The sequence below is a fragment of the Curtobacterium flaccumfaciens genome, assembly GCF_004361695.1.
GTDB lineage: Bacteria > Actinomycetota > Actinomycetes > Actinomycetales > Microbacteriaceae > Curtobacterium > Curtobacterium flaccumfaciens_B.
In genome coordinates this window covers 110866-167809 of the sequence record NZ_SNVW01000006.1, presented here as the reverse complement: position 1 = coordinate 167809, position 56944 = coordinate 110866, and the positions used below count along the sequence as shown (strand labels likewise).

The 56944-nt window shown below is 71.1% G+C and carries 52 protein-coding genes and 1 tRNA gene (1 of these 53 cut by a window edge); 23 read left to right on the top strand and 30 right to left on the bottom strand.

Annotation, left to right across the window (positions count from 1 at the left end):
- From EDF64_RS10730 to EDF64_RS10705, 6 genes are all read right to left on the bottom strand, one after another.
- Positions 1–991 carry the 5' portion of a Gfo/Idh/MocA family protein gene (locus tag EDF64_RS10730; RefSeq protein ID WP_133519973.1) on the bottom strand. 53 nt of this gene lie to the left of the window's left edge, so the window shows 991 of its 1044 coding nt (coding positions 1–991); the start codon lies at positions 989–991; its stop codon lies beyond the left edge, outside the window.
- A 117-nt stretch (positions 992–1108) separates the two neighbouring features.
- Positions 1109–2449, bottom strand: coding sequence for a prenyltransferase (locus tag EDF64_RS10725; RefSeq protein ID WP_243736340.1), 1341 nt, complete (start codon positions 2447–2449; stop codon positions 1109–1111).
- Entirely contained in the window at positions 2446–2787 is a 342-nt protein-coding gene (locus tag EDF64_RS10720) for a lycopene cyclase domain-containing protein (protein ID WP_133519972.1), read from the bottom strand. Before EDF64_RS10720 ends, EDF64_RS10725 begins: the two co-directional genes overlap by 4 nt.
- Entirely contained in the window at positions 2787–4466 is a 1680-nt protein-coding gene (gene crtI / locus EDF64_RS10715; RefSeq protein ID WP_243736339.1) for a phytoene desaturase family protein, read from the bottom strand. Before crtI ends, EDF64_RS10720 begins: the two co-directional genes overlap by 1 nt.
- Positions 4463–5395 (bottom strand): phytoene/squalene synthase family protein, encoded by a 933-nt coding sequence (locus EDF64_RS10710; RefSeq protein ID WP_133519971.1) that lies wholly within the window; start codon positions 5393–5395, stop codon positions 4463–4465. Before EDF64_RS10710 ends, crtI begins: the two co-directional genes overlap by 4 nt.
- The gene (locus EDF64_RS10705) at positions 5392–6450 is read right to left on the bottom strand and encodes a polyprenyl synthetase family protein (protein ID WP_133519970.1); all 1059 of its coding nucleotides are present in this window, start codon (positions 6448–6450) and stop codon (positions 5392–5394) included. The genes EDF64_RS10710 and EDF64_RS10705 overlap by 4 nt, the downstream gene beginning before the upstream one ends.
- 21 nt (positions 6451–6471) lie before the next feature.
- Here EDF64_RS10705 and idi point away from each other — a divergent pair, with 21 nt between their 5' ends.
- The 3 genes from idi (at position 6472) to EDF64_RS10690 (ending at position 8999) form a co-directional block, all read left to right on the top strand.
- Complete coding sequence (gene idi / locus EDF64_RS10700) at positions 6472–7014, top strand: isopentenyl-diphosphate Delta-isomerase (protein ID WP_133519969.1); 543 nt, start codon at positions 6472–6474, stop codon at positions 7012–7014.
- A 60-nt stretch (positions 7015–7074) separates the two neighbouring features.
- Positions 7075–7677, top strand: coding sequence for a glycerol-3-phosphate responsive antiterminator (locus EDF64_RS10695; protein WP_133519968.1), 603 nt, complete (start codon positions 7075–7077; stop codon positions 7675–7677).
- 266 nt (positions 7678–7943) lie between these two features.
- A complete protein-coding gene (locus EDF64_RS10690) occupies positions 7944–8999 on the top strand; it encodes a magnesium and cobalt transport protein CorA (protein ID WP_133519967.1) in 1056 nt (351 codons plus the stop codon).
- An 80-nt stretch (positions 9000–9079) separates the two neighbouring features.
- Here the strand turns inward: EDF64_RS10690 and EDF64_RS10685 are convergent, their stop codons facing one another.
- From EDF64_RS10685 to EDF64_RS10670, 4 genes are read right to left on the bottom strand one after another with little or no spacing between them, the layout of a single operon-like run.
- Entirely contained in the window at positions 9080–10507 is a 1428-nt protein-coding gene (locus EDF64_RS10685) for an FGGY-family carbohydrate kinase (protein ID WP_133519966.1), read from the bottom strand.
- Positions 10504–12021 (bottom strand): FAD-binding oxidoreductase, encoded by a 1518-nt coding sequence (locus tag EDF64_RS10680; RefSeq protein WP_133519965.1) that lies wholly within the window; start codon positions 12019–12021, stop codon positions 10504–10506. Before EDF64_RS10680 ends, EDF64_RS10685 begins: the two co-directional genes overlap by 4 nt.
- Before the next feature lie 48 nt (positions 12022–12069).
- Positions 12070–12846, bottom strand: a complete 777-nt coding sequence (locus EDF64_RS10675) for an SDR family oxidoreductase (protein ID WP_133519964.1) — start codon at positions 12844–12846, stop codon at positions 12070–12072.
- A 25-nt stretch (positions 12847–12871) separates the two neighbouring features.
- Entirely contained in the window at positions 12872–14155 is a 1284-nt protein-coding gene (locus EDF64_RS10670) for an MFS transporter (protein ID WP_166645690.1), read from the bottom strand.
- A 321-nt stretch (positions 14156–14476) separates the two neighbouring features.
- Between EDF64_RS10670 and EDF64_RS10665 the strand changes: the two genes are divergently transcribed.
- The 4 genes from EDF64_RS10665 (at position 14477) to EDF64_RS10650 (ending at position 19981) form a co-directional block, all read left to right on the top strand.
- Positions 14477–15499 carry a LacI family DNA-binding transcriptional regulator gene (locus tag EDF64_RS10665; protein ID WP_133519962.1) on the top strand — a complete coding sequence of 341 codons (1023 nt, stop codon included), beginning with the start codon at positions 14477–14479 and terminating at the stop codon, positions 15497–15499.
- A gap of 492 nt (positions 15500–15991) precedes the next feature.
- Positions 15992–17515: a multiple monosaccharide ABC transporter ATP-binding protein gene (gene mmsA, locus EDF64_RS10660; RefSeq protein ID WP_208108887.1), complete on the top strand. Its 1524-nt coding sequence runs from the start codon at positions 15992–15994 to the stop codon at positions 17513–17515.
- Entirely contained in the window at positions 17512–18804 is a 1293-nt protein-coding gene (mmsB, locus tag EDF64_RS10655) for a multiple monosaccharide ABC transporter permease (RefSeq protein ID WP_133519961.1), read from the top strand. Before mmsA ends, mmsB begins: the two co-directional genes overlap by 4 nt.
- 85 nt (positions 18805–18889) lie before the next feature.
- Positions 18890–19981, top strand: coding sequence for a substrate-binding domain-containing protein (locus EDF64_RS10650; RefSeq protein WP_133519960.1), 1092 nt, complete (start codon positions 18890–18892; stop codon positions 19979–19981).
- A 333-nt stretch (positions 19982–20314) separates the two neighbouring features.
- Here the strand turns inward: EDF64_RS10650 and EDF64_RS10645 are convergent, their stop codons facing one another.
- The 3 genes from EDF64_RS10645 to dcd form a co-directional block, all read right to left on the bottom strand.
- Complete coding sequence (locus tag EDF64_RS10645) at positions 20315–20644, bottom strand: HepT-like ribonuclease domain-containing protein (RefSeq protein WP_133519959.1); 330 nt, start codon at positions 20642–20644, stop codon at positions 20315–20317.
- Complete coding sequence (locus EDF64_RS10640) at positions 20641–21156, bottom strand: helix-turn-helix domain-containing protein (protein ID WP_133519958.1); 516 nt, start codon at positions 21154–21156, stop codon at positions 20641–20643. Before EDF64_RS10640 ends, EDF64_RS10645 begins: the two co-directional genes overlap by 4 nt.
- A 123-nt stretch (positions 21157–21279) precedes the next feature.
- Positions 21280–21867, bottom strand: a complete 588-nt coding sequence (gene dcd / locus EDF64_RS10635; RefSeq protein WP_133519957.1) for a dCTP deaminase — start codon at positions 21865–21867, stop codon at positions 21280–21282.
- A 145-nt stretch (positions 21868–22012) separates the two neighbouring features.
- On the opposite strand from dcd, the gene EDF64_RS10630 reads away from it, so the two are divergent.
- Both EDF64_RS10630 and EDF64_RS10625 read left to right on the top strand, forming a co-directional pair.
- Positions 22013–23104: a GNAT family N-acetyltransferase gene (locus tag EDF64_RS10630; protein ID WP_133519956.1), complete on the top strand. Its 1092-nt coding sequence runs from the start codon at positions 22013–22015 to the stop codon at positions 23102–23104.
- A 100-nt stretch (positions 23105–23204) separates the two neighbouring features.
- Positions 23205–25250 carry a cytochrome c oxidase assembly protein gene (locus EDF64_RS10625; RefSeq protein ID WP_133519955.1) on the top strand — a complete coding sequence of 682 codons (2046 nt, stop codon included), beginning with the start codon at positions 23205–23207 and terminating at the stop codon, positions 25248–25250.
- A gap of 117 nt (positions 25251–25367) precedes the next feature.
- Here the strand turns inward: EDF64_RS10625 and EDF64_RS10620 are convergent, their stop codons facing one another.
- The 3 genes from EDF64_RS10620 to EDF64_RS10610 form a co-directional block, all read right to left on the bottom strand.
- On the bottom strand, positions 25368–28292 hold the full coding sequence (locus EDF64_RS10620) for an Ig-like domain repeat protein (RefSeq protein WP_133519954.1): 2925 nt from the start codon (positions 28290–28292) through the stop codon (positions 25368–25370).
- Between the two features lie 207 nt (positions 28293–28499).
- Positions 28500–28847: a hypothetical protein gene (locus EDF64_RS10615; RefSeq protein WP_166645689.1), complete on the bottom strand. Its 348-nt coding sequence runs from the start codon at positions 28845–28847 to the stop codon at positions 28500–28502.
- Complete coding sequence (locus EDF64_RS10610; RefSeq protein ID WP_133519952.1) at positions 28837–29949, bottom strand: DUF6177 family protein; 1113 nt, start codon at positions 29947–29949, stop codon at positions 28837–28839. The genes EDF64_RS10615 and EDF64_RS10610 overlap by 11 nt, the downstream gene beginning before the upstream one ends.
- 251 nt (positions 29950–30200) lie before the next feature.
- Between EDF64_RS10610 and EDF64_RS10605 the strand changes: the two genes are divergently transcribed.
- A tRNA-Gly gene (locus tag EDF64_RS10605) sits at positions 30201–30271 on the top strand.
- A gap of 83 nt (positions 30272–30354) precedes the next feature.
- Here EDF64_RS10605 and EDF64_RS10600 read toward each other — a convergent pair.
- Both EDF64_RS10600 and EDF64_RS10595 read right to left on the bottom strand, forming a co-directional pair.
- Positions 30355–31347: an alpha/beta hydrolase fold domain-containing protein gene (locus tag EDF64_RS10600; protein ID WP_133519951.1), complete on the bottom strand. Its 993-nt coding sequence runs from the start codon at positions 31345–31347 to the stop codon at positions 30355–30357.
- Complete coding sequence (locus EDF64_RS10595; protein WP_347813184.1) at positions 31340–32884, bottom strand: MFS transporter; 1545 nt, start codon at positions 32882–32884, stop codon at positions 31340–31342. The genes EDF64_RS10600 and EDF64_RS10595 overlap by 8 nt, the downstream gene beginning before the upstream one ends.
- A 130-nt stretch (positions 32885–33014) precedes the next feature.
- On the opposite strand from EDF64_RS10595, the gene EDF64_RS10590 reads away from it, so the two are divergent.
- The 7 genes from EDF64_RS10590 to EDF64_RS10560 all read left to right on the top strand — a co-directional run bounded on the left by EDF64_RS10590 (position 33015) and on the right by EDF64_RS10560 (position 40405).
- On the top strand, positions 33015–33632 hold the full coding sequence (locus tag EDF64_RS10590) for a GntR family transcriptional regulator (protein WP_133519949.1): 618 nt from the start codon (positions 33015–33017) through the stop codon (positions 33630–33632).
- A 115-nt stretch (positions 33633–33747) separates the two neighbouring features.
- Positions 33748–35196 carry an MFS transporter gene (locus EDF64_RS10585; RefSeq protein WP_243736338.1) on the top strand — a complete coding sequence of 483 codons (1449 nt, stop codon included), beginning with the start codon at positions 33748–33750 and terminating at the stop codon, positions 35194–35196.
- A 68-nt stretch (positions 35197–35264) separates the two neighbouring features.
- Positions 35265–36167: an ABC transporter substrate-binding protein gene (locus EDF64_RS10580; protein ID WP_133519948.1), complete on the top strand. Its 903-nt coding sequence runs from the start codon at positions 35265–35267 to the stop codon at positions 36165–36167.
- A complete protein-coding gene (locus EDF64_RS10575) occupies positions 36164–37165 on the top strand; it encodes an ornithine cyclodeaminase family protein (RefSeq protein WP_133519947.1) in 1002 nt (333 codons plus the stop codon). Before EDF64_RS10580 ends, EDF64_RS10575 begins: the two co-directional genes overlap by 4 nt.
- Before the next feature lie 47 nt (positions 37166–37212).
- The gene (gene bla / locus EDF64_RS10570) at positions 37213–38154 is read left to right on the top strand and encodes a class A beta-lactamase (RefSeq protein WP_133519946.1); all 942 of its coding nucleotides are present in this window, start codon (positions 37213–37215) and stop codon (positions 38152–38154) included.
- Positions 38155–38168: 14 nt separating this feature from the next.
- On the top strand, positions 38169–39401 hold the full coding sequence (locus EDF64_RS10565; protein WP_243736337.1) for an FAD-dependent oxidoreductase: 1233 nt from the start codon (positions 38169–38171) through the stop codon (positions 39399–39401).
- Entirely contained in the window at positions 39389–40405 is a 1017-nt protein-coding gene (locus EDF64_RS10560; protein ID WP_133519944.1) for a glycerate kinase family protein, read from the top strand. The genes EDF64_RS10565 and EDF64_RS10560 overlap by 13 nt, the downstream gene beginning before the upstream one ends.
- On the opposite strand, the gene EDF64_RS10555 is transcribed toward EDF64_RS10560, so the two are convergent.
- The 3 genes from EDF64_RS10555 to EDF64_RS10545 form a co-directional block, all read right to left on the bottom strand.
- Positions 40406–41680: a HipA domain-containing protein gene (locus EDF64_RS10555; protein ID WP_133519943.1), complete on the bottom strand. Its 1275-nt coding sequence runs from the start codon at positions 41678–41680 to the stop codon at positions 40406–40408. It lies immediately after the preceding gene.
- Positions 41677–41919, bottom strand: a complete 243-nt coding sequence (locus tag EDF64_RS10550; RefSeq protein WP_166645688.1) for a helix-turn-helix transcriptional regulator — start codon at positions 41917–41919, stop codon at positions 41677–41679. Before EDF64_RS10550 ends, EDF64_RS10555 begins: the two co-directional genes overlap by 4 nt.
- A gap of 129 nt (positions 41920–42048) precedes the next feature.
- Complete coding sequence (locus EDF64_RS10545; protein WP_133519941.1) at positions 42049–42231, bottom strand: hypothetical protein; 183 nt, start codon at positions 42229–42231, stop codon at positions 42049–42051.
- A 96-nt stretch (positions 42232–42327) separates the two neighbouring features.
- On the opposite strand from EDF64_RS10545, the gene EDF64_RS10540 reads away from it, so the two are divergent.
- From EDF64_RS10540 to EDF64_RS10530, 3 genes are all read left to right on the top strand, one after another.
- Complete coding sequence (locus tag EDF64_RS10540) at positions 42328–42660, top strand: hypothetical protein (RefSeq protein WP_133519940.1); 333 nt, start codon at positions 42328–42330, stop codon at positions 42658–42660.
- A gap of 131 nt (positions 42661–42791) precedes the next feature.
- A complete protein-coding gene (locus tag EDF64_RS10535; protein ID WP_133519939.1) occupies positions 42792–43838 on the top strand; it encodes an NAD(P)-dependent alcohol dehydrogenase in 1047 nt (348 codons plus the stop codon).
- A 209-nt stretch (positions 43839–44047) separates the two neighbouring features.
- Complete coding sequence (locus EDF64_RS10530) at positions 44048–45007, top strand: helix-turn-helix transcriptional regulator (protein WP_166645687.1); 960 nt, start codon at positions 44048–44050, stop codon at positions 45005–45007.
- Here EDF64_RS10530 and EDF64_RS10525 read toward each other — a convergent pair.
- From EDF64_RS10525 to EDF64_RS10510, 4 genes are all read right to left on the bottom strand, one after another.
- Positions 45004–46437, bottom strand: a complete 1434-nt coding sequence (locus EDF64_RS10525; protein ID WP_133519937.1) for a hypothetical protein — start codon at positions 46435–46437, stop codon at positions 45004–45006. The genes EDF64_RS10530 and EDF64_RS10525 overlap by 4 nt on opposite strands.
- Entirely contained in the window at positions 46427–47248 is an 822-nt protein-coding gene (locus EDF64_RS10520) for a TIGR03943 family putative permease subunit (protein WP_133519936.1), read from the bottom strand. Before EDF64_RS10520 ends, EDF64_RS10525 begins: the two co-directional genes overlap by 11 nt.
- Positions 47235–48254 (bottom strand): permease, encoded by a 1020-nt coding sequence (locus EDF64_RS10515; RefSeq protein ID WP_133519935.1) that lies wholly within the window; start codon positions 48252–48254, stop codon positions 47235–47237. Before EDF64_RS10515 ends, EDF64_RS10520 begins: the two co-directional genes overlap by 14 nt.
- 74 nt (positions 48255–48328) lie before the next feature.
- A complete protein-coding gene (locus EDF64_RS10510) occupies positions 48329–48907 on the bottom strand; it encodes a TetR/AcrR family transcriptional regulator (protein ID WP_133519934.1) in 579 nt (192 codons plus the stop codon).
- Positions 48908–49000: 93 nt separating this feature from the next.
- On the opposite strand from EDF64_RS10510, the gene EDF64_RS10505 reads away from it, so the two are divergent.
- Entirely contained in the window at positions 49001–49315 is a 315-nt protein-coding gene (locus EDF64_RS10505) for a DMT family transporter (protein ID WP_133519933.1), read from the top strand.
- A gap of 1 nt (position 49316) precedes the next feature.
- Entirely contained in the window at positions 49317–49679 is a 363-nt protein-coding gene (locus EDF64_RS10500) for a DMT family transporter (protein WP_133519932.1), read from the top strand.
- 92 nt (positions 49680–49771) lie between these two features.
- On the opposite strand, the gene EDF64_RS10495 is transcribed toward EDF64_RS10500, so the two are convergent.
- Both EDF64_RS10495 and EDF64_RS18215 read right to left on the bottom strand, forming a co-directional pair.
- A complete protein-coding gene (locus tag EDF64_RS10495; protein WP_133519931.1) occupies positions 49772–50911 on the bottom strand; it encodes a CE1758 family FMN-dependent luciferase-like monooxygenase in 1140 nt (379 codons plus the stop codon).
- 175 nt (positions 50912–51086) lie between these two features.
- A complete protein-coding gene (locus EDF64_RS18215; protein ID WP_166645686.1) occupies positions 51087–51884 on the bottom strand; it encodes a phosphatase PAP2 family protein in 798 nt (265 codons plus the stop codon).
- A 340-nt stretch (positions 51885–52224) separates the two neighbouring features.
- Here EDF64_RS18215 and EDF64_RS18210 point away from each other — a divergent pair, with 340 nt between their 5' ends.
- Positions 52225–52677 carry a DUF4383 domain-containing protein gene (locus EDF64_RS18210; protein ID WP_166645685.1) on the top strand — a complete coding sequence of 151 codons (453 nt, stop codon included), beginning with the start codon at positions 52225–52227 and terminating at the stop codon, positions 52675–52677.
- Between the two features lie 342 nt (positions 52678–53019).
- On the opposite strand, the gene EDF64_RS10480 is transcribed toward EDF64_RS18210, so the two are convergent.
- The 3 genes from EDF64_RS10480 to EDF64_RS10470 form a co-directional block, all read right to left on the bottom strand.
- Positions 53020–54330, bottom strand: a complete 1311-nt coding sequence (locus tag EDF64_RS10480) for an ATP-dependent DNA helicase (RefSeq protein WP_133519929.1) — start codon at positions 54328–54330, stop codon at positions 53020–53022.
- A complete protein-coding gene (locus EDF64_RS10475; protein ID WP_133519928.1) occupies positions 54327–56438 on the bottom strand; it encodes a cytochrome c oxidase assembly protein in 2112 nt (703 codons plus the stop codon). Before EDF64_RS10475 ends, EDF64_RS10480 begins: the two co-directional genes overlap by 4 nt.
- Positions 56439–56652: 214 nt before the next feature.
- Positions 56653–56940, bottom strand: coding sequence for an HU family DNA-binding protein (locus tag EDF64_RS10470; protein ID WP_022908191.1), 288 nt, complete (start codon positions 56938–56940; stop codon positions 56653–56655).
- Between the last annotated feature and the right edge of the window lie 4 nt (positions 56941–56944).

Below are 56944 nucleotides of genomic sequence, written 5' to 3'. Positions count from 1 at the left end.
CCGCCTCCATGAGGGCGAGGCTCCGCAGGTTGTCGCGCCCGCTCGTCGCCGGGGCCGGACCTCCCGCGACCGACCGTGCGAAGGCCTGCAGCCCGCCCTGCCGGTCGGTGTGCTCGAGCGCGGGGAGCTCCACCGCGACCGCCTCGTCGTCCTGCGTACGGCGGATCGTCACGCGGTCGCCCTCGACAGCGTTCGGCGCACCGCTGCGGCTCGTGAACCAGAGCTCGCCGTCCTCGCCCTGGATGCTCCACTCGCCGGCCCAGGCCGTCCGAGGGGCACGCGAGAGCCAGCTGCCGCGGTAGCTCACGACCAGACCGTCGTCGAGCTCGATGATCATCGACGCGACCGCTTCGTCCTGGTACTTGCTGTACGACGGGTACGACGCCTTCGCGAAGACGCGCACGGCCTCGCGACCGGTGACCATCCGGAGGAGGTCGAAGTGGTGGATGGCCATGTCGTTGATCATCGCGTGCGGGAACGCGTAGTGCGGGTACTCCCCCGCGGGCTGGTCGTTGTCCCACTGACGGAAGTCGATGCTGATCGCCGAGACCTCGCCCACGGTGTCCGTCGCGAGCAGCTCCTGCACGACCCGAGGCGCCGGGTACCAGCGGTAGTTCTGGCTGACCTGCAGCACGAGCCCGAGCTCCTCGGCACGGCGGACGGCGGTGACGGCTTCGTCCGTGGTGTTGGCGAACGGCTTCTCGACGAGCACGTGCTTGCCGGCCTCGAGCGCCTCGAGTGCAAGGGGCACGTGGGTCACGGCGGGGGCGGTGATGACGACGGCGTCGGCCTCGACGGCGGCGAGCGCCGCGGTGAGGGACGGGAACGCCGCGGATACCGGCAGACCGAGGTCCTCGCGGACGGCCTCGAGCGTGGCCGGAACCGGGTCGACGATCCCGACCACCTCCACTTCGGTGACCTCCGGGATGGCGGTGCGGGCCCAGTTGCCGCCCCACCCTCCGAGACCGACGTGGATGATCCGGACCGTCATGCGTGCACTCCCTCGTGGCTGGTGTCGCACCACGGACGCCGCGGTGCGTCCGTCCAGTCTGTCAGGGACCGGTGGCACCGCGCGCAGCGGGCGGGCGCGTCCGCTCGGTGCTTCCGCTCAGTGCGTGAAGGCGTACGCGATGAGCGCCATGGTGACGATGAACCCGGCGAGGTAGTTGATCCAGAGGAACCGCTTCCACCCCGCGTTGGCCGCCTCGGCGTCGGCGTCGGTGACGTTCCACCACGGCAGCACGTTGAGCGCGTACGGGATCACCACGACGGCGGCGATGGGCCCCGGGAACGCCGAGAACAGCAGCGCGACCCCGGCGACCAGGTAGGCCACGAACGCCAGGCGCACGGTCGCGCGCGCACCGATCACGGTCGCCACGGACCCGATGCCGCCGGCTCGGTCCGCGAGCACGTCCTGCACGGCACCGAACGCGTGCGAGGCCACGCCCCACAGGAAGAACGCCACGCACACCGCGACGAGCTGCCCCGTCCAGTGCGGCCCGGCGAGCGCGAGACCGTAGATCGCCGGCGACACGAAGTGGGTCGACGAGGTGAGCGAGTCGAGGAACGGCTTCTCCTTGAAGCGGAGCCCCGGCGCGGAGTAGGCGAGCACCGCGAACACGCTGATCGCGAGGACGAGCCACGACCACGGTCCGTTGCCGCTCACCGCCCCGAGCACGACGAGCGCGACGAGGAACGGCACGTTCGTGACGACGACGGCCCACAGTGTCGCGCGGTGCACGCTCTTGTCGAGCAGGGCACCCTCGACACCGCCCTTCCGCGGGTTCCGAAGGTCGGACTCGTAGTCGAAGACGTCGTTGATGCCGTACATCGCCAGGTTGTACGGCACCAGGAAGTACACGACCCCGATGAGGAACGCGACGAGCGAGAACCCGCCACCCCCGTCGACGCCGACCCCGCTGCCCAGCAGGTACGCGGCGCCGAACGGGTACGCGGTGTTCACCCAGCTGATCGGGCGCGACGAGACGAAGAGGGCGCGCAGGGTCGACGGCCTGGAGGCGGTGCTCGCGTTCACTGAGGTGTCCTCCGGTGGGGCGGTGGTCGGGTCGGGCGCGGGGCGCGCGTCGGCCGGGCCGCGCGGGCCCGTCCGGTCGAACAGGATCCACAGGGCGGGCAGCAGCACGATCGCCGCGATCGCGTACGCGAGGTCCTCGACCGGGATCGCCCCGATCTTCGCACCGCTGATGAGCGCGGGGTCGTACGCCACGATGCGCAGCGTGACGATGACGTTGTCGAACACGATCGTCATGACGAGGAGCGCGATGCCGGCGACGAGGCCGGTGACGAGCGCGATGCGGCGCCCGGTCCGTGCCCGACGCCCGGCCCGCTGCGCACGACGCGCGGCGACGATGCCCGCGATCACGGCGACCACGGCGACGGCCGCGAAGAACGGGAGCGCCAGCAGCGCGTACGCGCCCGCCCCGGTCACGCGCGCCGCCGTTCGGACCGGCGGACCCGCCGGGCGACGAGGGGCCGGACGAACCCGGTCAGGTTCATCGTCGTGTAGCAGAGCAGCAGCAGGAAGAAGAGCTCCTCGAGCGGGACGTCCGGCGCGAGCAGCACCCCGGTGAGCAGGTTCTGCGGCCCGATGAAGAAGATGCCGAACGCGACGCCGAGCGCGTCCCACAGCAGGAAGAACGCGACGCCGACGACCATCACGGCGGTCGCGCGCCACGGTGCCCGCCAGAAGAACAGCCGGAAGCGCGCGTCGAGCACCGTCATGCCGACGAGCGACACGAGCAGCCCGGCGAGGTACAGCCCGGGCATCAGACCGTGGCGCCCAGCGGCGTCGGCAGCGGCTCGGTGCTGCTGTCGCCGTGGATCCGCTTGAGCAGGACCTCGGCGCTGATGAGGCACATCGGCAGCCCGATGCCCGGGATCGTCGAGGCCCCGACGTAGTACAGGCCGTCGACCTTCGCCGAGGCGTTCTTCTCGCGGAAGAACGCGCTCTGCCGCAGGGTGTGCGCCGGACCGAGCATCGACCCGTTCCACGCGTTCAGGTCGTCGGCGAAGTCGCGCGGGCCGATCGTGCGGCGGACCCGGATGCGGTCGCGGAGGTCGGGGATGCCCGCGCGCTCGGCGACGACGTCGATCGCGCGGTCGGCGATCTGCTCGACCTGGTAGTCGCCGGCACCGTCGATGCCGCCCTTGCCGATCGACAGGTCGGCGGGCAACGGCACCAGGACGAACAGGTTGCTCGAGCCGCGGGGCGCGACGGACGGGTCGGTCTCGGAGGGCGCGCAGACGTAGATCGACGCGGGGTCCGGCACGTGCCGGTCCTTCCCGAAGATCGCGCCGAAGTTCGCCTTCCAGTCCTCGGTGAACACGAGGGTGTGGTGCAGCAGGCCCGGCGTCGGACCGTCGATGCCGAGGTACACCAGGACGGCACTCGGGCCCGGGTCCCGCTTGGTCCAGTGGTCGGCTCCGTGCGTGCGGTGCTCGCGGTCGAGCAGCTGCATCTCGGTGTGCTGGAGATCGGCTGCGCTGACCACGAGGTCCGCTGGCGCGGTGTGCTGCACGCCGTCGCGGTCGCGGTGCACGACGCCGGCGGCGACGCCGTCCTGCACGACGATGCGCTCGACCTTGGCACCGGCGATGATCTTCGCGCCCTCGCGACGGGCGACCCGTTCCACGGCGGAGATGACCTCGGTGATGCCGCCCTTCGGGTAGAGCACGCCGTCGGCGAGGTCGAGGTGGCTCATCAGGTGGTACATGCTCGGGGCGGCGTACGGGCTGGTGCCGAGGAAGACCGCCGGGTACCCGAGGACCTGCCAGAGCCGGCGGTCCCGCACGGCCGAGCTCGCGAACGCGGACAGCGGCTGGAGCAGCAGGCGGGCGAGCTTGGGCAGCCGCCGGAGGACGTCGGGTGCCGCGAGCTTCGTGAGGTCCTGGAAGGTCGTGTACAGGAACCGGCGGACGGCCATGGCGTAGGTGTCCTCAGCCGAGGCGAGGTACTTCCGCATCCGGTCGCCCGCACCGGGCTCGACCGACTCGAAGAGCGCGATGTTCGCCTCGCGGTCGGCGCGCAGGTCGATGGGGTCGTCGTACCCCTCGCTGTAGACGCGGTAACCCGGGTCGAGCCGCACGAGGTCGAGTTCGGCGTCCGCGGAGGTGCCGAGCAGCTGGAAGAAGTGGTCGAACACCTCGGGCATGAGGTACCACGACGGACCGGTGTCGAACCGGAAGCCGTCCTGCTCCCACGAGCCGGCGCGCCCGCCGAGCTGCGTCCGCTGCTCGAGCACGGTCACCGAGAAGCCGTCCCGCGCGAGCAGGGCGGCGGACGCGAGCCCGCTGATGCCGCCGCCGATGACGACGGCGCGACGAGCCGGCACCTTGCGTCGTGAGCCGGACGCCCGCGGAGCGGACGCCGGCGCCCGCGGAGCGGACGCGGGTGCCGTCGGTGCGGAGGCGGGCGCCTTCGGACCGGAGGCGCGGGGCGGGGTCATGACGTGCCTCCAGGCAGGTGGTGGGCGGCCCGCGAACGCAACGGGGCGCGTCCGGCGAGGACCTGCGCGGCGAGCCGCGCCTTCACCGGGTTCGGCACGCGCACCCGGGTCGTGATGAGGAGGTTCGCCGGCGTCGCCGCGATGCGGTCGTTGAGCTCCTGGAAGAGCCCGTGCGCCAGTCCGACGGCCTTCTGCGCGTCGGCGGGGAGCAGGCGGATGGTCATCGCGGCACGGTCGAGGTCGGCCTGGACGTCGGCGACGAGCCGCTCCTTCGTGGCCTCGTCGAAGGTGCGCACCTCGACGCCGGGGAAGTACGAGCGACCGAGCACCTCGAAGTCGGCGTGCAGGTCGCGGAGGAAGTTGACCTTCTGGAACGCGGCACCGAGTGCTCGCGCGCCGTCGACGAGCACGGAGTCGTCGAAGGTCGGTCGGCCGGCGCGGTACACGAACGCACGGAGGCACATCAGGCCCACGACCTCGGCCGAGCCGTACACGTAGGTGGTGAACGAGGCCTCGTCGTGCTCGGTCTGCTCGAGGTCCATCCGCATCGACGCGAAGAACGGACGGGTGAGCTCGGGGCCGAAGCCGGTGGTCCGCGCGGTGCGGGCGAAGGCGTGCACCACCGGGTTGACGGAGAACCCGAGCGCGATGGCGCGTTCGGTGTCCGCCTCGAGCTCGTCGAGGACCGTGCGGGCCAGCGCGGGGTCGAGCCCGGCCTCGGTCGCGGGACCGTCGACGACCTCGTCGGCGACCCGGACGAGCGCGTAGACGTTCCGGATGTGCTCGCGGGTGTCCTTCGCGAGCAGGCGACTGGCGAGCCCGAACGACGTGGAGTAGCGGTCGATGACGACGCCGGAGGCTGCCTCTGCCGTGGCGTCGTAGAGCCCGAGCCGCGTCGTCGGACGTGGCTCGGCCTTGCTGTGCGTCACCGCGTGCGCTCCACGAGTTCGGTCACGAGGCCCTCCAGGCGGTCGGCGAGGTCGTACGGCAGTGCGGCGAGCTCGGCACGGGCCAGGGCGGCGTGTTCGGCGACCCTCGACTCCGCGGCCGCACGGGCACCGCAGGACACCAGGGTCGCACGGACCTCGTCCGCACGCTCCTCGGTGAGGCCCGGGTCGCCCAGGTACGGCTCGAGCTCGGGCCAGCAGTCGGTCGTCGCGGCGTGCGCGATGAGCATCGTGCGCTTGCCCTCACGCAGGTCACCGAGGACGGACTTGCCCGTCATGGTCTCGTCGCCGAAAACCCCGAGGAGGTCGTCGACGATCTGGTAGGCGATGCCGATCTCGCGGCCGAAGTCCCCGAGCGCGGTGACGACCTGCTCGGTGGCGCCGGCGAGCACCGCGCCGGACTGCAGCGGGGCCTCGAACGAGTAGACGCTCGTCTTCGCCCGCTCCATCGCGAGGACCTCGTCGACGGTCGGCATCACCCCGAGGGCGAGGTCGACGTCGGTCATCTCCCCCGCGGCACTGGCGAACACCGCCTCGTCGAGGATCTCGAGCAGGCGGGAGCGACGGTCACCGGTGACGCCGGCGGCCTCGATGAAGCGCGGGGCCGCAGCGAGCGCGAGGTCCCCGGCGATGACCGCGGCGCTCATGCCGCGGTGTTCGGCCGTCGGCAGCGGCAGGCCACCGGTCGTGCCGGTGTCGCGGAACGACCCGGCGACGTTCGGCTGCCCGCGGCGCGACCAGTCGCGGTCGATGACGTCGTCGTGCACGACGAGGGCGGTGTGCAGCAGTTCGTACGCGGCGGCGACGTGCGCGGCGGCGTGGGCATCCGCACCGCCGAGCCCGGCGTACGCGGTGAGGACCATGCGTGGCCGGAAGCGCTTGCCGCCCATGCTCGCCTTGCGGAGCACCCGCCAGAGTTCCTCGGAGGGGCGGCCGTAGCGCTCGGCCCGGGCCGACGACACGGCGAAGAAGCGCTCGAGGCAGTCGTCGACGAGCGCGAGGTCGATGTGCGCCACGGTGGCCGCTTCCTCGCTCATTGGCCTAACCTATCGGTGCAGATGAGCACTTTCCCTGAAACCGTGGTGCTTCTGGCCGACGACCGTACCCCGATCGGCACGGCGGACAAGTTCACGGTGCACACAGACCACACGCCCCTCCACCTGGCGTTCTCCTGCCACGTCCGGAACACCGACGGCGACGTCCTGGTGACCCGCCGTGCGCTGTCGAAGAAGACCTGGCCGGGGGTGTGGACGAACACGTTCTGCGGCCACCCCGGTCCTGACGAGTCCTTCGAGGACGCCATCGCCCGACGGGCCTCCCGCGAGCTCGGCATCACCGTGCGCGACGTCGAGCTCGTGCTGCCGGACTTCCGGTACCGCGCGGTCGACGCGTCCGGCATCGTCGAGAACGAGGTCTGCCCGGTGTACCGCGCCGTGACGGACGACGTGCCGGCCCCGGCCGACGACGAGGTCGCCGAGTACGCCTGGGTGTCCGAGGACGCCCTGCGCGCCTCGGTCGAGGGCTCGCCGTTCGCCTGGAGCCCGTGGCTCGGGTGGCAGCTCACCGAGCTGGCGACGTCGGGCCTCCGCATCACGCGCTGACCCGCCAGCGCCCGTCTGCGTCCGGCCCGTTGCCAGGGCCGGACATCGACAATGGGCTGTATGACCACCACGGATCGCGATGTCGCGCGCAGCACCACCGCGAACTCCGTGCTCGAAGCGCTCCGGGACGACCCGGTGATCGCCAGTGTGAAGAACGCCTCGGCGCTCGACGAGGTCCTGGCCTCCGACCGGGGCGTCGTGTTCGTCCTGTACGGCAGCGTTCTCGACGTCGCCGACGTCATCGACCGAGCGAAGGACGCCGGCAAGACGGTCTTCGTGGACGTCGACCTGCTCGACGGGTTCTCGTCGCGTGAGGTCGTGGTGACCTGGATCGCCGAGCACACCCGTGCCGACGGGGTGCTGTCCACCAAGTCGAACCTGGTCCGTGCCGCCAAGCGCGCCGGGCTCGTGGCCGTCCAGCGCTTCTTCCTGGTCGACTCGTTCTCGTACCACCAGCTGCCCCGGGTGGTCGAGCAGGCGAAGCCCGATGCGATCGAGATCTTGCCCGGGTGCATGCCCCGCGTCATCACCTGGCTCCGCGACGACACCGCCGTCCCGGTCATCGCCGGTGGCCTGGTGTGCGACAAGGCCGACGTCGTGGCGGCGCTCGGCGCGGGCGCGATCGCCGTGGCCTCGTCGAACCGTGACGTCTGGGGCATGTGAGCCCTCGCAGGTGCGGGTCCCCGCCCTTGGCACGTCCTCGGCGGCGGAGTAGGGTCGGACGTCGGCCACGGGTGTGGCCGAGTCGGCTGCGATCAGCAGTCGCGACGGACCAGAAGGGCAGGTGAGGCGCGATGTCGGGTGACCATCCACGACCGGGCCGGCCGCCCCTGACGGTCGTCGCCGTGCCCGTTCGCTGAACCACGCCCTCGTCCCGGATCGTTCCGGGACCGCTCGCGCCTGCCTGCTCCCGACCGAAGGAGCACAGCATGGCAATGATCGACAACGCGGTCTACGTCGACGGACGTCGCGTCGAGTCGTCGTCGACCCTGTCGCTCGACGCGCGACGCGACTGCGACCTCGCGTGGATCGGGCTGCTCCGCCCCGAACCGTCCGAACTCGAAGCCGTCGCCGCCGAGTTCGACCTGCACGAGCAGGCCGTCGAGGACGCCCGCAAGGGGCACCAGCGCGCCAAGCTCGAGCGGTACGGCGAGACGCTGTTCCTGGTGCTCCGGCCCGCGTGGTTCGACGCTGCGTCCGAGACGGTCCAGTTCGGCGAGGTCCACCTCTTCGTCGGCGACCGCTTCGTGGTGAGCGTCCGGCACGCCGAGCGTCCCGACCTCGCCGCCCTCCGCGCCCAGGTCGAGGCGGACCCGGAGTTCCTCGCCCGCGGATCAGAGGCCGTCACCGCCGCGGTGCTCGACGAGGTCGTGGACGGCTACGCCCCGGTCGTCGAGATCCTGCAGGACCAGGTCGACGCCATCGAGGACCAGCTCTTCGCCGGCCAGGTCGACCCCGGTGTCTCGAAGCGCATCTACCAGCTCCTCAGCGAGGTCCTCGGCTTCCAGCGGGCGACGAAGCCGGTCCCCGCGATGGTGAAGGGCCTGCTGCGCGGCGCCGACAAGTACGGCGTCGACGACGAGGTGCAGCACCGGCTGCGGAACGTCCTCGACCACGCGCTGCGCGTCACCGAGCGGGTGGACTCGTTCCGGGCGCTGCTCGAGAACGCCCTGACCCTGCACGCGACGCTCGTCTCCCAGGAGCAGAACGAGGCGATGCGGCGGATGACCAGCGCGAGCCTGGCGCAGGGCGAGGAGAGCCGGCAGTTGGCCCGCGCCGCGCACCGGCAGGGCGAAGAGGTGAAGAAGATCTCCTCGTGGGCGGCGATCCTGTTCGCGCCCGGGCTGATCGCCGGCGTCTACGGCATGAACTTCGACCACATGCCCGAGCTGCACTGGCGCTACGGCTACCCGGTCGCGATCGTCGGGATGCTCGTCCTGATGGGCGTGCTGTGGGCGGTCTTCCGCAAGCGCAACTGGCTCTAGCCGAGACGGACGGGAGGCGCGGTGCCGGCTGGCACCGCGCCTCCAGTCCGACAGGGCGTCGCGTCCGTGCTGCGCGGTCGTCAGCCGACGATCGCTGCGGTCCGCCGGTACAGATCGTCGGTCTGCGCCGTGACGTCGGCGTGCACCGCACGGAGCGCGTCGTAGACGCGTGCCGTCGACGAGTCCGGCGCGAACCGGTCCCGCTCCACGACCATCGCGTGGGCGGCCGTCTCGAACGACGGGTGCACTCCGGTCGCGACCGCTGCGCAGATCGCGGCCCCACGCCCCGCTGCGCTGTCACCGACGACGCGGATCGTCGGCGCCTGGAACACGTCGGCCATCACCTGCATCATGAGGTCGGAGGACGAGCCGCCGCCGGACACGACGACGCGCTCGTACGGCACCCCGAGCTCGGCGGCCATGGCGTCGCTGCGGTCGCGCATCGTCATCGCGATGCCCTCGAGGATCGACCGGTACGTGTGGGCGCGGCCCTGGCGACCGTCGAACCCCAGGATCGAGCCCTTCCGGAACGTCGCGTCGGCCGGCGCGAGCCAGTCGAGCACGGTGAGCAGCCCGTCCGACCCGGCCGGGACCGCCGCTGCCTCGCGGTTCAGCCGGTCCTCGGCACGCTCCCCGTCCGCCTCGGCAGCAGCGGCGTAGTCCGGACCGAGCAGGTCGCGGAACCAGCTGACGGTCCACATGCCGCGTCGGATACCGCCGGACTCGTAGAGGTACCGGCCGGGCTCCGACCCGAAGTTCGTCCAGAAGTCCGCGGCATCGCCGATGTTCCGTGATCCGACCGACATGCCCGCGATGTACGTCCCCAGGGAGACGAGCAGCGTGCTCGGGTCGAGGAGCCCGCACCCGAGCGCCTCCACTGCCTTGTCGTTGGCCGTCGCGACCACCGGCAGACCGGCCGGGAGGCCCGTGGCCGCGGCCGCCTCCGCCGTCACTTCGCCGAGGCGGTCGCCCGGGTCGACGAGCTCGAACAGCTGCGAGCGCCGGATGCCCGTCGCGGTGTACGCCGCATCGTCGTCGGTCCAGCGCCAGGTGTCCGTGTCGATCGGCCACGAGCCCTGGTAGTTCGCGGCGGTGTCGCGGAAGCTCCCGGTGAGCCGGTGCGTGACGTACCCGGACGAGGTCGTGACGAACGCTGCGTCGTCGTGCTCGGCCACGAACGGCCGGCCGACGCGAGCGTCCATCCAGCTCATCACCGGCTGCGCGAGCGAACCGTCGGCGCGGAGCACCGCCCGGCAGAACCGGATGGTGCAGAGCCCGACACCGACGATCTCGGACGGATCGCCCGGGAACGCCGCCATGGCAATCCGGCACGCTGCCGCGATCGAGTCCCAGAGGTCGTCGTCCGGGTGTTCGACGACGCCCGGTTCGGGCGTGTGGTTCGGCCGCAGCGGGACGCGCCCCTCGGCGACGACGACGCCCCGCTCGTCGAAGACCGTGACCTTTGACGACTGCGAGCCGTTGTCGATGCCGACGAGGTACCTGGTCATGCGCCCGCGGCCCCGAACTGCGTGTCCGGGTCCGCGGCGGCCGACTGGATCGCGCCGGGCTCGGGGAAGATCGTGCCCTTGTTCATGATGCCCCTCGGGTCGAACTGTTCCTTGAGGCCCCGCATGATCGCGAACGCCGAGCCGTGCTCCTCCTCGACCCACGGGGTGCGGTACTTCCCGACACCGTGGTGGTGGACCATCGAGCCTCCGTGGCGCAGGGCCTCTTCGACGATGATCGCGTTGAGGGGGATGTGGTACTTCTCGATCTCCTCCTCCGGGGAGCAGTCGATGCGGTAGTCGTACACGAAGTACATGTTCGTGCCGGTCTGGTAGCTGTGCGACGAGTGGCCGCCGAGCATCGTCAGGTCGTCGGCGTGCGGGTAGTCCTCACGGATACGGCGCATCACGGCGTCGTACACGTCGCCGACGGCAGACCAGTCGGCCGAGACCTCCGTCGTGTACCCGAGCTGCTTGTCGCGCAGCATCACGGCCTTCTCGGCGTCGATCTTGTCCTGACCCCAGTTGAGGTTGTCGAACCAACGCTCGATGTGGGCCGGGTCGACGCGTTCGTGCGGGTGCTGGGCGATGACGCGCTCGATCTCGGCGCTGGTGGCCGCGACGATCCCGGCGGGACCCTCGGCGACGAAGACGACCACGCACTTGTCCTTCGAGAAGTGCGAGAAGTGCTGGTTGGCGTCCTCCGGCGAGTAGAGGCGGACGACCGACGGGTGGAAGCCGTTCGTGATGACCTCGCGCAGGATCGCGATGCCGGTGCGCATGTCGTCGACGAGTGCGCCGTGGAACTCGTTGTTCTGGGGCTGGTACTTGAAGACCTTGACGGTGACCTCGGTGATCACGCACAGCGCGCCCTCGTTGCCGATCACGACGTGGCGGATGTCCGGCCCGGCCGAGCGGCGAGGCACGGCCTTGATGCGACGGACCGCGCCGCCGGGGAAGACCGCCTCGAGCCCGACGACCATGTCCTCGATCGCACCGTAGAGCGTCGAGAACTGCCCGATCGAACGGGTCGCGACGAGGCCGCCGTACTGCGCGAGCGGCTTGGACTGCGGCGAGTGACCGGTGGTGAGGCCCCGCAGGCGGAGTTCGTCCTCGAGGCGCTGGAGCGGCACGCCGGCCTGCACCGTCACCTGCATGTTCTCCTCGTCGACCTTCAGGACGGCGTCCATCCGCGAGCAGTCGAGCACGATCGTGTCGACGACGCTGGTCTCCAGGCCGCCCTCCGTCCCGGTACGACCGGTGCGCGGAACGATGTTGACCAGGTTGTCGTTCGCGAAGGCGAGGATCGCGGAGACGTCCTCGGTGGACTCGGCGTTGACGATCGCAACGGGGGTCGGCGCGTCGTAGATGCCGTGCACGGACTGGTACTTCTTGAAGCGGTCGACGCTGGCGTCCTTGAGGTGCTGTTCGTCGGTGTCGATCTGCTCGGGTCGGACGATCTCGGCGAGGCGCGCGAGGATCTCGGAGCGGTCGAGGGTGGCGATCGAGTCGATCATGCGGAGGGTTGCCTTTCGTTGGTGTGGGTCGGAGCGCTGGTCGGGCGACTAGCGGACGAGGTATCCGCCGTCGACGGTCAGGGTGTGGCCGTTCACGTAGTCGGAGGCCCGCGATGCGAGGAAGACCGTCGCCCCCATCAGGTCGGCCACGTCGCCCCAGCGTCCCGCCGGGATGTGGTCGAGGACGCGCTGGTTCGTCTCCGGGTTCGAGCGGGTCTGCTCGGTGATCTTCGTGGCGAAGTACCCCGGCGCGATCGCGTTCACCTGCACGTTGTGCTGTGCGAGCTCGTCGCAGTACGCCTTGGTGAAGCCGACGATCCCGTGCTTGGTCGCGGCGTAGGCGGGCGACCACTGCCCGCCGAGGAACGCGAACAGCGAGGCGATGTTGATGATCTTCCCGGAGCCCTGCGCGACGAAGTGCTTCGCGACGGTGTGCCCGAGAGCGAACGGCGCGGTGAGGTTCACGGCGATCATCGGGTCCCACTTCGCACGGTCGAACGCGTCGACGTCGTCGAGCAGGCAGATGCCGGCCGAGTTGACGAGCACGTCGACGCCGCCGAGCCGCTCGGTGCAGGCGTCGACGATGCGTGTCGGGGCGTCGGCCGCGGTGAGGTCGACCTCGAGGAACTCGTACCGTCGGCCTTCGCCCTCGACGAGCGCCCGGGTCGTGCCGTCGTCGTCGACCACGCTCGGTACGAAGACGTCGGCGCCGGCCTTGGCGAGGGCCAGCGAGAACGCCTGCCCGAGGCCGGAGTTGCCGCCGGTGACGACCGCCCGCTTGCCGGCGAGGCTGAACAGGTCCATCGAGAAGTCGCGGATGTCCATGGGTGTGGGGTCCTTTCGTGGTGGTTCAGGCGACGACGGCGACGTCGGGCGCCGTCCGGTTCCGGAGGTCTCGCGCGCGGACGCGCATCGTCACGGTGGTGAGCAGGAAGCCGAGGACGGCTGCGCCGAGGAGGACGGCGAACATGGTCGTGTACCCGCCGCCCTGCGAGGGGACGCCGTTCGCCGGGTCACCGACCCACCAGGCGCCGAGGGCGGGCAGGAAGGCGTCCGGCAGGTAGGCGAGGCCCGAGGCCAGCCCGATCACGCCGCCGCGCTGGGCGAGCGGGACCTCGACCTCGCCGATCTGGGCCCAGTAGACGCCGCGCGAGGTGAAGACCGCGAGGCACATCACGATCATGAGCGTGAGGGCGACCCACACGAGGGCGGGGTCCTGCGGCAGGACCAGGAACCCGACGGCGCTGACGGCCGCGACGACGAACGTCCACCGCAGGAACGCCGGCGAGGACTTCGTCCACCGATCGACGAGCACGCCGCCGACCGGGCCGCCGACGATCTGGAACACGTACGTGCGGACGACGCCGATCGCGCCGAGGAGCACGACGGGCACCGCGAAGCCGTTCTGCAGCAGCGGCGTGAGGTAGCCCAGCAGCGTGTAGAAGCAGTACATCAACATGATCGAGGCGCCGATGAGCCACGTGTACTTGTTGCGGGCGGCGGCGCCGAGTTCGCGGAGCGTGACCGTCTGCCGGCCGACCTGGCCCAGGGCGTCGCGGTCCGTGCGGACGACGAGCAGGACGAGGCCGGCGAACACGAGGCAGAGCACGCCGTAGATCCGCATCACCCAGAGCACCCCGCCGGTGTCGGCGATCGCCGCAGCGACGATGCCCGCGCCGATGAAGCCGACGATCGTGGACGTGATGCCGCGGACGCCCTCGAGCCAGCCGAACAGCTTGCCCTGCTCGTCCGCCGTTCCGAGCATCGAGATGAGCTTGACGAGCGACGACCAGTACAGGCCCATGCCGAGCACGGCCATGAGCACGTGGGCGACGACGATCCCGGTCTCGTCCGGCACCGTGGCGAGCCAGAGGTCGACGACGCCCATGCCGGCCAGCGCGACCACGATGAGGGCCTTCGGCGAGAAGCGGTCGGCGAACCACCCGCCGCAGAAGTACATGACCACGGCGACGGCGCCGAACACCGACGTGATCTCGCCGTAGCGCTGGACGGTGAGGCCGAGCGCGTGTGCCGTGTCGGCGAGGAACACGAACCGGATGTACGCGACCTGGAAGATCACGCCGCCGGTCATGGACAGGACGATGAAGCTCAGCAGTCTGCGGGACTTGGTCAAGACCACTCCTTCGTGGTGTGGATGGGATCTGGCAGGGGGTTCCGGGCACAAAAAAAGAACAGCGACACCCCAGCGCTGGTGCGCTGCGGGTGTCGCTGTTCTCTGAGGTCTGGAGCGACTGCCGTCCCTCGGGCGGGACGGCCAATCTGCAGTTGTGTGTTCCGACCGATGCGATATGCCGGATACGACGTGAACCGTAGCTGAAGGAACCGCGATGCACAACTCAGCTGGCGCGGATGCTCCGGACGTGCATAATGATCTGGCTCGGAATGTGAACGTGCACATCGACGTGCCACGACCCCGAGCAGGAAACGAGTAGCAATGGCGTCGACGCGGACCCAACAACCGCGGTCGCCCAGCATCCGCGACGTGGCGCGGGTCGCAGGCGTGTCCCACCAGACGGTGTCGCGGGTGCTCAACAACTCCGACGCCATCCGCGCGGAGACCCGCGACAAGGTCCTGGCCGCGATGGAGCAGCTGCAGTACCGGCCGAACCGCGCCGCTCGGGCACTCGTCACGAGCCGGACCCACACGATCGGCGTCCTGACCGCCCGCCGCGCCCACTACGGCCCGGCGGTCGCGCTGCAGGCGATCGAGGACGCGGCGATGCTCCGCGGGTACTCGGTGACGACGGCGAACATCGCCGAGGCCACCGACACCGCCGTCCGCGAGGGCCTCGGCCACCTGCTCGACCTCGACGTCGAGGGCATCGTGGTGATCGCGCCGCAGCAACGGGTGTTCGACCTCATCGAGGAGCTCGGCATCCGCACGCCCTACGTCACGATGCGCTCGAGCGTCGGCGAGGACCCGACGGCGCTGTGGGTGGACCAGATGGAGGGCGCCCGGCTCGCCACCGAGCACCTGCTCGACCTCGGCCACGAGTACATCCGGCACATCGCGGGACCGCAGGACTGGATCGAGGCCGACGCGCGGATGCAGGGCTTCCTCCGCGCGATGTCCGATCGCGACATGCCCGTGGTCGCGCCGATCCTGGGCGACTGGACGGCGGACTTCGGCTACCAGGCCGGCCGGGAGCTCCTGCGGTGGCGTGACTGCACCGCGGTCTTCTGCTCGAACGACCAGATGGCGCTCGGCGTCATGCACGCGGCGCGCTCGTACGGACTCGACGTCCCGGGGGACCTGTCCGTGGTCGGCTACGACGACATCCCCGAGGCGAAGCACTTCTGGCCGCCGCTCACCACCGTGCAGGTCGACTTCGCCGAGCTCGGCCGGCGCTGCGTGGACCTGCTCCTGCCCGGCGAGGGCGACGAGCTGCTCCGGCCGATCGACATCGTCCCCCAGCTCGTCGTGCGCGGTTCGACGAGCGCCCCGCGCAAGCGCTGACGCGCCGCTCCCCCGGCGGGTGGGACACGGCCGGACGGCGGGTGGAACGCGACCACAGGGCGGGCCTGGAGGCGCGTGGCGGCGCCGCCGCGCGCCTCCAGGCCGGTGGGTGCGCACCTGCGGAACCCCGCACGATCACCCCAACGCGGGGGGTGTGTCCGGCCCCGTTCGGCCGGATCACGCGGGCCGTTACGAAACCGCGACCAATCCGAATTGACAGCCGCGCCGATCCCGTGCGTAGTATTACCTCCGTTCCGCCGATGTGAACGGTCACATGACCGCCACACTGCTCGTCGCACACGACAGCACGGCAGGACACCGGACACGACAACGAGGTCCACACAGACTCCCTGTGCTCGCCCGTTGCCGCAGCAGAACCACCCGAAGAAACTGCCGCATCGCAGCGGCAGAAGGAGATGCACCGTGGCGTCAACCCCGATCGACACCGGACTCGAGACCCGGTCGATCACCGCACCCGAGACCATCCTCGAGATGCGCTCGATCACCAAGGAGTTCCCTGGTGTGAAGGCGCTGTCCGACGTCTCGCTCAGCGTCCGAGCCGGCGAGATCCACGCGATCTGCGGCGAGAACGGCGCCGGCAAGTCGACCCTGATGAAGGTCCTCTCCGGCGTCTACCCCTACGGCACCTACGAGGGCGAGATCGTCTTCGAGGGCGAAGAGGTCCGCTTCAAGGACATCAAGCAGTCCGAGCAGTCCGGCATCGTCATCATCCACCAGGAGCTCGCGCTCATCCCGGAGCTGTCGATCACCGAGAACCTGTTCCTCGGCAACGAGCCCGGCAAGTTCGGCGTCATCGACTGGACCTCGGCCCAGCTCCGCGCCCAGGACCTGCTCGCCCGCGTCGGCCTGAGCGACGACCCGGACACGCAGATCAAGAGCATGGGCGTCGGCAAGCAGCAGCTCGTCGAGATCGCGAAGGCCCTGCACAAGGACGTCAAGCTCCTCATCCTCGACGAGCCGACCGCGGCGCTCAACGAGAACGACTCGCAGCACCTCCTCGACCTCATCGTCGGCCTGAAGGCCAAGGGCATCTCGAGCATCATCATCAGCCACAAGCTGAACGAGATCGAGCAGATCGCCGACGAGATCACGATCATCCGCGACGGCAAGACCATCGAGACGCTGAACGTCAAGGGCGACGGCGTCAACGAGGACCGCATCATCCGCGGCATGGTCGGCCGGTCGCTCGAGTCCCGGTTCCCGGACCGCACCCCGAAGATCGGCGAGACCTTCTTCGAGGTCCGCGACTGGACCGTCCAGCACCCGCTCGACGCGTCGCGCCTGGTCTGCAAGGGCTCGAACTTCCACGTGAAGCGCGGCGAGATCGTCGGCTTCGCGGGCCTGATGGGCGCCGGACGCACCGAGCTGGCGATGAGCCTGTTCGGTCGGTCCTACGGCACCTGGCTCGGCGGCCAGATCTTCAAGGACGGCCACGAGATCAAGGTCACGAACGTCCAGCAGGCGATCGACAACGGCATGGGCTACGTCTCCGAGGACCGCAAGGCGCTCGGACTCAACCTGCTCGACTCGGTGAAGCGGTCCACGGTGTCCGCCGACCTGCAGAAGATCTCGAAGGCCGGCGTCGTCGACTCCCTCGAGGAGTACGACGTCGCCGAGAAGTACCGGAAGCTGCTCCGCACGAAGGTGCCGACGGTGGAGGAGAACGTCGGGAAGCTCTCCGGCGGGAACCAGCAGAAGGTCGTCCTGTCGAAGTGGATGTTCACCGACCCGGACATCCTGATCCTCGACGAACCGACCCGCGGCATCGACGTGGGCGCCAAGTTCGAGATCTACGGCATCATCCAGCAGCTCGCAGCACAGGGGAAGGGCATCATCCTCATCTCCTCCGAGCTCCCCGAACTCCTCGGCCTCTCCGACCGGATCTACACGATCTTCGAGGGCCAGATCACGGCTGACGTCCCCGCGGACCAGGCCGATCCAGAAACGCTCATGCGCAGCATGACCTCCGCGCGGAAGGGCGCTCCCGTCTCATGAAGAACCTGAAACTGCTCTTCGGCAAGGGCAACTCCATCGGCCAGTACGGCATGATCATCGCGTTGATCGCGATCCTGATCATCTTCTCGATCGCCACGAACGGGCTCATCCTCGAGCCCACGAACATCATCAACGTGTTCCTGCAGTACTCCTACATCCTCATCCTCGCGCTGGGGATGGTGATGGTGATCATCGCCGGCCACATCGACCTGTCGGTCGGATCGGTCGCAGCGTTCACGGGCATCATCGTGGCGCAGTCGATGTCGCAGTGGAACTTCCCGGCCTGGCTCGCGATCGTCCTCGGCCTCGCCGTGGGTGCCGCGGTCGGCGCCTGGCAGGGCTTCTGGGTGGCGTTCGTGAAGGTCCCGGCGTTCATCGTGACGCTCGCCGGTCAGCTCATCTTCCGCGGTGCCAACCAGATCATCGGCAACTCGACGTCCGTCCCGACGCCGGACGACTACAACACCATCGGCAACGGGTTCCTGGGCGACTTCGGTCCGGACTTCGGGTTCTCGAACGGCACGCTCATCCTCGGGCTCGTCACCTGCCTCGTGCTGATCTTCATGGAGGCCCGTGGTCGCCAGCGTCGCAAGAAGATGCAGGCCGAAGTGGTCCCGCTCTGGGTCTCGATCGTCCGGACCGGTGTCCTCGTGGTCGTCACCCTCGTCGCCACCTACCTGTTCGCCGCCGGCCCCGCCGGCACGTCGATCCCGATCGTCGCGATCATCCTCGGCGTCCTGACGATCGTCTACGGCTTCATCACCAAGAACACGATCTTCGGCCGCCAGGTCTACGCCGTCGGTGGCAACGCGAACGCCGCGATCCTCTCCGGTGTCAGCGCCCGCAAGGTCAACTTCTTCGTCATGATGAACATGTCGGTCCTCGCCGCGGTCGCCGGCATGGTGTTCGTCGGCTACTCCGGCGCCTCGGGCCCCGCGGACGGCACCGGCTGGGAGCTCGACGCGATCGCCGCCGTGTTCGTCGGTGGTGCCGCGGTCGCGGGTGGCATCGGCACCATCTCCGGCTCCATCATCGGTGGCCTCGTGATGGCCCTGCTCTCCAACGGTCTCTCGCTGGTCGGCCTCGAGTCGAACCGCGTCCAGATCATCCGCGGTCTGGTCCTGCTGGTGGCCGTCGCCTTCGACGTCTACTCGAAGTCGCAGGGTCGTCCATCGTTGATCGGCGGCATGATGCGGCAGTTCCAGCGGAAGGACACGGAACAGAACACCGTGTCCGCGCAGCAGCCGCAGTCCATCCAGGACCAGCCGGAGAAGGTCAACACCCAGTAAAGACGTCGCGGTCGGTCGTCCCCGACGGCCGACCGCACGAACCCCTCACCACAGCAACTCCCCTCAACGAAGAGAAAGCAATCACATGCGCAAGAAGATCGTCGCCGGCCTCAGCCTGGCGCTCATCGCGGGCCTCGCCCTCAGCGGCTGCTCGGCTCGCGGCAGCGACTCGGGTTCCGGCTCCGGCATCAAGAAGGGCGACCTCATCGGTGTCGCCCTGCCGGCCAAGACCTCGCAGAACTGGGTGCTCGCGGGCGCCGCGTTCAAGAAGTCGATCGAGGACGCCGGCTTCAAGGCCGACATCCAGTACGCGAACGCCGGCAACCCGGTTCCGGACCAGCAGGGCCAGATCCAGTCGATGGTGACCAAGGGCGCGAAGGCGATCATCGTCGGTGCGGCCGACGGCTCGCAGCTCGGCACGCAGGTCACCGCGGCGAAGAAGTCCGGCGCGACCGTCATCGCCTGGGACCGCAACATCCTGAACACGAAGAACGTCGACTACTACGTCGCGTTCAACAACTTCAAGGTCGGCCAGCTGCAGGCTCAGGCCCTCCTCGACGGCATGAAAGCCAAGAAGTCGAGCGGCCCGTACAACATCGAGCTGTTCTCCGGTTCGCCCGATGACGCCAACGCGAAGGTCTTCTTCAACGGCGCCATGGACGTGCTGCAGCCGAAGATCGACGACGGCACGCTCAAGGTCGTCTCGGGCCGCACGAGCTTCTCGGACACGAACACACAGGGCTGGCTCGCGCAGAACGCCCAGTCGCGCATGACCGACATCCTGACGAAGTCGTACACGAACACCGAGCTGGACGGCGTCCTGTCGCCGAACGACACGCTCGCCCGTGCGATCCTCACCGCGACGAAGGCGGCCGGCAAGCCGAACCCCATCGTCACCGGTCAGGACTCCGAGACCGCGTCGATCCCGCTCATCATGAACGGCACGCAGTACTCGACGATCTACAAGAACACGACGGAAGAGGCCCAGGCGGCCATCGACCTGGTGTCCGACCTCGCTGACGGCAAGACGCCGAAGACGACCAAGGACAAGAACAACGACAACGGCGTGAAGGTGGTCCCGGCGGTCGAGCTGACCCCGATCCTCGTCACGAAGGAGAACGCGGTCGAGGCCTACAAGGGCAACGACACCCTCGAGGCGCTCGCCAAGAAGGGCTGATCTCCCCCGCTCCACGAACGGCCCCGTCTCGCTCTGCGAGGCGGGGCCGTTCCGCGTCCGCCGCTGCGGACGCGCGCCGGGTTGCGGACGCGCGCCGGGTTGCGGACGCGCGCCGGGTTGCGGACGCGCGTTCGGGGCGGTGAGGGCGAGCGGCTGCCGGCCTGGAGGCGCGGTGCGGGCCCGCACCGCGCCTCCAGGCCGCCTGCCGTCGCCTCCGGCGCGAAAGCGACAGTCGCACCCGACGCACCGCGGACGTGACCGGCGGAGCGACAGATGGACGCGCGATGTTCGCGGCCATCTGTCGCTTTCGTGAACGGGCGACCGGTCCCGCGGCTACGGCTGGGCGGCGCGCATGCGGCGGACCGCCTCGCAGAGGGACGGCACGTCCACCCGGGCGGTCCCGAACACCACGGCGGGCGTCGTGTCGAAGTACCGGCGGGTCAGGCGCTCCCCGAGGAGCGACACCCGCGACCACGGGATCCCCGGCTCGGTCGAGGTGACCGCGTTCGGGAGCATGCGGACCGCCTCCCCGATCTCGACGAGCCGCATCCGGACCGCGTCGTAGACCAGGTCCTCGGGGAGCGCGCCGTCGTCGACGTACCGCGCGATGACCCCGCACGCCTGCAGCACGTCGTCGAGACGGTCCCCGACGTCGCGGCTCACAGCGGGACCGCGTCGTGCACCGCGTCGACGCCCATCCCCGCGGCGTCGACCACGTCCACGCGCACGCCCAGGAGCTGTTCCGCGGCGTCCTGGATCCGCATGAGCGCGAAGATGCCGAGCCCCGGGTCGAGGTCCACCATGAGGTCGACGTCGCTCGACGGGCCGTCCTCGCCGCGGGCGACGCTGCCGAACAGTCGGGGGTTGCGCCCGCCGTGACGGTGCACGATCCCCGTGAGCTCCTGCCGGACCGCGGCGACGCGCTCCCGGAGCGGCGGCGGGTCCTCGACGGGACGCAGGTCGATCGCCGTCGTGAAGCCCGCGGCCAGCAGCAGGCGCTGCAGGGCGGCGAGGGATGGTTCGCGACGGCCGTTCTCGTAGGTGCTGATGACGCTCTGGGTGACACCGGCACGGACGGCGAGCTGCACCTGGGTCAGCTCGGCGCGGAGTCGGGCGTCCCGGATGAGCGCGGCAGCCGACACCAGCGTCGCGGGCCGTGGGAGAACTGCGGACATGCCGCCACGATACACAGAATGCGACATTTCGCAGTGCACATTGCGGAGTTCAAGCCGCGACGCGCCGGAGATGGCGGAACGCGATATCGCGCAGTGCGATGGCGTCGGTTGTCGCGGAACGGGCTAGTCCCGCTGGGAGACGTCCGTCCGCAGGAAGTTCTGCGCCGAGCGCGACGCCGTCGGGCCGCGCTGCCCCTGGTACCGCGACTGGTACTCGGCCGAACCGTAGGGCTTCTCCGCCGGGCTCGACAGCTGGAAGAAGCAGAGCTGCCCGATCTTCATCCCCGGCCAGAGCTTGATCGGCAGCGTCGCGACGTTCGACAGCTCGAGCGTCACGTGGCCCGAGAAGCCCGGGTCGATGAAGCCTGCGGTCGAGTGCGTCAGGAGTCCGAGGCGCCCGAGCGAGCTCTTGCCCTCGAGACGCGCGGCGATGTCGTCCGGCAGGGTCACGACCTCGTACGTGGAGCCGAGGACGAACTCCCCCGGGTGCAGCACGAAGGCCTCGTCCGGGTCGGTCTCCACCAGGCGGGTGAGGTCGGGCTGGTCCACCGCCGGGTCGATGTGCGGGTACTTGTGGTTGTCGAACAGCCGGAAGAACTTGTCGAGCCGGACGTCGATGCTCGACGGCTGGACGAGCGAGGCGTCGTACGGGTCGAGCCCGATCCGGCCCTCGGCGAGCTGGGCGGAGATGTCGCGGTCGGAGAGCAGCACGCGCAGCAGCCTAGCGGCACGGCCCCCGTTCACCAGCGGCACGGCCCCCGTTCACCGATGTGGAGTCTGGCGGCCCCGCGCCGTCCCCGGTAGGCTGTGAGGCTGCCCAGCGTCGGGCAGCGTGACACCGCCGGGAGGCTCCGACATGACCACGTACACCGTGCACGAGCTCGACGTCCCCCGGACGATGGCGGACGACCCGGCGAAGGTGCAGGCGTTCCGGGAGTGGGTGGCCGTGCAGAACGCGGCAGAGGTGCACGTCACCGGGTTGCCGGAGATCCTCTGGACCCCCGAGGAACAGCTCCCGTACCTGCTCGATCCCGAGGCGCCGAGTCGTCTCTTCGCGGTGCGTGACGCCGACGGGACCGCCGTGGCCGCCGGCTCCTACGACACGAAAGCCGCGCCGGACACGCCGAACTGCTGGATCGCCGTGGCCGTCGCGCCCGGGCACCAGCGACGCGGCGTCGGCACGCTGCTCGCCGACCACCTCGAGGGGATCGCACGCGCCGAGGGTCGCACGCAGTGGAAGACGTACTCCGTCTCGCGGCAGGTCGGCTCCGCATCCGGGCCCGGGTACGTGGTCCCGCCGACCGGCTACGGGGCTGTGCCGTCGGACGAGGCCGGGGTGTGCTTCCTCACCGGCCGCGGCTGGCGCTTCGGGCAAGTGAACCGGATCAGCCGCCTCGGACTACCGGCCGACCACTCCGTCGTGCGTGAGCTCCGAGACCGGGCAGCGGTCGCCGCCGTGCCCGACTACCGGGTGCACGCCTGGGCCGGTCCGACGCCGGAGCGGTGGCTCGACGGTGTCGCGCTGCTCGAGACGAGGATGAGCACCGATGCACCCGAGGGTGACATGGAGGAGCCGGAGGACGTGTGGACGCGCGATCGTCTGCGGGAGCACGAGGCACAGCTCGCGCGATCGCCGCGCACCATGGTCACGGTCGCCATCGAGCACCTCCCGAGCACCACCTTGGCTGGTTTCACGCAACTGGCAGTGCCGCACAACAGCGATCAGCCGGTGATGCAGGGGGACACGCTCGTCCTGCGCGAGCACCGCGGGCACCGCCTCGGCTGGCTGCTCAAGGTCGCCGGGATCGAGCGCGTCGAGCAGGACTTCCCCGGCCGGCCGTCGATCATCACCTTCAACGCCGAGGAGAACCGCCCGATGCTCGACGTCAACGAGGCGGTCGGCTTCGTCGGCGTCGGCTGCGAGGGGATCTGGGAGCGACGCGTCTGACGACGCGACCCGACGCAGTGGACGCACCCTGTGGCGGGCCGCAGCCGGTCTGCGCGACGCACGCCGCGCCTCCAGAATGGACGCCTACGATTGGACGGTCATGACCGTCACCCCCACAGCAACCCAGCCTGGAGGCGCGGCACCGGAATCCACGCCCGTCACCGCGCGCACGTCCACCGTCGCGACGGTCCTCGTCATCGCGATCCCGCTCGCGGTCGCCTGCTCGATCCTCGGGATGACGCTCACCGGCGCGTTCACCGCGAACCAGCAGCTGGTCTCCGCCGGCGACCTCGTCGAGTACGGCCTGCCCGTCGCCCGCGTCGTGCACGACACGATGGCTGCCCTCACCATCGGCTTGCTCGTCGTCGCAGCGTTCGCGCTCCCCGCGCAGAAGAAGGACCACGGCGCGATGTCGAGCGTCCAGCACCGAGCCTCGCGGTGGGCGGCGGCGACCGGCGCGGTGTGGTTCCTCGCCGCGGTCGTCAGCATCGTCTTCACCGGGGCGAACACCCTCGGCGTCCCGCTCACCAGCCCGGTGTTCGCGCGGAACTTCATGCTGTTCGCGTTCCAGGTCGAGATCGGCCAGGCGCTCGTCGTCTCGGCCGCCGCCATCCTCATCGCCACCGTCGTCGCCGCGTTCGCCACCCGGGTGACGACCCTCGCCGTGGCCACCGTCGCCGGCCTCTTCGCGCTGCTCCCCCTCGCGCTGTCCGGTCACGCGGCCGGCTCGCTCGAGCACGCCAACGCGGTGAACTCGCTCGCCGTGCACCTCGTCGCGGTCTGCGTCTGGGCGGGCGGGCTCGTCGCCGTGCTGATCCTGCGCACCCGGATGAAGGGGGCCACCGGGCGGGTCGTCTCGCGGTACTCGACGCTCGCCGGCTGGGCGTTCGCGGCGGTCGCGTTCTCCGGCATCGTCAACGCATCGCTCCGGCTGACCGGGCCGCTCGACCTCTTCACGACGACGTACGGGTGGCTCATCACGGTCAAGGCGGCCATCCTCGTGCTGCTCGGGCTCGCCGGTGTGGTCCAGCGCCGTCGACTCGTGCCCGGGCTCCTCCGCGCCCCGCTCGACCGGAAGCTGTTCGTCCGGTTCGCCCTCGCCGAGATCGTGTTCATGGCGATCGCGATCGGGGTCTCCGTCGCCGTGAGTCGCTCGCAGCCGCCGATCCCGCAGACGCCCGAGACCGGCGAGGACACCCGTTCCGGCCTCATCGGCTTCCCGTACCCGCCGGCGCAGACCGTGCACACGTACCTGACCCAGTGGCACATCGACTGGGTGTGGCTCGCCCTGGCCGTGGTCGGTGCCGGCTGGTACCTGCTCGCCGTCCGCAAGCTGCGGAAGCGCGGGGACAAGTGGCCCGTCGGCCGCACCATCGCCTGGCTGCTCGGCTGTGCCCTGTTCATCTGGACGACCTCGGCCGGGCCCGCGGTCTACGGCATGATCCACTTCTCGTCGCACATGCTCCAGCACATGCTGCTCATGATGTTCGTGCCGCTGCCGCTCGTGCTCGGGGGGCCGGTGCTGCTCGCGCTGCGGACCCTGCCCGTCCGGAACGACGGCTCGCGGGGTGCCCGTGAGTGGCTCATGCTCTTCACGCACTCGCGGTACATGCAGTTCCTCGCGAAGCCGGCCGTCGCCGGGGTCATCTTCGCCGGGTCCCTCGTGGTGTTCTACTTCACGCCCGCGTACCAGTACGCGATGCAGTCGCACGAGTGGCACGTCGCGATGGTCGTGCACTTCGTGTTCAGCGGGTACCTCTTCTTCTGGGTGTTCATCGGCGTCGACCCGGGGCCGCAGCGTCCCGCGTACCCGATCCTCATCATCGCGCTGCTCGCGACCCTGGCCTTCCACGCGTTCTTCGGCGTCGCGGTGATGACCTCGCAGTCGGTCTTCGCGCTCGACTGGTTCCACGCGCTGGGGCAGACGAACGACGCCGCGCTCCTCGACGACCAGCACACCGGGGGCGGGATCGCCTGGGGTGCCTCGGAGCTGCCGATGGTGTTCGTCGCCCTGCTCGTGGTGCGGAACTGGGTGAAGTCGGACACGCGGGACGCGAAGCGCCTCGACCGGAAGGCCGAGCGCGACGGCGACGCGGACCTCAAGGCGTACAACGAGCGTCTCGCGGCGATGAACGACCGCGACTGACGCCGCGCGGCGTCGCCGGCGTCGGCGGCGTCGGCGGCGGGTCGTGCCGGACGCAGAACCGCGCACCGTGCGAGGTCGCACGGTGCGCGGTTCGTGGTCGTCAGCGCCCGGGGTGGATCACTCCGCCGGGGTGCGAGCGGCCCGACGCCGCCGGACCACGAGCAGGACCAGCCCTGCGAGGAGCAGGACCCCCGCGAGCCCGAGGCCGGCGCCGATCGCCACCGGGGACCCGGTGAACGCGAGCTCACCGGAAGCGGCGGGCGGCGTGGTCGCAGCAGCGGCCGGGTCGATCGACGCGCCCGGGACCGGCTCGACCGAGGGGTCGTCCGACGGGTCTGCGACCGCGGCGGCCTCGACGACGATCCGCAGCGTGGTGGACGACGCCGCGAACGACGCGTCCCCGCTGTAGGCCACCGTCACGGTGTTCGTCCCGACCGGCAGCGTGTCGGTCTCGCAGCTGGTCTCCGGCAACGTCACCGTGCAGAGGACGGTGCCGTCCGCCGTGGTGAACGTCACGGAGCCCGTCGCCCCCGCCGGCAGACCGGAAGCGCTGAGGCGGACCTTCGTGCCGACGACCGCGTGGGACGTGTCGGTGCTGCCGACGAGGGCGGTGGGCTGCGCCGTGACGACGAGGTCGAAGGGCGTGCCCTCGGCCGGCTCGTAGTTGGCGTCGCCGTTGTAGCGGGCGTGGACGCGGTACTTCCCGCCGGCGAGGTCCGAGGGGACCGCGCACGTGGTGTCGGGGAGCGTCGCGGTGCACAGGACGGTGCCGTCCTCGGTGACGTAGTCGATGGTTCCGGTGGCGTCCTCGGGGACGTTCGGGGTGTCGAGCGTCGTGGTCTCACCGTGGGTGACGGTCACCGTGGTGCCCGTGCCGCCGTCCGAGGGGTCGGACGGGCCGGTCGGGTCGGACGGGTTGCCGGGGTCGCCCGGGGTGGTCGGGTCGGACGGGTTGCCCGGCGTCGACGGGCCGCTGCCCGGGGAGAGCGTCGTCGTGGCCTTGCGCACGGTGAGCTCCACGTCCACCGAGGTCGCCGCCGCGTGCAGTGCGTCGCCCGAGTAGACCGCGGTGACGGTGTGCTTGCCGGCGGTGAGGCCGGTCACGTCGCAGCTCGTGGCGGGGAGCGTCGCGGTGCAGAGGAGCACCTCGCCCTCGTGGAACGTGACGGTGCCCGTCGGCGCGGGGACGGTGCCGTCCTGCGCCTCGAGTCCGTCGACGCCGAGGGTCACCGGCTTGCCGTACGGCGCGACCTCCGGGGCCGAGGTCAGCGTGATCGCGGTCGGGACCTTCGTCACGACGAGGACGCCCGAACCGTCGGCCTCGGCGTGGTCGGTGTTGCCGTGGTAGGTCGCGGTGATCGCGGTCGTGCCGACCACGGACGTCGGCACGGTGCAGCTCGCGACGCCGTCGGTGGTCTTCGCCGAGCAGAGCTCCTCGCCGGTGTCGGCACGGGCGAACGTCACGGAGCCGGTCGGGACCGTCGCCCCGGAGGTCTCGGCGGACGAGACCTCGGCGCGAAGCGTCGCGGTGTTGCCCACGGTGACGGTGACGTCGGGCACGGCGACCGTGGTCTCCTGAGCGGCGACCGCGACGTCGTGGGTGATCGTGATCGCCTCGGCGTCGGTGGAGGCCACGACGGTCGAGACGGTCGCGGTGCGGGCGGCGCCGGACACCGTGTACGGGATGCTCAGCGTCGGCAGGACGGTGCCCGGAGCGCGATCGGCCGCAGCCTGGTCGCACGCGACGACCTGCCCGGACGCGGAACACGTCCAGCCGGTGCCGGAGGCGTCGGCGACGGACGGCGTGACACCGGCCGGGAACGTCGTGGTCGTGCGGACGAGCTGCGACTCCGAGCCGCCGTCGGCGGCGACGGTCGGGCTGACCGTGTACGAACCCGAGCCGGCGTGCGCGACGTTCGTCGTGCCTCCAGGCTGGGCGGTCAGCACCGGCACCGGACCGGCGGCCGTCGTCGTCCGGAGGTAGTTGACCTCGTGCACGTCGTTCTGTCCGCCGGTCCCGGCGACCCATCCGTAGGTGAGCTTGTAGGGGTAGCCGGTGGCCGGGTCGATCCACGACGGGTCGATGTTCGCCGCGTTCGAGGCGGCGAGCTTCGGGAGCGTGCCCGTGACGACCTGCTGGCTGCCGCCGATGGAGGTGAAGACGACCGCGTACTGCCCGGCCGGGACCGTGACGGACGTGTTCTGCTGGGCCGTCAGGACGGACGACGTCGGGTTGATCACGATCTCGACGGGCACCTTGGCCTGCGCGCGGTCGGTGACCCCGGTCTTGTCGAGCGAGCCGTTGACCGAGGTCTTCGACAGCACGCAGTACCCGGTCGAACCGTCGCCGGGACCGCGCACCGTCACGGCGTTCGCGAACAGGGTGCCGTTGGTGCTCTGGTCGCCGGAGCAGCCGTTGCCACCGAACTGCCGGTTCGCGAAGTTGCCGAAGCGGTCCAGGCCGATGCCGAGGTAGGCGTGCGACAGACCCTGCGCGGTGTTCGCCGTGCTGGCGCTGTAGCCCATCGAGCCGCCGAGGTACCCGATCTTCTCCGGGACGGTCGGGTTGTACGGGTCGGTCGCGGCGAGGTAGAAGACGATGCCGTCCGCGCCGTCGCCGTTGTACTGGTAGCTGTTGAAGGTGGCGTCGATGCCCTTGGTGATCGGGACCGACTGCTTCGCGCCGACACCGCCGGACTGGTTGTTGACGTTCGACGTCAGGCGGAGCGCACCGCCCTCGACCGCGTCGGCCGTGTCACTGCAGGTCGGGATCGAACCGGCGTTCGTCGCCCCGTCCGCCGGGAGCGCGGTGAGGCACGCGACGTTGCCGGACGCTGCCGTGGTCGACGGCAGGATGTACCCGTCGCCGGCGTCCGCGCCGGTGAACCCCTCGTTGACGAAGGTGGTCTGTGCCGGCGGTGCGGCGACGGCCGCGGTGGTCCCGGCGCCGACGAGCGCGAGCCCGGCCAGTCCGGCGACGGCGAAGCCGGCGAGGATGCTGCGAGCGCGCGCGACGGCACGCTTCTGGGATTGTGTACGCACTGGAGCCCTGTTCAGTGAGAAGAGCGGTGCCGACGAGGAGCGTGCGCGCCCGGCTCGTCGGCTCGGGTCTTCACACCGTAGGGGTGCTCCGAGTACTCACGGGTCTCGAACCGGGCGATCGCACCACAACTGGGGACACGCCCGGGCAATCCGCCGCAGGAGAGCGCGCCGACGACCCCGGGGCGAGCCCCAGAACGGGGGAAGTCCTCAGTCGCCGTGCACGATGCAGACGGCGTCGAGGTCCATCGCTGCCTCGAGCGCGGCGGTGATCCCGGACTCGCCGTCGGCACCCGCCGGGGTCACCGTGTCCACCCACCACAGCGGCGTCCCGAGGGTCGGGGCGTCGGGCAGGATGCGTTGGACCTCGTCGAGGGAGTCGACCCGGCGCACCCCGAGCACGGTGATGACGGGGTGCGTGGCGTCACGGCAGACCTGCACCATCGGGCCGTCGTCGAGGGCCCGCACGCCCCACGACTCGTCGTGCAGGAGCAGGGCCTCGGCGACGTCGCGCGTCTCGACCGGCGCGCGGCAGAGCAGGGTCACGTCACGGGGCACCCTGGCCACCCATCACGGGCGAGTCCGAGCCGGAGCGGCCGACACCGCCGGTGCCCGCGCTGCTGCCGGTGCCGCCGACGTGCCCGTCGAGTGCGCCCTCGTCGTGCGCGGGGTCGAGCGGTGCGCCGCCGACGAGCTGCAGGAAGCGGTCCTCGTCGATGCGGTCGAGGAAGGACTCGAGCGCTTCCCACCCGTCGTCGAACCGCACGACGAGTCCGCCGCCGCCGAACGTCGAGGTCGTGGTGCGCGGGGGCGGCCAGACGCCGTCGCGGTCGAGGAACTCCGCCGCCTCGGGCCCGACGACGACGGCGAGCGGCGCGGGCTCGCCGTGCGACACGGCGCGGACCAGGTGGTCGGCGTCGCCCCGGCGCTGCATCACGACGCCGAAGACGGGTTCCACGTCCTCGGCGACACGGTGGACGGCGTCGAGGAGCTTCGACGCGAGCGCCGGGTCGGTGCCGTCCTCGGGGATGGTGAGCACCGCGGACATCGTCTCGACGACGACCCCGTCCAGCAGGTGCGCGGTCATGGTGGCGGAGAAGCCCTCGCCGACGGCGTACGAGGTCGACACCGCGGGCGCCTCGTGCTTCGCGTACTGCGTCACGACCCAGCGGTCCCACGGTGCGGTGAGCGGCTCGGCGGTCCCCCACCGGGTGGGGCAGGTGCCGACGGTCTCGCACAGCGCCTCGATCGCGGAGCCGATGTCGATCGCGCGTCCGGAGTGGTGCCGCAGGGTGAGGTCGATGCTGATCTGGCGGACGGAGTCGACCGCGACCGGGTGCGCCGGCGACGGCGTGCCGAGCAGTTCCGGACCCTGCTGGACGAAGTCCTCGACACCCGAGGCGGCGACGCCGGTCCGCCCGTCCCGCAGCGTGCCGTCGGGGTCGGTCACAGCCCAGGCCGCGCCGTGTGCGCCGAGTGCGTGTCGGAGCGCGGGGGTGACCGCGGCGTCGCGGCCGGTACGGAGCACGACCATGCGGCCGGACTCGGAGGCCCGTCGGAGCAGGGAGGCGAACGCGTCGGTCAACCAGACCACCGGCGAGGCGGAATCGACCACGATGGCGGGGCCGACCACGTCGTCGATGAGGGGATGCCTGACCATCCGGGTCCTCCTCGGTTCGGGGTCGCTCGATCCACCTGGACGGTACACACGGGGACGACACCTGTCCGTCAGGCGGGCGGGCTCACAGCGGGTACTCGGCTCCGGCAGGTGGTCGGCTCGGCCACGGCCTGGAGGCGCGGATCGCCTCCGTCGGACGGCTCGCGTCGGGCGCACGGTCGGCGCTCGGTCGGGCGCTGCTCACGACCCTGCAGAGAATCCGCTAGGCTTGCGTCGTCCCGCTGAGCGGGCGCGCGAGTGTAGTTCAATGGTAGAACTCCAGCTTCCCAAGCTGGTAGCGCGGGTTCGATTCCCGTCACTCGCTCCGATGCACGAAGGGCCGCCCGATCGGGCGGCCCTTCGTCGTTCGAGTTCGTCCTGCCTCTCGTCGTTCGAGTTCGTCCTGCCTCAGCTCCGGGGTGCGACCGGCTGTCGTGCGCCGAGCAGTCGCTCCGTCCAGTCGGCCAGCGCTGCCGTCGCGCGCTTCGAGATGACCGCGTGCGGCTGCATGCTGGTGAAGCCGTGGAACGCCCCCGGCCAGACGTGCAGTTCCGCGTCGACCCCCGCGGCCCAGAGTCCGCTGGCGAACGCGACGGTCTCGTCACGGAAGACCTCGGCGCTGCCGCAGTCGATGTACGTGCGCGGGAGATGTGACAGGTCCGTGGCGCGCGCCGGAGCGGCGTACTCCGAGACGTCCTCGGTGCCGCGGCGTGCTCCGAGGAGGGCGTCCCAGCCGAACCGCGTCATCTGCCGGTCGGCGACGCCGACCCCGTCGATCTGCTTCGTGGACACGGTGGCGTCGCGGTCGTCGAGCATCGGCGACACCAGCACCTGCGCCGCGATCGTCGGGCCGCCCCGGTCACGGGCGAGGAGGGCGGTGCCCGCTGCGAGCCCTCCGCCCGCGCTCTGCCCGGCGAGCACGATGCGCTCGGGGTCGATGCCGAGCTCTGCCGCGTGCGCGGCGACCCAGACGAGGCCGGCGTAGCAGTCCTCCACGGGGTAGGGGTCCGGGTACTCGGGTGCGAGGCGGTAGTCGACGCTGATGAGGACGACGTCGTGGTCGAGGAGCCAGTCGTCGTAGGAGTCGAGGTTGCCGAGGTGGTGGCCGAACACCATGCCGCCGCCGTGGATCGTGTAGACGCCGGTCGTCGGGCCGGTGCGTCCGATCCGCTGGATGACCGCCAGGTCGATGGGTTCGCCGAGGTACCCGGGCACGCGGACGCTCCGCCGTTCCCAGCCGCGCGACCGGAGACGCTCGTCGAGTTCGTCCTCGGTCACGTCGAGGCGGCGCATGCGGGCGATCGACTCCGGCGTGAGCGTGAAGGGGCCTCGTGCTCCGAGCGCGGTGAGGAAGACGGCGAGTTCGGGGTCGAAGGGCGGGCGGACGATCGTGTCAGGCATCGGTGGGCTCCAGGTCGGTGGTGGTGGGGGTGGTTGCCGCGGTCGCCGGGATCGACGGGTCGGGTGCCGCGCGGCGAGCGGTGACGAGGCCGATGCCGACGAGGACGGCTGCGACTCCGGTGATGACGGCCCCGGCGATCGAGGTGGCACCGTCGAACGCGTCGATCCGGGCCGGCGTCCACGGGGTGGACGTGATGCTGCCGGCGACGAGGGCCGCGAGGATCGTGCCGGTGGCCGCGATGCCGACCGCCGTCGCGATCTCGCTGGCGGTGTCGACCAGGGCCGCGCCGATCGACGTGCGGTCCTCGGGCAGGCCTTTGAGGACGTTGTTGCCGGCGACGACTCCGACGACGCGCATCCCGGCGGCGACGAGGACCAGGGCGACGAGGACGAACGGGTACCCGAGGCGGGCGGTGGCGGCGAACACGGCGAGGCCGGCGACGACCGCCGCAGCGCTCGTCCACGCGGCACGGTCGAGGCCGACACGGCGGACGAACGGGCCGACGAAGCGCCCGCTGGCGAGCAGGACGACCACCTGTGGGAGCGTGCCGACCGCGGCGAGCGCCGGCGGCCATCCCCAGGCGAACTGCAGCTGCAGCGTGACGAGGTACGAGAGCCCGGCCATGGCGAGTCCCGCGGCGGCCTTGTACGCGAGCCCACTGGCGACGAGCGGCTGTGCGACGAGGCGGAGGTCGAGCAACGGGTGGCGAGCGGTGCGCTCCCGCACGACGAAGAGGATCCCGACGACGACGGTGACGATCGCGGCTCCCCAGCCGAGGGAGCGCGCGCCACCGTCGACGAGCAGCGTCGGCGTGACCAGGACGCCGACGACGGTCGCCGTCCCGAGGACGGCTCCGACGACGTCCACGGGGTCACGGTGCAGGTCGTCCGGCTGGTCGACCGCGATCCCGGCCCGGATGCCGATGAACGCGACCGCGGCGATGGGTGCGTTCGCGATGAGGAGCACCTGCCACGGGGCCACCGCCAGGACGAAGCCGCCGATGGTCGGTCCCGCGGCGAGGCCGACGAGCCCGGCGGTGGAGATGACCGTGAGCGCTCGGACCCGCAGCTCGTCGCTCGAGAACAGGCGGAACGCCAGGGCCATCGACCCGGGTGTCGTCATCGCGGCGGCGACGCCCATGAGCGCGCGGATCACGATGAGCTCGTCCACGGAGGTGACGAACGCCGTCAGGATACTCACGACCGCGAGGAGCGTCAGGCCCACGAGCATCACGCGGCGGCGACCCACCCGGTCGGCGACGGCTCCGAAGAGGAGCATCAGGCCGCCGAACGCCACCGAGTAGGCGCCGGAGACCCACTGCAGCGCGGTGGTGGACGCGGCGAGGTCACGGCCGACGGTGGGGAGCGCGACGTTCAGGACCGAGTTGTCGAGCATCTCGAAGAGGAACACCGCGGACAGGCCGGCGAGCGCCACCCACGAGTCGCGCAGACGAACGGGCTGCGATGGGACGGGGTCGGATCGTACGGGCTTGGACGGTACGGGCTTGGACGGTACGGGCTTGGACGGTACGGGCACGGAGGCACTCCTTCGATGAAGAAGTGACGACTCCTGTGAGACGTGTACGCGGTACCGGCTGCCGGAGCAACGCGGTGTTTTTCCCTCTACCTCCGACCTTAGCGCACGCTCGCTCCAATACCATCGTGCCGTGGAGTCCAAGCCGGCATCGGTCCTCAAGGCCATCAGAGCCGAGATCATCGCCGGCACGCTCGCTCGCGGCTCCCGTCTGAAGGAGGACGCGCTCGCCGAGCGGTTCGGCGTCTCCCGGGTCCCCGTGCGGGAAGCACTGCGACAGCTGGAGACCGAGGGCTTCGTCGTCTCCGAGAAGTTCAAGGGCGTCCGCGTCGCTGACTCGTCGACCGAGGTCGTCATCGAGCTCATGCAGATCCGCCGCGGGCTCGAGGTCCTCGCTGCCGAACTCGCCGCACGGCGTGCGGGTGGCGAGTGCGCCGACCTGCTCCGCGCCGTCGGGCACGAGGAGCGCTCCGACCAGGAGGTCGAGGCCGCGCAGTCTCCCCGGTTCGCCTTCCACGGGCTCGTGGCCCGCGCGTCGGGCAACGCGCGACTGGAGACGATGATCGAGCACCTCATCCACCAGACGGCCTGGGCCTTCGAGCGGGTCACGCGCGAAGAGGTGGCGTCGAGCAGCGGTGACCACACGGCCGTCGCGGCGGCGATCCTGCGCGGCGCGTCCGTGCAGGCGGGGCTGCTGATGGACGAGCACCTCCGGCGCGACGAAGCGATCTACCGCGCGCTGAACGCGTAGAACGTATACGAAGCAAGAACGTTGCACGTCTGAAACCAGCCCGAAACAGCCTTTCGTATACAAAAGAGTGACCGCACGGTGCACCCACCTCACTCTTCCCCTGCTGGAGTTACGAATGTCTGCTGTAACCCGCTCCACCGCACCAACCCGAACCGCCGCCGCCGAGACCTCCGGTGGGGGTGTCGGCTCCGCCCTCGACTCGATCGGCTTCACCCGAGCGCAGTTCTGGGTCCTCATGCTCATCCTCGCCGGGGAGTTCTTCGACACGCTCGAACAGAACTCCGTCGGCGCCATGGCCACGAACATCAAGGCCTCCCTCGCCATCGGCGACGTGCAGCTCTCGACGATCAACACCGCCACCGTCATCGGCGGGCTCGTCGGACGCTTCCTGGCCGGCTGGCTCGCGGACAAGTACGGCCGGCGGTTCTCGCTCGGCCTCAACCTGCTCGTCTACACGCTCGGCGGTCTGCTCAGCGCCGTGTCGTTCAACTTCGACATGCTGCTCGTCAGCCGCTTCATCGTCGGCGTCGGCGTCGGCGGCGAGTTCATGATCGGCATCGCGATGCTGTCCGAGATGGTCGCGACGAAGTACCGCGGCGGCCTCATCGCCACCATCAACGTCGGTGCCGGCGGCATCGGCAACTTCCTCTCCTACGGCCTGTTCCTGCTGCTGCTCGGCCCGCTCGCCGTGCCGCTCGGCGGCGACGACCACGTCTGGCGCTGGAGCTTCGTGCTCCTCGCGCTGCCAGCACTCTTCGTCGTCCTGTACCGGCGCAAGCTGCCGGAGACGCCGCGCTGGTTGCTCTCCAAGGGCCGTGTCGACGAGGCGAACCGCTCGCTGGCGGTCCTCGCGTCGAACACGCTCACGCCGCCGGCGGACGCCGTTCCCCCGGTGCGGCTCACCCCGGCCGACCTGCCGCCCGTCGCACTGCACTCGTCGCCCGCCGCGGTGTTCCACAAGCTCGTGCTGCGCCGGACGATCGCGATCGGGGTCGCCTCGTGGATGGCGTTCGGCGTGCAGGTCACCCTGAACTTCCTCATGCCGACCCTGCTCGTCGAGCGCGGCTACTCCGTCTCGCAGAGCCTGCTGTACACGATGATCATGAACATCGGGTCGCTCCTCGGCTGCACGGCCGCTGCCCTGCTGGCCAACCGGATCGGACGTCGTCCGCTGGTCGCCGCCGCCGGAGTCCTCGGCTGCCTCACGGCCCTGGCGTTCGCGGTCTTCGGCGACGACACCGCCGCCATCCTGGTGCTCGGCGCCCTGTTCCAGTTCTTCACGATGCTGACGAACACCACGCTCGCGGCGTGGACGGCCGAGGTCTACCCGACCGCGATCCGCGCCTCGGGGGCATCGATCGTGAACGGCATCGGCAACATCGCCGGCGCGGTCATGCCGTTCGCCGCGATCGCCCTGTACGGCTCGTGGGCCTTCGCCGGTGTCTTCGGACTCGCCGCCGTGATGTACGCGGTCCTCGTGGTCGCGTCCCGCTTCGCCCCGGAGACCCGCGGGCGTTCCCTCGAGGACGTCAACGAGAACGTCCTCACGACCCGCAACGCCTGACCCACCACCGGCGGGCCGGCGCGACCTCGCAGCCGCCCGGCCCGCCACCCCACGAAACGGAGAACACCATGGACACCCTGAACATCTCGGCGACCGCGAACGGCCTCAACTACCTGCCCGAGTACGTCGCCGCACAGGGCGGCCTCTTCGCCGAGCGCGGCCTGGCCGTCACCGCGACGGCGTGCGATCCGTGGACCGGCGTCCTCGACGACATCGACTCCGGGGCGGCCGATCTCGCGCTCGGCGGCCTCTGGGTCCCTGCGATGTACGCCGGGACGGCACGGCAGCTCACCGTCGTCGGGCAGCTCAACCACGCGTTCCCGATGACGATCGTCGCCCGCGACGAGTCCAGCCCGATCACGCTCGACTGGCTGGCCGGCAAGGTCGTCCTCGCCCCCGGGGCCGGCGGCAGCGCTCCGTACGAGTTCACCGCCGGGCTCCTCCGCGAGGCCGGGGCCGACCCGGCGGACACCCGGTTCGTCCGTGACCTGTCCACCGCGATGCTCATCGAGCTCTACCGGGGCGGCCTCGGTGACGCGATCATCCTGGACCTCGTCTCGGCCGAGGAGCTCGTCGCGGCCGGCGACGGCACGATCGTCTTCCGCCACCTCGACGCCGGCGGTGTGATGCCGAACAGCGTCTACTACACGCGGACCGACCGGATCGACGAGCTCGGCGACCGCGTCGACCGGTTCATGGACGGCATCGCGGCGGCCATGGCGAAGATCACCGCCGGCGACGCCGACGCCGAGATCGCCGCCGTCCTCGCCGCACGGTGGCCGGACAAGGACGCCGCCCTGCTGCGTCGCGCGGCGGACGAGATGGCCGCGGGAGGCGTCTGGGACTCCGCCGTGGTCGACCGCGACGCGTCCGACCGCTGGATGCGGATCCTGTTCGACGGCGGCCTCACCACGCACACGCCGTCGCTCGACGAGCTCCTCGGTGCCCCGAGCGCCGTCGCCACCTCGTGACGCTCGTCCTCGGCGCCGACGACATCGCGGAGGTCATCGGCGCCGTCGACGTCGTCGGAGCGGTGGAGGCGATCCACGCCGACCTCGGCGCCGGGGCCGCGCAGCAGCCCGCCCCCGTCGCCCTGACCGGTGCCGACGACGCGCTCTTCCTGCCGATGGCCGTCCGGTCGGACCGGCTCGGGCTCGTCGCCGTGAAGCTGATGGCCGACATCCCCGACAACGGCGCACGAGGGCTCCCGTCCCAACGCTCCACGATCCTGGTGTCGTCATCGGTGACGGGCGAGTGCGTGGCCGTCCTCGACGGCATGGCGGTCACCCGGGCGCGGACCGCGGCCACGTCCGTCGTCGCGACGAAGCACCTGGCGCGCAGCGACGGCGAGGTCCTCGGGCTGCTCGGCGCGGGGAACCTCGCCGTCGAGCACGTCCGCGCGTTCGAGGCCGCGCGCCCGTTCGACCGGATCGTGGTCTGGTCGCGCTCGCCGGAGACGGTCACGCGGTTCCTCGAGGGGATCGGTCCGGAGCTCGCAGCACGCTGCGTCGTCGCACCGGCCCCCCGCCGTGTCGTCGAGGAGTCCGACGTCCTCTGCACGCTCACCCCGTCGATCGAGCCGGTCGTCCGCGGCGCCTGGCTGCACGACGGCCAGCACGTCAACGCGGTCGGCGCCCGGCCCCGCCCGACGCACCGTGAACTCGACGGTGCGGCGATGGCCCGGGGGACGGTGTTCGTCGACAGCCGGGCGACGGCGTGGACGAAGTCCGGCGACCTGCTCGAAGCGGTCGTGGAACGCGCGCTGCCGCAGGACATCGAGCCCGCGGAGCTCGGCGAGGTCATCGCCGGCCGGGCTCCGGGCCGGACGCACGACGACGAGGTGACGGTGTTCGACTCGGTCGGGCTCGGGGCGCAGGACCTGGCGGTCGCGGCGCGGGTGATCGAACTCGTGCAGGAGCGCGGGATCGGGACCCCGGTGACGATGGGGCGGTCGAGCCCACGACGATGACGCCGACGTTCGACGTGGTCCCAGGCTGACCCGCAAGGGTGCTCCTCATGCACCGTGCGGTCCCCCTCGTCATCGCTGCCACCACCGCGGTCTTCGTCATCGCCGGCTGCTCGACCGGCCCGACCACCCGTGGCCCGGCGTCGGCCAGCACCACGGCCGCACCGACGGCGTCCCCGACGCCGACCGCCACGCTCGACACCTCGGGCATCGACCGGGCGCTCGCCGCGCTCGAGACCGAGTACGACGCCACCGTCGGGGTCGTCGCCACCGACACCGCGACGGGCGAGTCCGTGGCGTACAACGGCGACCGCCGGTTCGGGTACGCGTCGACCATCAAGGCGTTCGCGGCCGCACAGTTCCTGCGGTCGGTGCAGGGCTCCGACCGTGACGAAGTCGTGCACTGGACCGCGGCGGACGTCGCGGCGGCGGGCCACTCCCCCGTCACCGAGCAGCGCGTCGCCGACGGCCTGTCGTACGCCGCGCTCGCCGAGGCCGCGGTCCGGCAGAGCGACAACACCGCGCTGAACCTCGTCCTCACCCGCATCGGCGGCCCGAACGCGCTCGACTCGGCGCTGCACGACCTCGGCGACGACGTGACGCAGGTCGTCCACGACGAGCCGGACCTCAACACGATCGAGCCGGGCAGCACCGAGGACACCACCACCCCAGCGGCCCTCGCAGCCGACCTGGCGACGCTGTTCGACGGGACGACGCTGGACGCCGCCGACAGGGCGCAGCTGCTCGACTGGATGGGTGGCAACGCCACGGGGGACACGCTCGTCCGCGCCGGCGCACCGACGGGCTGGACCGTCGCCGACAAGTCCGGCGGCGCGGGCGGGATCCGGAACGACATCGCGCTCGTCACCCGACCCGGCGGCGCCCCGATCGTGATCGCCGTCCTCACGGCGAAGAACGACCCCGCCGCCGCGTACGACGACACCCTCGTGGCGAAGACCGCTTCGACGGTGCTCGGCGCGTTCGCACGCTGAACTACGATCTGGGCATGCCCGCCAGCAGCACGGACACCGCCCGGCACGTCGTCATCGGGGGCGGGGTCGTCGGCGCCGCCACCGCGTACGCCCTCACGCGCCGCGGCGAGCGCGTCCTGCTCGTCGAACAGCACCCGCGCGGCCACGACCACGGCTCCTCGCACGGTGCGACTCGGATCTTCCGGCAGGGCTACGCCGATGCGGAGTACGTCGGGTTGACGACACGCGCGCTCGAGCTGTGGGAAGCGCTCGAGGCCGCGAGCGACCGGCTGCTCATCGACCGCACCGGCGCCGTCGACCACGGGCGCGCCGAGGTCGTCGACGCCATCGCTGCAGCGCTCGCCGCCGCGGACATCCCGCACGAGACCCTCACCCCCGACGAGGCCGCCGCCCGCTGGCCCGGCATCGCCTTCGAGGGGCACGTCCTCACCCACGCGACCGCCGGGCGGATCCGGTCGGCCGAGGCGATCGAGGTCTTCCTCACCCTCGCCGGGGCGACCGGCCTCGCCGAGCTCCGGTTCGACACCCGGGTGACCGGGATCGACGACCACGGCGACGAGGTCACCGTGACGCTCGCCGGCCCGGGCGGCGCCACCCCGGACGGAGCCAGCCCGGGCGGCGCCACCTCGGACGGCGCTGCCCCGGACCGCGCCACCCCGGGCGGCGACCCCGAGGCCGTCCGGACCCGGTCCCTGGTCGCCGCGGTGGGCTCGTGGGCCCCCACCCTGGTGGGCGACGTGCTCGCGGAACGCGGGGCGCGCCTCCCGGCCATCCGCGTCACCCAGGAGCAGCCCGCCCACTTCCCCAGCCACCTGCCGGACGAGGCCTGGCCGAGCTTCGTGCACTGGGCCGACGGCGACGACGTGTACGGCCTGCTCACGCCGGGCGAGGGCGTGAAGGTCGGGTTCCACGGGACCGGGCCGGTCGTCGACCCGGACCACCGCGACCGCACGCCCGTGCCCGCGGAGGCAGCTCGGCTGCAGGCCTACGTCGCACGCTTCGTGCCGGGAGTCGACGCGTCGGCGCCGACGTTCATCAGCTGCCTGTACGACAACTCCCCGGACGAGGACTTCGTCATGGACCGCCGTGGGCCGGTCACGGTCGCGACGGGGTTCTCGGGGCACGGCTTCAAGTTCGCGCCGCTGCTCGGGGAGATGCTGGCGGACCTCGCCACGGGTGGGGCGCCGCACCCGCGCTTCGCGCTGCCCGCCGCGTTCCCGCAGGAGGTCCCACCGTGCACGTCGTGATCGCTCCCGACTCGTTCAAGGGAACCGCGACCGCCGCGGCCGTCGCCGCCGCGATCGGCCAGGGCTGGCTGGTCGAACGGCCCGACGACGACGTGGTGCTCGCGCCGATGGCGGACGGCGGCGAAGGGACCCTCGACGCGTTCGCGACCGCGTTCCCGGACGCCGTCCGCGTGCCCGTCACCGTGACCGGTCCCGCCGGCACGCCCGTCGACACGTGGTGGCTGCAGCTGCCCGACGGCCGTGCCGTGGTCGAGCTCGCCGCCACGAGCGGCCTCCCGCTCCTGCCCTCGCTCATGCCCGACGCGGCGACGTCGCGCGGGTTCGGTGAGGCCATCGCGGCCGCGCTCGACGCCGGGGCGACCGGGCTCGTGCTCGGCATCGGCGGCAGCGCCTCGACGGACGGCGGCGCCTCGGTCCTCGACGTCATCGGATCCCGACCGCTCCCGCCCGGCGGCGTGGTCGTGCTCACCGACGTCACCTCGCCGCTGCTCGGACCGACCGGGGCCGCGGCGGTGTTCGGCCCGCAGAAGGGCATCACGCCCGATCGAGTGGCGTCGTTCGACGAACGTCTGGCAGCGTTCGCAGGGCGGTTCCCCCACGTCGACCCGACGACCCCGGGTGCCGGTGCCGCCGGCGGTGTCGGTTTCGGCCTGCTGGTCTGGGGTGCGACGCTCGCGCGCGGTGCCGACGGCGTCGCGGAGGTGCTCGGGCTGCCGGGGCTGCTGGCCGGTGCCGACGTGGTGATCACCGGCGAGGGGCGGTACGACGGGCAGAGCGCCGTCGGCAAGGTGCCGTCCGTGGTGCAGGCCCTGACCGCGCTGCACGCACCCGGTGCCCGACCGATGCTCGTCGCGGGGGCGATCGACGCGCCGCTCGACGACTACGCCGCGGCCGCGTCGCTCACCGTGCTCGCGACGCAGACCACCGGCGAGCCGGACGACGCGCTGGCCGATCCGCTGCGCTTCGCGACGATCGCGGGGCAGCGGTTGGCGCGCATGGCCTGATCAGCCCGCCGCCCACCCGCGCTCTGCCGTCATCGCTGCGATGCCGTTCGCGATCTCGACCGCGTGGGCTCGGCCGCCGTCGTCCGCTCGAACGTCACCCAGTGCGGTCGCGAACGCCGCTGCCACGCCGCCTCGGATGCGGTCGATGGTCGCTGTGGCAGTCGCCTCGTCGATCCGGAGGAGTCGTGCGCACCGGACGAGCTCCGCCGTTCCGATGCGGTTCATCCGCCGTTGACCACCGATGTTCACGGCGGACTCGACGGGCTGTGCGCCTGAGTACAGGACGTTCGAGCCGAGGTCGTACAGCGGGGCGAGCCGTGTCCGTCGGCCAGGGTGGAGCAACGAGTAGTTCTTCGCGTGCGCGTCGGTGTTGACCGAGGCGATCGAGAACACGAGTCCTTCGAACAGCTGCTCGGTGGCGTCGCGGACGACCGAGGGCGCCAGCGAGAGCAGGACCCGGGCGAAATCGGCCACTCCCGGACCGCCATCTGCCTGGTACTTCCGCGTCGGATCGACCGAGAGTGCCTGTGCGAAGTCCTCCTGGTGGACGCGATGGAGCCGACCGCCCTCATCTCGCACGCGGTCGTAGCGATGGCTGACGAAGACGTGGTGGCCGCGCTGTGTCCGCATCACGTCGTGGTCGGCGACGTTCAGCCCCAGGTACCGGGCTGCCCGCATCGTGAGGAACTCGTTCACGTCGTGGCGAGAGTCCGCCCCGGCGGGCTTCAGGATGTAGGTCGTCGGCGTGGCGTCCCGAGGGAGCCCCCACCGGCCGGTGTCATCGTCGCGGTAGAGGGCCACCTTCGGCTGCGCACCGGCGAGCGACCACCGGATGTCGTCCCGTCGTCGCTGCCACGCACCCGCATCGGCGACGATGCCGTCGATGAGCTCCTCGAAGTCGTCGTCGGAGAGGTACTCGATGTCGCCGATCTGCTGTTCCGCATCGCTGGCTGGCTCCTCCGGCGGCAGGAGCTGCAGCGCACCCGCGGTGTCCTCGCCGACGTGGCGGAGCAACGCGAACGGGTTGCGCGCTGAGGTGTGGTGGTTCCGAGCGATCGCTTCGAGGGTCTCGTTGTTGTCGGGCAGCAGCCCCTGCAGGAACGGCGCGACGATGCGGTGCTTGTAGACGGCTCCCGCGACGATCGGCATCGCGACGGACAGTGGCGTGGACGCTGGAGAGTAGTCGTCGTCGTAGCGGAAGGTGAGCTGTCCCCCGCGCGACTGTTCCACGACGCCGATCCGATGGCCGTCGATGTACGCGATGAGCTCGCTCATCGAACGTCGGCCCCGTCGTCGTCATCCGCCAGGGCGAGCGTGAGTCCGAGGGTCTCGACGACCGCGAAGACCTTCTGCAGCGAAGGGTTCGGCAGCCGGCCGTTCTCGAGCTGCACGAGCCACTGGCGCTGAACACCCGCGAGGTCAGCGATCGCGGCCTGTGTCTGGCCGCGCTTGAGCCTCGCCGTCTTGAGGGCAGCGCCGAGCTGCGCGAGCGAGTACACCGAGTTCGATGCCACGGATCCGTCCTCTCGTGGGATGTCCGATACAGCGTACATACGCAAAAGTCCGATCTGCAAGACTTCTCGGAATGTCCGATCGACCGGACCCGCTGCGCTTCGCGCTGATCGCGGGGCGGCGATCGTCGCTCATGGCGGCCCGAGTCCCCGCTCGCGACGGATCGATTCCTGCCGGAAGCGGTCGACGAAGTTCGCGATCGTGAGGTCGAGGAGCGCCCGCATCACCACGAGTGCTTGGGCGAAGACGCGCCGGAACGCCGAAGTACACGTCGCCGGGGCCGTCGCCGTCGAGGTGTGACGGAGATCACCCACCCGACGCCGTGGACTGAGCGACCGGCAAGCCGTCCGCGGTTCACTGGGGTCGGAACCACGGGAAGACCGGTCAACGCACGGCGGAGGGAACCACCGATGAAGCACATCCAGTACGACGGTTCGACGATCCTGACGAGCGACGACGTCGCCGACGCCGTGATCGAGTACGCCGCAGCCCTGTCCGGCGGTGACCGCGCGGACACCGTCGCCGTGCCCTCCGTGGCCGAGGACGGCACGATGACCACGACGAAGATCCTGATCGGCCCGTCGAGCGAGATGGTCCTCGAGGACACCGAAGAGGACGACCTCGAGGTGGAGCAGGCGGAGTTCGTGGCACGGCTCCGCGCAGCGGCCGAGACCTTCGGGCACGCCGAGCCGATCCACGCCGACACCCGCTCCGACCTGACGGGCACGTCGGAACAGGCCTGAGCGGCACCCGTCCGACACGCGCGGACGTGCAGAACGAGGGGGTCCCAACGGAACCTCCCACCCGATGGCGCGCTCCACGAGACTTGACGAGGGCCGGACCCGGCCCCACCGTCAACCCCACGAGGAGACCATTGCGCACCGTCAACGCGTACGCGGCACCGTCCGCCACCGAGCCGCTCGTCAAGACCACCATCACCCGTCGTGACGTCGGACCGAACGACGTCGAGATCGACATCGCCTACGCCGGCATCTGCCACTCGGACATCCACACCGTCCGCGGCGAGTGGGGCGAGATCCAGTACCCGCAGGTCGTCGGCCACGAGATCGTCGGCCACGTCTCCGCCGTCGGCGACGCCGTCACCAAGCACCAGGTCGGCGACCGCGTCGGCGTGGGCTGCATGGTGAACTCCTGCGGCGAGTGCGAGAACTGCGTCGCGGGCGAGGAGCAGTACTGCCTGCGGGGCAACATCCAGACCTACGCCGGTGTCGACCCGGCCGACGGCAGCATCACCCAGGGCGGCTATTCGCAGGCCGTGGTCGTGAACGAGGACTTCGTCCTCCGCGTGCCCGAGTCGCTCGACATCGAGAAGGTCGCGCCGCTGCTCTGCGCCGGCATCACCACCTACTCGCCGCTCCACCACTGGAAGGCCGGCCCCGGCACGAAGGTCGCCGTCGTCGGCATGGGCGGGCTCGGCCACATGGCGGTCAAGATCGCCGTCGCGCTCGGCGCCGACGTCACCGTCCTGTCGCAGACCACCTCCAAGCAGGAGGACTCGCTCCGCTACGGCGCGACGGCCCACTACGCCACGAAGGACCCCTCGACCTTCGAGGAGCTCGCGAACTCGTTCGACCTCATCATCAACACGGTGTCGGCGAAGATCCCGATGGGCGCGTACCTCGGCCTGCTCAAGGTCGACGGCACGATCGTCAACGTCGGCGCCCCGTCCGAGCCGCTCGAGGTGCCGGCGTTCGCCCTCATCGGCTCGCGCCGCAGCTGGGCCGGTTCGGCAATCGGCGGCATCCGCGAGACCCAGGAGATGCTGGACTTCTGCGCGGAGCACGGCATCCTGCCGGAGACCGAGCTCATCAGCGCGGACCAGATCAACGAGGCGTACGAGCGCGTCCTTGCATCGGACGTCCGGTACCGCTTCGTGATCGACGCGGCCACCCTGGCCTGATCGGCCCGCGTCCTCGACGCGACCAGGTGACGGACTGGAGGCGCGGTGCGAGCTGGCACCGCGCCTCCCGCCCGTCATGGGCACAGGCACAGGCACAGGCACGGGCACAGACACCGATGCAGACCGGCGCGTATCCGCACAACGCGGCCACGTCGTCCGCACCACGCACCGTCCAGCGCTCGGACGTCGGGACACGAGAAACTTGCCCGATGAGCGACACGGCGAACGAGGCACCCCGGCCTCTCGTGTCCGTGGCGGGCACCGACACGGACGCCGCCGTCGGCGACCTCGCCGGCATGTACGCGGGACGTGCCTGGCACTCCGGCCGGACCGACGGCGACTACTGGTACCGCTACGTCGCCCTCGGCGACGAGCGGATGAGCGTCCGCCGGTCGCAGATGCACGGCTCCCTCCGGGGTGACGTCGCCGTCGAGGGCGAGGTGGTCGTGCAGTGGATCGACTCCGGCAGCGCGGCCCTCGACGTCGGCCGCGACGAGGTCCGCATGCAGCCCGGCGTCCCCACGCTCTTCCCCATCGAGCAGCGGTTCGACATGGAGTACCGCGACTGGGACCAGCGGCTCGTGCACCTGCGGCGCGACCTCGTGCTCGACGTCGCGTCCGAGCGGTACCTGGTGGACGGCACCGTCCAGTTCGACCGGTCCACGCCGCCGACACCCGAGGCGATCGCGAGCTGGCGGCAGGCCGTCGCGTCCTCCGTCCGCACGCTGCGGAACGACGGCGTCGAGTCCCTCGCCTGGGACGAAGCGCAGCGCGACGTCGCGCGGGCACTCCTCGACCTGTACCGCTTCCGCGCCGAGGCGGCACCCACCGGGTGGAGCGAGCACCGGCACGTCCGGGTCCGCGCCGCCGTCGAGTACATCCACGCGCACGCACACGAGCCCCTGACGGTGTCGGACATCGCGCGGACCGCCGACCTCAGCGTCCGTGGCCTGCAGGAGGCGTTCCAGCGCGCGCTCGACCGGACGCCGATGCAGTACCTCCGCGAGGTCCGACTGCGCCGCTCCCACGAGGACCTGCAGCGTGCCCAGCCGGGGCAGACCTCGGTCGCCGAGGTCGCGGCGCGCTGGGGCTTCACGCACATGGGCCGGTTCTCCGGCGAGTACCTGCAGCGCTTCGGCGAGTACCCGAAGCAGACCCTCCGGCGCTAGCCGATCTCGTCGCCGGACGGCAGGGCACCGCACCAGTCGACGGACGCCGCGTCGATGCTCGCCTCGAGCGCACCGGAGGACGCGTCGACGATGCTCACCAGCTCGTCGGTCGCCGACTTCGTCGCCACCGCGACGAACTGGCTGTTCGGGGACGGACAGACCGCGGTGACGCTCGCGTCGTCGGGGACGGTCACGGGCAGCCGGGAGGCGCGACTCCCGTCCACCCGCACGATCCGTGCCGAGATGGTCCCGTCCGACCGCACGTCGCCCACGACGCGCAGGTAGCTGTCGTCCGTCAGCTGCGCGATGCGACCGAGGTAGGCGGCGTCGGTGCTGCCGGCGGGTGCCCGCAGCGCGGTGCGCGCGCCGTCCGTCAGGTCGAGGCGGACGATGCCCGTCCCGGTCTCGACGACGGCCGTCGTGCCCGTGCCGACGAACCCGTGCAGGTACGTCGCGCTGCCGAGTCGGACCGCACCGGTCCGCCCGCTCATGTCGACGAGCACCAGGTCGTCGCTGCCGGTCCGGACGAGGGCGCTCTCGGTGCGCGGCACGTACGCCCACTGGCCGACGGTCATCGGGACGGCCCCGGTGACTGGCTTGCCCTCGGCGTCGATCGCCGTCGGCAGGTGCGTGCCGGTCATGTCGACGACGTAGAGGCCGACGTTCCGCGACTGCCCGGTCGAGGTGTCGGCGTACTCGAACCCGAACGAGGCGCCGTCGTCGGCCGCGTGCAGGGCGGTCACGCGTCCGTCCCGGGTGGGCAGCGTGAGGCGTTCGACGGGCGTGCCCTCGTCCTGCACGCCGCCGGCGAGCGGGACGATGTCGACGGCGAACCCGGCGTCGGTGCCGCTCACGACCACGAGCGAGCGGCCCAGGCGGGCGTACTCGGAGATCCCGGCGGCCTCGTAGACGGTCGTCGAGCCGCCCGCGTCGAGCGATCGCCTGACGATGCGGTCCTTCCCGCCGTCGGCCGCGGGGACCAGGGCGAGCACGTCGGTGCTGCCGGTGCGGATCGTCGTGGTGAGGTCGGAGGTCGCCCGCTGCCCCGGCGCACGCACGTCCGCCACCGTGACCGTGTAGTCGCGGTCGTAGGCGAGGGGTCCGGCGAACTCGACGGCGATCGTGTTCCCGCTCGAGGTCACGGTGTGGGCGGCGGCAGGGCTGACCCGGACGTCTGCGGCGGACACCCGCTGGAGCGCCTGGTTCGCGGTGAGGATCACCCGCTGCGCCGGACGCGACACCAGCCCGGAGGCGTCGTACGACACGTCACGCAGGCGTGGTCCCTGCTGCGAGCCCACGACGGCGGCGAGCGCCCCGACCACGGCGAGCACCGTGATCGTCGCGACGAGCCGGCGGCGGAAGCGGTTCCGGGGGCGGACGCGGAGCGGCTCGCGGAGCGGCTCGCGGCCCCCTGCCGACTCAGTACTCATACGGGTCGTCCGGCTGGGCGATCTTCTGCACGGTCGCGGCCCGGATGACGATCCGGGCGTCGGCGGACTGGTCCGGGTTCGCGGCGAGCTTGCCCGTCACCGTGACCCACTGGTCCTCGTCGGGGACGGCGCCGTCCGTGACCACGCCGAGTCCGACGGGCTGGGCGTCGACGGCGCAGCAGCTGATCACGAACCGGGTCAGCGTGAACGAGCCGTCTGACCCGGGGACCACGAAGCCGGACAGCCGCACGTCCTTGCCGACGAGCGACGTCGTGTCGGTGGTCTGGCGGATGAGGGCGGCCCAGTCCTTCACGCCGTACTGCGACGTGTCGACCGACCCCGAGCCGAGCAGGGACACCGCGGCCTCGGAGCCGGTGGCGTTCGACAGCGTCGCCGAGTCCACGCTCCGCTGCTGCGCGGTGCGTGCGGAGAGCGTCGTCGGGGGCAGGACGAGCATCGCGGTGGTGACCCCGATCGTGACGAGCGCGGCCACCCCACCGAGGACGGCGCGTGTGTGGCGAGCCGCGCCTCCCGTTCGGCGGCCGTCGCCGTGGCCGGTCTCGTCGTCGTCGTGGGTGTGGCCGGTCTCGTCGTCGTCGTCGTGGGTGTGGCCGTGGCCGCGCGCCACGACCACCAGGCCGGCCACCGACGCCGGTACCGCGACGGCCGCCAGCACGATCGTGAAGACGGAGTACCGCGGGTTGATGTAGAGGTCGAGGTGCCCGGCGAGGGCGAGCCACAGCGTGCAGAGCGCCACCGCGAGCACCGACCCGAGACCGAGGTACGACGGGCCCTTCTCAGACCAGGACATTCATCACCAACCCCACGGTTCCGGCGAACAGGACGCAGACGACGGCGAGCAGCACCAGGAAGCGCGCACGGAAGGTCGTCCGGAGCAGCGCGATCATCTTCACGTCGATGATCGGCCCGATGATGAGGAACGCCGTGATCGACCCCGGCAGGAAGGTCGACGCGAACGACAGCGCGAAGAAGGCGTCCACGTTCGAGCAGAGCGACACCGTCATCGCGAGGAGCATCATCGCGGCGACGGACAGCACCGGGTTCGCGCCGATGGACACCAGCGTGGAGCGGGGCACGGCGACCTGGATCGCGGCGGCGAGCCCGGCGCCGACGAACAGCGCGGGCATCATCGTCGCGGTCTCGCCACCGAACTGCGCGGCACTGTCCCGCCAGCGGTTCCGGCTCCGCGGGGCTCCGACGGCGGCCCGGCAGCGTGCCTCGAACACCGGCAGGAGCAGCTCGGTCGGGCGGCGGTGGGCGGCGACGATCCACCCGACGAGGTTCGCGACGACGAAGCCGCCGACGATCCGCACGGGCAGGATCCAGCCGGACCAGCCGAACGCCTGCGCGGTGCTGATGATGACGAGCGGGTTGAGGATCGGGGCGGCGACGAGGAACGTGACCGCCTCGGCCGGGGTGAAGCCGCGCAGCATGAGGCCGCGGGCGAGCGGCACGTTGCCGCACTCGCACACCGGGAACAGCATGCCGATGAGGGAGATCACGGCGCGGCGGCCCACGGCGTTCTGCGGCAGCACCTTCTCGAGCGCACCGACGGGCACCCAGACCTCGACGACGATCGACAGCACGATGCCGAGGACCACGAACGGCAGGGACTCGACGACGACGCTGATCGCCAGCGTGAGGAAGTCCTGCACCACGTTCGGCAGACCCGCGGTGCCGACGGCCGGGGAGAGCAGCCGGATCCCGAGCAGCACGACGACGGCGCCGAGCACCAGGCCCGGACCCGTGCGGGAGCGCGAGCGTTGTGTTCGCGGCGGCGGCGTGGTCGTCGTCACCGGGCAAGGATAGGCGACGGACGTCGCTCGGCGTGGTCGCGCGCGCGGTGCGTTCGCACGGTGCGAGGGGGCGGTCAGCTCGCGACGAGGCCGTCCAGGTGCCGGTCGAGCACGTCGATCGCCCAGTCGCCGGACTCCCCCGGCGCGAGCCGCACGAGGTGCATCGCGAGCCCGTCGACGAGCGCGTGCAGCCGACGGGCCTCGTACTCACGGTCGACCTCCGGCACGCCGACGAGCCCGAGGACCTCCTCGCACCACACCCGCATCTCGCGGACGGCCCGGTCGAGCGCCGGTCGGAGCTCGTCGTCGGTCAGCGCGGCGTTGCCGAGCGCCAGGTACACCTCGAGCTCGAGCACCCGCTCCTCGTCGAGGGGCAGCAGCTCGAGCACGATCCGGTGTGCGCGCTCCCGTGCCGGTCCGTCGGCGGGGACGGCGTCGATGCGCTCCCGCGTCCGGTCGAACGCGAGCGTGATGGTGTGCTCGCGGAGGCTCGCCTGGGTCGGGAAGACGTAGCGGACCGTGCTCGGCGGCAGGCCGGCCTCGGCCGAGACGTTGCGGACGCTGAGCGCTCCGAGTCCGTCGCGCGCGAGCACCCGCCACGCCGCTTCGGAGACGGTGCGACGTCGTCCCGCGAGGTCGATGCTCCTGGCCATGCCGCCATACTCGCACAGTCGTACGAGTTCGTGCTACCGTGGACCTCGTTGTCGCACAGTCGTGCGACTCAATGTCATCGAAGGGACATCGTCATGGCGTGGGGCATCCTCGTCCTGTCCGGCGTGCTCGAGGCCGTCTGGGCCACCGCACTGAGTGCGTCGAACGGCTTCAAGAAGGTCGTGCCGACCATCGTGTTCGTCGTCGGCATGGCGCTCAGCATGGTCGGACTCGCGTTCGCGATGCGGGAGATCCCGGTCGGCACGGCCTACGCGGTCTGGGTCGGCATCGGGGCCTCGCTGACGGTGGTCGTCGCGGTCGTCCGGAAGCAGGAGGCCGCGTCCGTCGCCCGCCTCGCCCTGGTGTTCGGGCTCGTCGCGTGCGTCGTCGGCCTCAAGGTGGTGAGCTGAGGTGCCGTGGATCGTCCTGTTCGTCAGCGCCGGACTCGAGACGGTGTGGGCGACGGCCCTCGGCCAGAGCGACGGGTTCACCGAGCCGCGGCCGACCATCGTGTTCGCGATCGCGATCGTGCTGAGCCTCGGCGCGTTCGGGTACGTCCTCAAGCACATCCCGATCAGCACGGCGTACGCGGTGTGGACCGGTACGGGGGCGGCACTCACGGTGCTGTGGGGCATGGCCACCGGCGCCGAGCCCGTGACGCTCCTGCGCCTGCTGTTCATCGCCGGGATCGTCGGCTGCGTGGTCGGGCTGAAGCTCGTCCCCGCCCGCCCCGCACGGTCGGCCGAGACGTCCCACGCCGAGGTCGCACGCTAGCGCCGTCGCGGGGTGGGCGCGCACCGAGACGGACGGGAGGCGCGGTGCCAGCTGGCACCGCGCCTCCCGTCCGTCAGGTGGTCACGTGACGATCAGACGGACGCGCCCGTCCACTCGTCCTCCGCGGCGACGTGGTCGCTGCCGACCGTGCCGGCGGCCATCGCCGCGGCCACGCGCGACGCGTGCGACGGCGGGTCGGACGGCACGTCGGCCGGGCGGCTCTCGTCGTTGATCTTCCGGAGCTCCGGCACGATGTCCGTCGCCAGGATGTCGATCTGCTCGAGCACGGTCTTCAGCGGCAGGCCCGCGTGGTCGACGAGGAACAGCTGGCGCTGGTAGTGCCCGACGTGGTCCTTCATCGCGGCGTACCGGTCGATGACCTGCTGCGGCGAGCCGACGGTCAGCGGGGTCTGTTCGGTGAAGTCCTCCATCGACGGGCCGTGGCCGTAGACCGGGGCGTTGTCGAAGTACGGGCGGAACTCGTTGATCGCGTCCTGCGAGTTCTTCCGGGCGAAGAACTGCCCGCCGAGGCCGACGATCGCCTGGTTCGCGGCGCCGTGCCCGTAGTGCTCGAAGCGCTGCCGGTAGAGGCCCACCATCTGCTCGGTGTGCTGGATCGGCCAGAAGATGTTGTTGTGGAAGAAGCCGTCGCCGTAGTACGCGGCCTGCTCGGCGATCTCCGGCGTGCGGATCGACCCGTGCCAGACGAACGGCGCGACACCGTCGAGCGGACGCGGGGTCGAGGTGAAGCCCTGCAGCGGCGTGCGGAACTTGCCCTGCCAGTTGACGACGTCGTTCTCCCAGAGCTGGCGGAGGAGCGCGTAGTTCTCGATCGCCAGGTTGACGCCCTGGCGGATGTCCTGGCCGAACCAGGGGTAGACGGGGCCGGTGTTGCCGCGGCCCATCATGAGGTCCATGCGGCCGTCGGAGATGACCTGGAGCATCGCGTACTCCTCGGCGATGCGCACCGGGTCGTTCGTGGTGATGAGGGTCGTCGACGTCGAGAGCGTGATGTGCTCCGTCTTGGCGGCGAGGTACGCGAGCATCGTCGTCGGCGAGGACGCGACGAACGGCGGGTTGTGGTGCTCACCCGTGGCGAAGACGTCGAGGCCGGCCTGGTCGGCGTGCTCGGCGATCGTCAGGATGTCCCGGACGCGCTGGGTGTCGTCCGGCGTGGTACCGGTCGTGGGGTCCGTCGTGACGTCGCTGACGGTGAAGATACCGAACTGCATGGTGCCCGCCTCCTGGCTTGCTGGTTGTTCGAGCATTTCGATGCGTTTGCATCGACTTGCTGGGTACAACGTAGCGCAGTCGCAGGCATTCCCGCCAGTGCCGCGGGAGCGCCGGTGCCGCAGGTGCGATGCGCACGGCCGTGACGCACGGCCGTGACTCTCGCAGGCGCGGTGCTCACGGAGCCGCGGGGATCGCCTCAGTGTCGGTCCGCGGGGCGTGGTGCATGTCGTCCGCCAGCCAGACGATCGTCACGACCGCCAGCACGCTCGCGCTCGACGCCATCCGGCCGGCCACCAGGATCGCGGCGTGGTCGTGCGTCCCGCCGGCGACCCCGTACACGAGCGCGGCGAGACCGACCAGGAACGTCACGCCGGTGGCGACGAGCAGGCTCCCGGTCACCAGCCGCCGCGGCCACCGACGTCCGTCGCGGTCTCCGCGCGCCCCCCGGTCGACCTGCGGCCCGAAGGCGCGGACGACCCCGAGCCAGAACAGCGCGATGGCACAGGCCCCGACGATGTCGCTCACCCGGTGCCAGCCGTAGACCACCGTCTGGCTCGCCACGAACACGGCGTACACGGTGCCGAGCAGGGTCACCACCGGACGGAACCGACGCGGCGTGACCATGAGGACCGCGAACAGCGCGGCGAGTGCGATCGTGGCGTGTCCGGAGGGGAACGAGTTCGGCGTCGTCGACTGAGCGATCTCCGGGCGCTCGGCGATACGCTTGAGGAGCGTCGAGGTGGCCGCCGACGCGAGCACCACGACTCCCGCTCCGAGCCCCACCGCGAGCCGGCGCCGGGCGAACGCGACGGCGGCGATCACGACGACGAGCAACAAGATCACCGGCACCGAGATGACGTTGAGTGCAGTGTCCGACCCGAACAGGTCGGATTCCCGGACCCCGCCGAGCGCGGCGTCCTCGACCCGCTGTCCCATCGGCGTCAGGACCGCCGCCGCGTAGACGAGAGGCACGATGACGAACCCCAGAGCAGCCAACAGGCCCCACCGCAACCGACGCGAGACACTCGGTCCCCGCGACTCCGGTGCGGTGCGTTCGGGCGTTCGGGTCACCGGGCTGGTCCTCCTCGGGGTGCTGGTCGTCGGTCTCGTCGCACGCCTGGCCACCCGCGTGCGATTCGGACGGTCGGGGTCGGACACGATACCGTTGGACCGCCGGTCGGAGGCTGGGAACCGCGGGTCAGCGACCTTCGCGTCCAGTGAGTCGTCGAGCGGCCTCGCGCGGGTGAACGCACCGGCGCACATCGCCGGACCGACGTACACCGCGTCGGCTGCGTACGAGGAGGAAACCGAAGTGGCAGTCAAGGAACCGAGCATCACCGCGTCCCCGAACCGTGGTCTCGCGCTGACCGTGGGCGCGGTCCTCTTCCTCTGGGGCATCCTCGGGTTCTTCTTCGCCGCCGACGGCGACCCGGGCTTCTTCAGCCGCCAGGGCGGCATGCTCTGGAACGCGTTCGGCGTGAACCCGCCGCTCGCGCTCATCTGGGTGATGCTCGCCGCTGTGCTCCTCATCATGGGCCTCGGCACCACGATCGGTTCGCGCAACGGCAACGTCCTGGTGGGCGCCGTCCTCGTCGTGCTCGCCGTCTACGGCTTCGTGTTCGGCAACACCTCGGCCAACATCCTCGCGCTGAACACCACCGACAACGTGTTCCACGCGATCGTCGGCGTGATCCTGCTCCTCACCGCGCTCGGTGCCGACAAGGAGAACATCAGCGCGCTCCGCGCCGAGGCCCGCCGGGTCTGACCCGAACGGCTTCCGACGCCCCGTCCGCCCTCGTGGCAGGCGGGGCGTCGTCGTGTCCGCGTCCTCGACGCGTTGTCGTGTCAGCGTCCTCGCGCAGGCGGAGCGTCTCCTGGGCCGCGTCCGGGCCGCCGAGATCGCAGTTCCGCGGGCCCGACCAGGCCCGCGAAAGCGCCGAAGTGCGATCTCGACGTCGAGCGCGCCAGGAACGGAAGCCCGACCTGGCCGTGAGATTGCAGTTTCGCGAGCGTCACCGGGCCGCGGGCGTGCCAGAGTGAGATCTCGGCGCCCCCGGACGTCTCGGGCGTCGGTGCGCCGGGCACCGGGCGTCGGGCGGGCCGGGCGTCAGGCGTCGGGTTCGGGGGTCGGCGCCGCTTCGAGCTCGGTCGCCACGACCCGCGGCGCCTCGGACATGAAGCGCCGCACGTCGAGGTCCACGATGATGTCCTGCGGCCGGAGCGGACGCGTCAGGTACAGCCCCTCGAGCGAGGTCAGGCGCGACAGCGCGACGTACGTCTGCCCGGCGCTGAACACCCGGTTGCCGAGGTCCACCACGGCGCGGTCGTACGTGCTGCCCTGCGACTTGTGGATCGTCACCGCCCAGGCCAGGCGGAGCGGGAACTGCTGGAACTCCCCCACGGTGTCCTTCTTGAGCTCCTTCTTGTCGGCGTCGTAGGAGTACTTGAACTTCTCCCACACCGACGGCTGCACCTCGAAGGACTCCCCGTCGACGTCCACCCAGACGGTGTCGCGGATGGTCTGCACGATGCCGAGCGTGCCGTTCACCCAGCGCTGGTCCGGGTCGTTGCGGAGGAACATCACGTGCGCGCCGGGCTTCAGCTCGAGCGCCTCGTCGGCGGGGAAGTTCCGACCGCCGAAGTCACCGTTCACGTCGGCGCGTGCGGTCTTCACCTTGCCCGGCAACCGGTCGAGCGCGGCCTTGTTGATGCGCGCCACGGTGTCGTTGCGGGTCGCCAGCGTGATCGCGTCGTCCGGCGCCGGCCGTGCCCCCGCGGCGTTGAGCTGCCCGGCGACGTCGGCGGTCACCCGGCCGTGCCGCACGGCCGTGAGCATCGCGGCGAACGCGTCGTCCCGCTGGCGGTGCACGGTCGCGAGCTCGATGATGTTGAGCTCGGCCTCGAGCCAGACCTTCGCGTCGAAGAACCACATCGAGCGGTAGTGGTCGGTGAAGTAGGCGCGCTCGTCACCGTCGCCCGGCACCGGTGGCAACTGGTACGGGTCGCCGAACATGACGACCTGCACACCACCGAAGGCCTCGAACTGTCGGCCGCGCGCCTTGCGGAGCGAGCGGTCCATCGCGTCGAGGAGGTCGGCGTTCACCATCGAGACCTCGTCGATCACGAGGGTGTCGATGGTGTTGAGGAGCTTGCGGGTGTCCGGGCCCTGCCGGAGTTCGGCGTCGGCGATGAGACCGATCGGCAGCCGGAAGAGCGAGTGGATGGTCTGGCCGCCGACGTTGAGCGCGGCGACCCCCGTCGGCGCGCAGATCACGACCTGCTTCTCGGTGTTCCACGACAGGTGGTTGAGCAGCGTCGACTTGCCCGTCCCCGCACGGCCGGTGATGAACACGTGGTCACGGGTGTGCTCGATGTACTCGAAGACCGCGCGCTGCTCGGCGCTGAGCTCGACGCTCATCGTGCGTCCCTCCCTGCTGCACCGTGCACGGTGTCGTCGCTGCCGTCGTCGAAGTCGGTGTCGTCGTCGTCCTCGACGGCGCCGGCCCGGATCGCACCCCGCTGTGGACGATGCGCCCCGGTGTGCGGGGGTGCGACGTCCGTACGGGGGTGCGACTCCCCTGGGGCAGAGCCGGCGGCGGAAACGCCAGCAGCGGCAGGAGCACCGGCGTCGACGCCGGCACCGGCACCGGCACGTCGGAGCCGGACCAGCACCACGAGGACCACGGTGACGACCACGACGGCCCCCGCGACGATCAGCAGCACCCCGGCACGGGATTGGTCCACGACGGGGTCCGGGCCCCAGGTGCGCCCCATCGCGCCGAACCACGACGCCTGGAGCAGCCCGAGCGGCCCGCGCATCGCGACGCCGAGCGAGACCAGTCCGGCGGCGACGACGACCGCGCCGGCGATCCGCACGGCGGCCGCGGCCACCGACGGACGCCGGGCACCCGCGGCGATCGGCGTGAGCAGCGTCGGCACCGCCAGGAGCCCGACCAGCAGGAAGACCACGTCGATCACCGTGCGACCGGTCGGGTCGCTCACCGACCAGCGCAGGGCGTCGGTCGCGAAGAACGCCCACCACACGCCGGCCAGGAGCACGAACGCCGGGAACGGCTGCGCGAGGTACCGCACGGCCGCGTTGTCGAGCAGGACGCCCGTCCACTCGCGGACCCCGGTGCTGTCGTCGGCCCGGGGGTGCACGGCCGCGCGGATGAGCTGCACCGGCGCTGCGGCCCAGACGAGCGCGGGCACGACGAGTCCGAGGAGCAGGTGCGCCCCGACGTTCGCCGACACGAGGAAGCGGTCGTAGGTGTGCAGCGAGCCCGAGGTCGCGACCACGAGCGAGACGATGGCGATGGCCGCGGCGACGGTCCGTCCCACCGGCCAGCGCACGCCACTCCGTCGCAGCCGCACGATGCCGGCGACGTAGGTCGCGGCGAGCAGCACGGCGGCCATCACCCAGAACAGGTCGACGTTCCACGCGGTGAGCCATCCCCAGGCGCCCGGGGCGTGCGGCAGCGTGTCGTCCGTCAGGAGCTCGGCGGGGGACGGGTCGGTCGTCTTGCTCAACGCGATCTGGTCGACCGGCGTGGCCGTGCGACCGAGGGCCGCTGCGAAACCGCTCGCGACGCCCATCACGGCGAGCTCCGCCACGATGAGGACCCAGAACGGACGCCGACGTGCGGGATCGACGGTCAGCGCCCGGATGGCCCGCCGTCGCTGCACGGCGCCGAGGACCCCGATCGCCAGGATCGCGCCGATCTTCACCAGCACGAGCACGCCGTACGGGGTGAACAGGTTGCCGAGCACCCCGACGCGGATCTGCGCCGTGGCGACCCCGGACACCGCGACGAGCACGAAGCAGCCGAGCGCGATGCTCGAGTACCGGCCGACGACGACGGCGAGACGGCCCCGGTCGAGCACCGGCCGGAGCAGGACGAGCATCACGAGTCCGCCGATCCACAATGCGGCCCCCACCAGGTGCAGGCCGAGCGCGGTGACCGCGGCGTCGTGGCTGGCCGTTCCCGCCGCGTGCCCCTGCTGGGCGAGCGGGATGAGCCCGATCATCGAGATGCCGGCCGTCAGGGCGACCATGCCACGGGCCCGCACGGCGAAGCAGAGCACGGTGACGACCGCGGCGACCAGCACCGTGACGAGCCAGGCGAGGCCGAGGTCTGTGCCGGTGAGGAACACCCCCATCGACTGCCCGAACTGCTCGTCGAGGCTGACCTTCGACCCGGCGACGCTCAGGAACGTGAAGAACGTGGTGACGGCGGACGCGACGGTCCACACGCCGGCAGCCCCCGCGGCGACGTCGATGGCGCGGTTCCACTCCGGAGCGGATCGCGACAAGCCGACGGTCACGAGGGCGAGGCCGCCGATCGTCGCCGCGGCGGACAGGTCGACGACCAGGCGTGCGATCGGGAGGCCGAAGCGGACGAGTGCACCGGGGTCGGCGATGAGCGCGGCGTTCGCCCCACCCCCGATGACGAGCGCGACGAGGAGGGAGACGAACCCGACGAGCAGCAGCACGGCGGGGCCGGCGATGCGCGCGATCCGATTCACCCGTCAAGCCTAGGCGCTGCCCCACCCGGCCACGGAATCGGCCGGAGCGACCTGTGGGCGGTGATCCGCGCCTCCAGGCTGTTGAGGACCGACCACCGGACCGGGGCGACCCCTGGACCAGCACCACCCACCGAAGCGGGCGGACAACGGACCACGACCCCGGGAACGACGAAAGGGACGACCGAAGCCGTCCCTCTCGTTCGCGGAAGCAGTCTTACTTGACGGCAGCCTTGAGCTTCGAGCCAGCGCTGACCTTGACCGAGTCGCTCGCGGCGATCTCGATGGCCTCACCCGTCTGCGGGTTGCGGCCGGTGCGAGCGGCGCGGTGGGTCTTCTCGAAGGCGATCCAACCGGGGATCGTGACCTTGGTGCCGTCGGCGACCGAGCCGGAGACGACGGAGAAGAGTGCGTCGACGACTCCGTTGACGGTGGCCTGGCTCTGGCCGGACTCAGCGGCGACGGCAGCGACGAGCTCGGTGCGGTTCAGGGACTTGTCAGCCATGGAT

What these genes read in the sequence shown, in the direction of transcription:
- EDF64_RS10720 (WP_133519972.1), bottom strand. Translation starts at nt 2,787, where the DNA reads ATGCCCGGGCTGTACCTCGCCGGGCTGCTCGTGTCGCTCGTCGGCATG.
- crtI (WP_243736339.1), bottom strand. Translation starts at nt 4,466, where the DNA reads ATGACCCCGCCCCGCGCCTCCGGTCCGAAGGCGCCCGCCTCCGCACCG.
- EDF64_RS10705 (WP_133519970.1), bottom strand. Translation starts at nt 6,450, where the DNA reads ATGAGCGAGGAAGCGGCCACCGTGGCGCACATCGACCTCGCGCTCGTC.
- idi (WP_133519969.1), top strand. Translation starts at nt 6,472, where the DNA reads ATGAGCACTTTCCCTGAAACCGTGGTGCTTCTGGCCGACGACCGTACC.
- EDF64_RS10695 (WP_133519968.1), top strand. Translation starts at nt 7,075, where the DNA reads ATGACCACCACGGATCGCGATGTCGCGCGCAGCACCACCGCGAACTCC.
- EDF64_RS10690 (WP_133519967.1), top strand. Translation starts at nt 7,944, where the DNA reads ATGGCAATGATCGACAACGCGGTCTACGTCGACGGACGTCGCGTCGAG.
- EDF64_RS10685 (WP_133519966.1), bottom strand. Translation starts at nt 10,507, where the DNA reads ATGACCAGGTACCTCGTCGGCATCGACAACGGCTCGCAGTCGTCAAAG.
- EDF64_RS10680 (WP_133519965.1), bottom strand. Translation starts at nt 12,021, where the DNA reads ATGATCGACTCGATCGCCACCCTCGACCGCTCCGAGATCCTCGCGCGC.
- EDF64_RS10675 (WP_133519964.1), bottom strand. Translation starts at nt 12,846, where the DNA reads ATGGACATCCGCGACTTCTCGATGGACCTGTTCAGCCTCGCCGGCAAG.
- EDF64_RS10665 (WP_133519962.1), top strand. Translation starts at nt 14,477, where the DNA reads ATGGCGTCGACGCGGACCCAACAACCGCGGTCGCCCAGCATCCGCGAC.
- mmsA (WP_208108887.1), top strand. Translation starts at nt 15,992, where the DNA reads ATGCGCTCGATCACCAAGGAGTTCCCTGGTGTGAAGGCGCTGTCCGAC.
- mmsB (WP_133519961.1), top strand. Translation starts at nt 17,512, where the DNA reads ATGAAGAACCTGAAACTGCTCTTCGGCAAGGGCAACTCCATCGGCCAG.
- EDF64_RS10650 (WP_133519960.1), top strand. Translation starts at nt 18,890, where the DNA reads ATGCGCAAGAAGATCGTCGCCGGCCTCAGCCTGGCGCTCATCGCGGGC.
- EDF64_RS10640 (WP_133519958.1), bottom strand. Translation starts at nt 21,156, where the DNA reads ATGTCCGCAGTTCTCCCACGGCCCGCGACGCTGGTGTCGGCTGCCGCG.
- EDF64_RS10630 (WP_133519956.1), top strand. Translation starts at nt 22,013, where the DNA reads ATGACCACGTACACCGTGCACGAGCTCGACGTCCCCCGGACGATGGCG.
- EDF64_RS10625 (WP_133519955.1), top strand. Translation starts at nt 23,205, where the DNA reads ATGACCGTCACCCCCACAGCAACCCAGCCTGGAGGCGCGGCACCGGAA.
- EDF64_RS10610 (WP_133519952.1), bottom strand. Translation starts at nt 29,949, where the DNA reads ATGGTCAGGCATCCCCTCATCGACGACGTGGTCGGCCCCGCCATCGTG.
- EDF64_RS10600 (WP_133519951.1), bottom strand. Translation starts at nt 31,347, where the DNA reads ATGCCTGACACGATCGTCCGCCCGCCCTTCGACCCCGAACTCGCCGTC.
- EDF64_RS10585 (WP_243736338.1), top strand. Translation starts at nt 33,748, where the DNA reads ATGTCTGCTGTAACCCGCTCCACCGCACCAACCCGAACCGCCGCCGCC.
- EDF64_RS10580 (WP_133519948.1), top strand. Translation starts at nt 35,265, where the DNA reads ATGGACACCCTGAACATCTCGGCGACCGCGAACGGCCTCAACTACCTG.
- bla (WP_133519946.1), top strand. Translation starts at nt 37,213, where the DNA reads ATGCACCGTGCGGTCCCCCTCGTCATCGCTGCCACCACCGCGGTCTTC.
- EDF64_RS10565 (WP_243736337.1), top strand. Translation starts at nt 38,169, where the DNA reads ATGCCCGCCAGCAGCACGGACACCGCCCGGCACGTCGTCATCGGGGGC.
- EDF64_RS10555 (WP_133519943.1), bottom strand. Translation starts at nt 41,680, where the DNA reads ATGAGCGAGCTCATCGCGTACATCGACGGCCATCGGATCGGCGTCGTG.
- EDF64_RS10540 (WP_133519940.1), top strand. Translation starts at nt 42,328, where the DNA reads ATGAAGCACATCCAGTACGACGGTTCGACGATCCTGACGAGCGACGAC.
- EDF64_RS10530 (WP_166645687.1), top strand. Translation starts at nt 44,048, where the DNA reads ATGAGCGACACGGCGAACGAGGCACCCCGGCCTCTCGTGTCCGTGGCG.
- EDF64_RS10525 (WP_133519937.1), bottom strand. Translation starts at nt 46,437, where the DNA reads ATGAGTACTGAGTCGGCAGGGGGCCGCGAGCCGCTCCGCGAGCCGCTC.
- EDF64_RS10520 (WP_133519936.1), bottom strand. Translation starts at nt 47,248, where the DNA reads ATGTCCTGGTCTGAGAAGGGCCCGTCGTACCTCGGTCTCGGGTCGGTG.
- EDF64_RS10510 (WP_133519934.1), bottom strand. Translation starts at nt 48,907, where the DNA reads ATGGCCAGGAGCATCGACCTCGCGGGACGACGTCGCACCGTCTCCGAA.
- EDF64_RS10505 (WP_133519933.1), top strand. Translation starts at nt 49,001, where the DNA reads ATGGCGTGGGGCATCCTCGTCCTGTCCGGCGTGCTCGAGGCCGTCTGG.
- EDF64_RS10495 (WP_133519931.1), bottom strand. Translation starts at nt 50,911, where the DNA reads ATGCAGTTCGGTATCTTCACCGTCAGCGACGTCACGACGGACCCCACG.
- EDF64_RS10480 (WP_133519929.1), bottom strand. Translation starts at nt 54,330, where the DNA reads ATGAGCGTCGAGCTCAGCGCCGAGCAGCGCGCGGTCTTCGAGTACATC.
- EDF64_RS10470 (WP_022908191.1), bottom strand. Translation starts at nt 56,940, where the DNA reads ATGGCTGACAAGTCCCTGAACCGCACCGAGCTCGTCGCTGCCGTCGCC.